The following is a 54,738-nucleotide window of genomic DNA, read 5'->3' on the forward strand; positions in this document are numbered from 1 at the left end:
CAAGGCGGGATTTGCTCAAACCCAAATGCGGCGCTAAACAACTCATCAGGGCGGTGCGAAGGCTGGTGGTCATCGAAGGATCCTTTTGCTGAAGAATCCTCCATTCCATCATATCGCGCCGCCCGCCGATACACTGTCGTGTACTGTGGTTTCGAAGAAAAACGGAAACGGTCTAACGGCAGGAGGTAGCTGATGGGGAATGCACGCGTGATCGCAGTGGCGGCGGACGACAAGCACCGCTTCTCGAAGAAGAAGGCGGAAGAAATTCATGTCCTCGCCGGCCTGGGCGTCGAAGGCGATGCGCACCTGGGCAAAACCGTGAAACACCGGTCCCGTGTTCGGTTCGACCCAACCCAGCCGAACCTGCGGCAGGTTCACCTGATGCAAGCCGAGCTTTTCGATGAGCTCGTCGAGAAGGGGTTCACTGTCGGACCGGCCGATCTCGGTGAAAACGTAACTACCCGCGGTGTCGACCTGCTGTCGCTGCCCCGCGGCGCCGTGCTGAAACTTGGAGCGGACGTCGAACTGGAAGTGACAGGGCTGCGCAATCCCTGTTCGCAGATCGACAAGTTCCAGCCAGGTCTTCTCAACGCCGTCCTCGGCAAAAAGCCGGACGGCGGCATCATTCTCAAGGCGGGCATCATGACGATCGTCCTCAAAGGTGGGATGGTAACCGCAGGCGACGACATCACCGTATCGCTTCCACCGTTGCCTCACCTCCCGCTGGAGAAGGTGTAGCTCCCAGCATCTCGAAGTTTCCGATCCATGCGGGGATGCGTAGCGGATGCGAGCTACCGCAAGCACCTGACGGTGGACGCGGATTTACGCTATCGGCCGGCTTGACTCGGCATCGTATATTCCCGTTACGTTCTCATGAGCGAATGAGTCAAGCGCGCGGGAGTTGCCTCCTGGCCACAGCGTTTGGCAATTGAGGGGGCTACCTCTTTCGGAGGATTTTGCGAATCAGCGGGGCCGGATAGCGTCGTCTCTGTGGCTGGGACGAAAGCTACCGACGCGGCGTAGAGTATTCGTGTCGGTGGCTTGCCGCCGCGAGACGTTTGGAAGTTCAATGCGGAGACACAGAGAACGGAGGAAACTCGGGAAGAAAAATAATCTCTTGCGTTATCAAGAAGTTATCGGCTGGTCGGAGTGGAGTGATTCGAACACTCGACCCCCACGTCCCGAACGTGGTGCGCTACCAGACTGCGCTACACTCCGTGACCAGCGGCGCCTCTATAGACCAGCTATTTTAGTTGCACAAGCGTCAATGTCGAAAAATATGTCGGTTTTCGACGGCGCGGTTTGCGTTTATGAGCGCGCCGCCGAGGGCCGGAGCGGGCTTGAGCGTGCACAAGCGGCAACACCTGTGGCAAATCGCGCTATCTACCGGAAATGACAATTTTCTTTTCGCCGCATTGGCGCTAAAGCGCTTGGAAGGACAGGCCGAAGCGACAGCGATTGACGGGCGCGCCGGCCTTCGTACGGGCGACGACAGATTTTCAAGGACGATACGATGACAATGCGCACCCTTACCGCGGCCGGGCTGATGCTGGCACTTGCCGGATGCACCACCACCACTCCCACCCCTTCCTTCATCGCGCCGGTCAAGAGCCCGATCGACGAGCGCTGGGTCGGACAATCCGCCGGTCGCTTTTTCGCAAGTTTCGGCCCGCCGACCAGCGACCGCGACGAAGGCGGCAGCCGCATCTACACCTGGCGCGGCGGCTACAACAAGATCCGCATTCCGGTAGCCGGCCAGGCCGGCGCGACGCGCCAGATCCATGCGAGCTGCAAGGCCGACATCGTCACCTCCCCCGACTATACGATCCGCGCCATCCGCATCCTCGGCGACGTCCCCGGTTCGAACGGCGGCTCGTACTGCGCCGAACTGCTCGCGCCGACGACGCCACCGCCCGCGACGCCGACGACAACGCCGGCCGCCGAGGGCTAAAGCCCGAACGACACTGTCGTTCCGCCATTCCGTCCTCGGGTCAAGCCAGAGGGTTGGTCCGGCATCCAACGCTATCGAGATGTTGGATGCCGTCCTCTTTCGCCGGAAGGCCGTTGTGCTTTCAACGCTCGCACGGCGACGCGTTTGTCATCAGTCCAAACGCGCCGATGGCGTGTCCCGACCCCATAAGGTCGGGCACATATTCGGGGCCGGTTCAGAAGATCGGCGGTTTCCCGTCGATCAGTCGAGCAACTCAACGGGAACCTTACCGCCATGTTCGGCAAGCGCCTTCATGAGCGCCTTGTGTAGCCAGACATTCATCGTCGCCGAATCGTTCTTGTCGCCCGTGTAGTGCAGTTCGTCCGCAAGTTCCTTGCGGGCCGTAAGGCTTGAATCAAGATCGAGGGCCTTCATCATATCGACGATGGAATGACGCCACTCCAGTTTTTGGCCATTCTTCTTCACGGCGGCATCCAGGATCGCAGCGACATCCACCGGGGCCGCGGCGGCCGCGGGTGAAGCAGGCGCGGCAGCGGCTGGCGCAGCTGCCGTGGGTGCCGGCGTGGCGGCCGGCGCGGCAGCGCTCGCGCTTGCGGGCTTTGCCGCCTCGGTCGCGACCGGTGCCGCAGCGGCGATGTTGACAGGCGCGGCAGCGGCGGCCTTGCCGAAGAGCTTTTCCTTGATCGAACTGAATATGCTCATTGATTGGGCCCCTTGTCGTTACACCGGATTACCCCCGGCAGGGAGTCGTTAGCTATGACACTTGCGGAGACAATCAAGTCGGCGAGCCGCAACGCTCCGCATTTCCAGTGCGCGATGAAATAACAGCCGCCGTTCGTGCGCGAAAGTAAATTCCAACTTTACGGCGAATATTTTTGCGTAAGCACTTAGTATTTTAGCAATCAAAGTAACAATGTATCTATGGGGTAGGCGCTACCTTCACGGGAGGTAGGAGATCTCAAGATGCGCAACCCTCGTCAGTATTGGAAGCCCAAGAAGAAGAAGCATCCCATCGTTGCTTTGGCAAAAGCCGCGCCGGGCGCATTTGTAAGCGTCGCGCTGGTGGGCGCGGCCGGTTTCCACATCGCCGGCAGCCTTGCCAACTCCGTCACCGCGACGGCGCAGGGCTGCGACATCAAGGGCAATATCAGCATCGACAGCGGGGAACGCATCTATCACGTTCCCGGCCAAGAGCACTACGCTGTCACGAAGATCTCGCCGGAATACGGCGAGCGTTGGTTTTGCACGGAGGAAGAGGCACGCACGGCTGGGTGGCGCAAGGCGCGGAACTAAGGGTTCTGAAGCGTTAGATTGACTTTCGCTAAATTAAGAACAAAATAGGAACAAATTCCAGCGATCCGGAATCAGTTCCTATCTCTCTCAAGGCGCACGATCATGAAACACCGTCGCGGCATAGACCTAACCGCACCGGTTCGGCCGTCTTCGTTTCGCGAACACGACGGCAAGCAATACGAGACGTTGAGAGGGCTTCGCGAATGGGAGGTGTTAGGTGCCCGATGCGGGAAATGCGGCCGCCTCGTGTGGCTCGACAAGCGCACGGTCCAGCGGGAATGGGGCGACCAATACCTGTTGAATTTGCCGCACAAACTTAGATGCGAGTGCGGCAACAAGGAAGGCAACAGGGTTCTGATAGGGACGCTCGACAGGAACGTCTGACTTCCGCTTCGCGCCAACTGCGGGGAGCCAACCGCGAACGATGGAATTTGAAACCGCATCCGATGCTGGTTTTCCAGCTTGCGCCTGTCAGCGATTGGCTATGTCGCCCTTCCCGTCGAAAACGACGCTTCCAAGGACCGTATCGACGGAATATCCATCATGAAGGGCTGTGGCGACGGACCTTACCTCCGTTGACCCGGCCTGTTTCACACCGTCCACGATGACTTGAAGCGCTGCGTAGCCATAGGCGTCATAGACCTGGGCAACATTGGCATCGGGTTTGGCATTTTGGCGGCCGTTGTGACCCTTTCGCGGATGGAACGGCTTCATGGCCAATGCGGCTTCCTGATCGTCGCTCTTGCTGATCCTGAACGTGTTCCAGAGACTTCTGTCTGTCGGCCCAAGCCCTGCACCGGGAACGGTCAGGAAGAGAAGCATCGCTCGTTTTGCGTATGGAGCGGAGACGCTGTGATAGAAATCGGAGGAGCGTATGTCGGCAATGACGAAACGAATGCTCTCGTCGCTAAATCGCTCCATGATCCCCAAATGCGACCGGGTAGAAGATCCATCCGCACTGGACTCAAGCGATACCCGCTCGCCATTGATGCCGCCTGCATTATTGATATCAGTTACAGCCTGCTCCACCCCTGCGATGATCTCCCGTGACAGCGGGTCGCCAAAGGAGGGCACAATAATCCCAATTTTAAACTCATCCGCCGACGCCGCGGTGGTACCCGCAAGACATGCCGCCAGCAGATAAAACAGAAGACGCTTCATCTGCGCGACCCCTCGGTTTCACCAGACAGACGAACGCAAACGATAGGGCGTCACGGGCAAAGGTGTAGAGGCCCGATCTAGCTAGTCCAAATGGGCCTGATGCAGTCGTCGGGGTTGCGGTGCGGACGATGGCTGGGGCGCCTGGATTCGAACCAGGGGATGGCGGTACCAAAAACCGCTGCCTTACCGCTTGGCTACGCCCCACCAAATAGAGATCGCAACATCGTTGTCGCGAAATCGACGCCTGATTAGCAAAGGTCGCTTCGGCTCACAATCATTATGTTTTGGGAAGGTGCATATTTCTGTGCGACGGGGCAAAGCCCGTGCTAGGTCAGGGTCAAAATTTCCGGAGATATCATGAGCCAGTATCGCGCCCGTCCGCCCGCCGTTTCTACGGTACTTGTCGACGATCAGGTCGTCAGGATCACCCGCTGGGATTTCGAGCCGGGTGCCGATACCGGCCATCACGTGCACGGGCTCGGCTATGTCGTCGTGCCGATGACGGACTGTCAGTTTTTGCTGGAAGAGCCCGGGGGAAGCCGGCGCGTCGATATCGCCCAGGGGGCGGCCTATCGCCGCGAGGCCGGCATCGAGCACAATGTCGTCAATGCCGGCTCGGGGCCGATGTCCTTCATCGAGATCGAGTATAAGTAACCGATGGCCAAGGACGATCCGGACTTCGACCTCTCCTTCGAGCCTGCTTATGGGCGCGCCGTTCCGGTTGCGCCGGGCGTCGAGCGGCTGACCGTCAACAATCCGAGCGCTTTCACCTTTCACGGTACCAACAGCTATATCGTCGGGACCTCCTCCGTTGCCGTGATCGATCCGGGGCCGGAAAACGAGGCGCATTTTCAGGCGCTGATGGCGGCCCTTGCGGGGCGCGAGGTCACCCATATCGTCGTCAGCCACACGCATCGCGACCATTCCCCCCTCTCCCGGCGACTGAAGGCGGCAACCGGTGCGCTGATCGTCGGCGAAGGGCCGCATCGCGCCGCAAGGCCGCTTCATGTCGGCGAGGTCAATCCGTTCGCGGAGAGCTCGGATATGGAGTTCCTGCCGGATATTGCCCTTGCCGACAGTGAAGCCCTCGTTGGCGACGGCTGGCGGCTGACGGCGCTCAACACCCCAGGCCATACCGCAAACCACGCATGCTTTGCGCTTGACGACGCCGGCATCGTCTTTTCCGCCGACCACGTGATGGCCTGGGCGACGACGATCGTGGCGCCTCCCGACGGCGCGATGGCCGACTACATGGCCTCGCTCGAGCGCCTGCTTGCGCGTGACGATCGCATCTTCTTTCCCGGCCACGGCGGTCCGGTGAAGGAGCCCAGATCCTTCTTGCGGGGTCTTCGCGCGCATCGGCGCATGCGCGAACGCGCCGTGCTCGAGCGCATCAAGGCCGGCGACCGGCTGATTGCCGACATGGTCAAGATCATCTATCGCGAGACCGATCCGCGCCTGCATGGCGCAGCCGCCCTCTCCGTGCTTGCCCATCTGGAAGACCTGGTTGGGAAAGGCCTGGTCGAGACCGACGGGCCGCCGTCGCTGCTCGGCGCCTTCCGCCCGGCGCATTGACGCCGCATCAATCGCCGGCGATCCCCAGCAGTTCGGCGTCGAGTGCCTTTAAGTAATTCTCGGCGATCGCGGCGCTGAAGCCGAGGTCGTGCGGGCCGTAGCGCGATGCGACGCGCACGTCGACCAGCGTCGTTTCCGACTCTTCGCGCAGGCGGATCAGCACGTCGAAGTGCAGGCCGAAGATCAGCGTGCGCTTTTCGCCCTGCAGCGTGACGTCGGTATTGTGACGGATCAGCGCGGCAACTTCGTCGCTGAGCGGGCGCGGCGTCGGCACCGGCACGGCGATATCGGGCGCATCGGCAACGGCGGCGTTATTGTCCTGCTTGCGCTTCGGTTTCTCGTCGACATCAGGTCCTCCGGCCTCGTCTCCCGCCGTCTTGGTGATGCGAATGCTGCTCGCTTTGGCGACTTTGCGGACCGCTTCGATAACGCGGTCGATCGCGCCCTCGTAGCGCCGGCCCGTCAGCCCCGGATAGGCGTCCTCCTGCTCGGCTCTTTCCTTTGCCGTGATAGTGCCGTCGCGCGGCAGCCAGATCTGGGGGGCGTCCGGCTGCGACAGCCATTGCGGCGCATCGGCGGTATCGGTCGATACATCGTAGATCGTCGGCAACATGATGTAGCGTACGGCTACGAAAATGACGAGGATGAGCGGCGGGGCGGCATAGACGAGCGCCTTGAACGCCGGAACGCCGCCGCGCGCGCCGTACTTCCAGAGCTCAACGAGGCCGGTGGCCGCCATTGCGACCGAAAGGAGAGCAAGCACCGCCGCGGCGATGATGAACAGCACCATGTAAGGCGTTGCAAGCGGGCCAAAGCGGTGCGCGAGCAGCGCCAGCAAGCTCAGAACCAATGAAAAGGCAGCGATGGGCCGGGAGGCATAGGCCGCGTGCGAAACGGGACGGTCGAAACGGATGCTCATTGCGGCGGGCTCATCGGGGCATCTGATCGGTGCCCGTCGGATGGTCGCTGCGGGCAGATCCCTGTGTAGAGCAGATTCGGCAAAAACAAAACCGCCCAGACCGGCAATCGTGGCGTCTCGAACAGTCGCAACTGCGGGCGGACGGCATACGCTTGCCTAAATGCCTAAAAAAGGTCATGCTTGCCACGTTTTCTTACTGTTTCTTACTGCGCGGCGCGCCGGATCGACGTGCGAAGACCGCGGTAAAACTTGGTATTTGCGCAGTCCATATTGAAATCAGCCCGATCTCGGGCGTTGCGCAAACCGGCGGTCAAACTTGAGGAGAACTCAGGATGCTCTCACAGGAAACAGCCGCGCAACCGCGCCATGGACGGGTTGGCGCCAAGCCGGCGGCGGATAAGCTCCCGGTCGAGTTGCTCGAACTCGAACTCTCGCTCGAAGGCTTCGAGGGCGGCGAGGAAGCGTTCTGCGACGCGGTGCGCAAGACGGCCACTGCAGCCGACGGCGAATTTCTCTTCGACCTGCCGGCTGCGGGGCTGGTTGCCGATTGCCGGCGCATCGGCGTCATTCGCGTCCCCGACGGCGCGGGCGATATGCGCGTCATGCTCGCCTGCCTCAACGGGGACGGCGCGGAAATCCATCTGCAGGAGCCCGACGAGGAAACGGAACATCTTGTCCGCTTCGCCGACGCCTTCGTGGACGTTCTGAAGCGGATGCCGGAACGCGAGCGCGAACATAACTGACGGTCGTCCAGACGTGCGGACGCCTCTGCCTCGTTGATACCGAGAGAAGCCGAAAACTGCGCGCCCCTCTGGGGCGCAGGCTGATTGTTGCGCTCAGGCTCCGCAGCAATTGCCTTGATCCGGTTCGAATAAGCGATAGAATTATCCAGTAGATTTAAGATATTACGGCGCTCTTCGGTCAATTTGAAGTTTGGCGCCCCCAGGACCCGGACCGCCATGCGCATCGCCAACTTGCTTGTTTTTCTCAGCCTTCCCCTGATGCTTGCCGCCTGCCAGACCGCCGCGGACCGCCGCGCCGCCGACGAGGCGACCTGCGGCGGCTACGGCTTCAGGCGCGGAACCGAAGCCTTTTCCAATTGCCTGATGAACCAGGATCTGGAACGACGCGCCGATAGCCGCGCCTTCATGTATGGCCAGGACGATTTCTACTGGGGACCGACCGTCATCGTCGGCACCGGCCCCGGCTATTACCGCCATCGCCGTTGGTAACGGGTAGGACGACCGATACGCTCCGTCAGCCGCGCGCCTTGATCGCCGCCTGCGCGGCGGCGAGCCGCGCGATCGGCACGCGGAACGGCGAGCAGGAGACGTAGTCGAGCCCGATCGTTTCGCAGAAATGGATCGAGGCCGGATCGCCGCCATGTTCGCCGCAGATACCGAGCTTCATGTCTGCGCGGGTCTGTCTGCCGCGCTCGGCGGCGATGCGGATAAGTTCGCCCACCCCGTCGAAATCCAGCGAAATGAACGGATCGTGCTCGATGATGCCCTTGCGCTGGTAGGTTGGGATAAAGGCGGCCGCGTCGTCGCGCGACATGCCGAACGTGGTCTGGGTAAGATCGTTGGTACCGAAGGAGAAGAATTCGGCGGCCTCGGCGATGACATGGGCGCGAAGGGCGGCGCGCGGCAGCTCGATCATCGTGCCGACCAGATAGTCGATCCTCATCCCGGCCTCGCCGATGACGCTGGCGGCCACCTCGTCGATGCGCGCCTTGACGTAGTCGAGCTCCGAACGCAGCCCGACCAGCGGCACCATGATTTCCGGAACGACGGCGGCCCCGGTCTCGCGCGCGGCGTCGATGGCCGCCTCGAAGATGGCGCGGGCCTGCATCTCGACGATCTCGGGATGGGAAATCGCCAGCCGGCAGCCGCGATGGCCGAGCATCGGGTTGAATTCGTGCAGCGCATCGACGCGTTGGCGCAGCAGCGCCGCACCCATGCCCATGGCCGCCGCCACTTCCGCGATCTCCTCGTCCGATTTCGGCAGGAATTCATGCAGCGGGGGGTCGAGCAGGCGGATCGTCACCGGCAGGCCGTGCATGATCGTGAAGAGATGCGTGAAATCGGAACGCTGCATCGGCAAGAGCTTTGCGAGCGCAACGCGGCGCCCCTCCTCGCTCTCGGCAAGGATCATCTCGCGCATCACCTGAATGCGGTCGCCTTCGAAGAACATGTGCTCCGTGCGGCAAAGGCCGATGCCTTCGGCGCCGAAGGAGCGCGCCGCGCGGGCATCCGCCGGGGTATCCGCATTGGTGCGCACGGTCATGCGCCGCGAGCGGTCGGCCCAACCCATGATGCGGCCGAAATCCCCCGACAATTCCGGCTGGATCATCGCCACCTCGCCCTTCAGCACCTGGCCGGACGACCCGTCGATCGTGATGACGTCGCCACGCTGCAGCGTGATGCCGATACCCATCAGGCGTTCGTTGCGCGTATCGAGCCGCATCGTGCCGGCACCGACCACGCAGGGAATGCCCATGCCGCGGGCGACGACGGCAGCGTGGCTGGTCATGCCGCCGCGGGTGGTCAGGACGCCTTCGGCGGCGTGCATGCCGTGAATATCCTCGGGGCTGGTCTCGACGCGGACCAGAATGACCTTGCGACCTTCCGCCTCAGCTTCCACCGCCTCCTCGGCGGTAAAGACGATCGCCCCGGTCGCCGCACCCGGCGAGGCCGGCAAGCCAGAGCCGATCACCTCGCGGTTGACGCGCGGATCGATCGTCGGATGCAGCAACTGGTCGAGCGAGGCCGGATCAATGCGGGAAACCGCCTCGTCCTCGGTGATCACTCCATCGGCCACCATGTCGACGGCGATGCGCAGCGCCGCCTTCGTCGTGCGCTTGCCAGAGCGCGTCTGCAGCATCCACAGCGTGCCGCGTTCGACGGTGAATTCGAGATCCTGCATATCCCGGTAATGCGCTTCGAGCTGCCTGCAGATATGCCGGAATTCGGCGAAGGCCTCGGGCATCAGCTTTTCCATGGACGGACGCTCCAGCCCGGAGGCGATGCGTCCTGCCTCGGTGATGCTCTGCGGCGTCCTTATACCGGCGACGACGTCCTCGCCCTGCGCATTGACGAGGAACTCGCCGTAAAGCTCATTTTCGCCGCTCGAAGGATTGCGCGTAAACGCGACACCCGTCGCCGAGGTGTTGCCGAGATTTCCGAAAACCATCGCCTGGATGTTCACGGCCGTCCCCCAGGTTTCGGGGATGTTGTGCAGCAGCCGATAGGTGACGGCGCGCGCGCTCATCCAGCTTGCGAAAACCGCGCCGACGGCGCGCCAGAGCTGTACTTCGGGATCCTGCGGGAAGGCCTCGCCGAGTTCTTCCTCGATGACGGCCTTGTAGCGCGAAACGACATGCTGCCATTCGACGGCGGAGAGGTCGGTGTCGAGCGCATGACCGAGATGCGCCTTCTCGTCTTCCAGGATTTCCTCGAACACCTCGTGATCGAGACCCATGACGACGTCGGCATACATCTGGATAAAGCGGCGATAGCTGTCCCAGGCAAAACGCGCATCGCCGGCATCATGGCCAAGTGCCTGCACCGTCTGATCGTTGAGGCCGAGATTGAGTACCGTGTCCATCATGCCCGGCATCGAGACGCGGGCGCCGGAGCGAACGGAGATCAGCAGCGGCTTTGAGGTATCGCCGAAGCGGCGGCCGGTGATCGCCTCCATCTGCAAAAGACCGGCGGCAACTTCGCCTTTCAGGGCCTCGGGCAGCTTGCGGCCGTTCTTGTAATAGTTGTCGCAGGCGTCCGCGACGATCGTCAGCCCAGGCGGCACCGGCAGGCCCAGGGTGCACATTTCAGCGAGATTGGCGCCCTTGCCGCCCAGCCGTTCGTAATCGCTCGCGCGGCCTTCGGCGCGTCCACCACCGAATGTGTAAACCCACTTCGTCATGTTTCCCGTCCCGCTCCAGATTTGGAACTTAGTTCATCCCGGGACGAATGAAAATCGCCAATCATGGCAAAATGCTGCATCGCACAATAAATCATGAAATGAGTGCATCGAGGCAACAAACCACACGCTCGGCCGCTCAAAAGCAGGCTTGGGGCGACCGTTGTCATATTTGACTGGGAAATAAGCTGTTGTCATAGATGACAACAGGAAGGCCGAAGTGACAAGGAGATTGAAGGGATGAAGCGAGCTGTTATTCAAATCCGGCAAGCGCCGGACGATCTCGCGGCCGTCGCCGACATGGGCGAGCGTTTTGCCGCGACTTGGAAGGCGGGCAAGGCGCTAGATCCGGCTGCGACTTTCACCTTCAGTTCGCCGGCGCAGCTGTTCACCATCCTCACGCCCAAGCGTTGGGAGCTGATCGAACACCTGCAGAAAATCGGGCCGTCGAGTGTTCGGGGCCTTGCCCATTCCCTTGGTCGAGGGATCAAGCGTGTCCATGGAGATGTGACCGCCCTCATCGAATGGGGCATCATCGAGAAAAACGAGGCAGGCAAAGTCTTCGTCCCTTACGATGAGATCGAAGCGGATTTTACACTCAAGGCAGCGGCGTAAGGCGAAGTCGGCTCTCGCTTATGTGGCGGGAGCCATTCTTTGCGCACCCTTCTATTCGATGGGCCTGAGAAGGCGCAGCGCGTTCATGGTGACGAGAACCGTGGCGCCGGTGTCGGCGAGGATTGCCGGCCATAGCCCGGTGATGCCGAGGATCGTCGTCACGAGAAACAGAGCCTTCAGCCCGAGCGCGATCGTGATGTTCTGGCGGATATTGGCCATGGTACGCTTCGAAAGCCTGATCATCCGCGCGATATCGCCGACCCTACCGTGAAGGATGGCGGCGTCAGCCGTTTCGAGCGCCACGTCCGCGCCGCCGCCCATGGCAATTCCGACATCGGCGGCGGCAAGCGCCGGCGCATCGTTGATGCCGTCGCCAACCTTTGCGACCACCAACCCCTCGGCTTTCAATTCGCCGACGATCCTTTGCTTGTCCTCAGGCAGCAGACCCGCGCGAACGGGAATGCCGAGCTGCCGGCCGATCGCGGTTGCGGTGCGCTCGTTGTCGCCCGTCAGCATGACGGTGCGGATGCCGGCCGCCGATAGCGCCCGAAGCCCGTCGGCGGCGTCTGGGCGAGGCTCGTCGCGCATGGCGAGCGCGCCTGCCACCTGGTCGCCGACGATCAGCACGGAGACCGTCTTGCCTTCATCGTTGAGTGCCCGGATGCGCGCAGTCGCCTCAGTCGAAAGGTTGCAGCGTTCCGACGCCGCCTGCGGCGAGCCTAGAAACACGGGCTGGCCTTCGACCGTCGCGGTGACCCCCAGACCGCCCAGAGCCTTGGCGCCGGCCGCCGGAGGCACGGGCATTTCTCGCACTGCCGCTTCCGAAAGGATGGCGCTCGCCAGCGGATGGCTCGACCCGACCTCCAGCGCCGCCGCAAAGCGCAACACATCCGCCTCCGGCAGCGCGAAGCTTATGACATCCGTCACGCGGGGCTTGCCGGAGGTGAGCGTCCCGGTCTTGTCGAGCGCCACGGCGGTGATCTTGCCGAGCGTTTCAAGCACCGCGCCGCCCTTCAAAAGCAGGCCGCGACGCGCGCCGGCCGAAAGCGAGGCGGCGATTGCCGCCGGCGTCGAGATCACCAGCGCGCAAGGGCAACCGATCAATAGGATCGCGAGCCCCTTGTAGATCCATTCCGCCCAGCTGCCGCCGGCAAACAGCGGCGGCATCACCGCGACTGCCGCCGCCACGGCGACGACACCGGGCGTGTAGTAACGCGAGAAGCGATCGATGAAGCGCTCGGTCGGCGCCTTTGCTTCCTGCGCTTCTTCGACGAGGCGCACGACACGGGCAATCGTGTTGTCGGCCGCGGCCGCCGTTATGCGCACGCGAAGCGCGCCGTTGCCGTTGACGGTGCCGGCAAAGACCTGCTCGTCGACGCTCTTGTGGACCGGTGAGCTTTCACCGGTAACGGACGCCTCGTCGATGCTGCTGTCGCCGGCAATGATGGTGCCGTCGCCGGGAATGCGGTCGCCTGGCCGCACGAGAACCACCGCCCCGGCGCTCAGTTTCGCGGCGGGCACTTCCCGTGTCTGCCCGTTCTCCTCGACGAGCGCCGTCTGCGGCACCAGCGCTGTCAGCGACTGTATGCTCTTACGGGCCTTGCCTGCGGCCACCCCTTCGAGAAGCTCGCCGACGAGGAAGAGAAAGACGACCGTCGCCGCCTCTTCTCCGGCGTTGAGGATGACAGCGCCGACCGCCGCGATCGTCATCAGCATTTCGATCGAAAACGGCGAACCGGCAAGCGCTGCCATCACCGCGCGGCGCGCGATCGGTATCAGGCCGACGAGCATCGCTACGAAAAAGGCATAGGGCGCAACCGCCGGCACGAGATGGCCGACGATATAGGCGGCGACCAGCGCCGCGCCGGAAAGGATCGTCAGTCGTCCCTTCCCGCCGTGCCACCAGGCCAAGGCCTCGTCCGCCTCCCCCTCCCGGTGCGTGGCGGCGACCTCGGCGTGGGCGTGGATTTGATGATCATGGCGCGCCGCATGCTCGTGGTCATGCCCGTGATCATGATCGTGATCGTGATCGCAGACTTCGTCGTGTGTATGCGCGGCGGAAGACACCTGCCTCTCGGTGAGAGGAGCGACGGAATAGCCGAGGCCCTTCACTTTCTTCTCGATGGCCGGCAGATCGCTTGCGCCGTTGTGTCGGATCGTCATGGTGCTGGCAACGACGGAAACGGAGACGTCCTCGACGCCCGGCATGGTTCTGACGGCGGTGTCGATCTTCCTGGCGCAGGCGGCGCAGTCCATGCCGTCCACGCGGTATCGCGCCTGCCTGCCTTCCCCCTCCGCCACCTCTGCCATCGTTCGTCTCCTTGTTCTTCGGGAGCGTTCTTCCTACATCCTCTAGCGACTATAGGTGCAAGGCGAAAAATCATGAAACGCATAACCATTGGTGACGCTGCCCGTGCAAGCGGCGTAAAGGTGCCGACGATCCGCTATTACGAAAGCATCGGCCTCATGCGTGCACCCCAACGCAGCGACGGCAACCAGCGTTCCTATGAGCGGTCCGATCTCGACCGACTCGCCTTCATCCGCCATGCGCGCGAACTCGGCTTCGAGATCGAGGCGATCCGGGCGTTGTTGAAACTGCAGAACGACCCCGATCAGTCGTGCGAGACCGCCGATGCGATTGCCAAGGCTCACCTGATCGAGATCGAACAACGGATCCGCAGTCTCACCGCCTTGAAGACGGAGCTGGAGCTGATGGTCGAAGGCTGCGGCCACGGTCGCGTCGACCAATGCCGGGTGATCGAGGTCCTTGCCGATCACGGCCAGTGCCGGGACGAGCACCGCCGCGTCTGAACGCGACATTTTCACAACACTAATTCAGAACAAAATAATACACGATAGTTTGATTGCCTTATCATCTTGCCAACGACGGGCTGGAGGCTCAAGCCGGCATTCGGGAGCGTGCTTCGGCCGGGTAGGCAGCGCTTCGTATTGAGGCGCTCACGCGCCGAAACGGCAATCGATTGGAGCAAAAGATGATGAAGAGCCTTATTCTCGGCGCCTCGGCAGCGCTGATCATGGGGTCGGGTGCGTACGCGGCTGATGCGATCGTCGCAGCAGAGCCGGAACCCCTGGACTACGTGCGCGTCTGCGATGCTTACGGCCACGGTTATTTCTTCATTCCGGGCACGGATACCTGCATCAAGGTCGGTGGCAAGGTTCGTACCGAAGGCGAATGGGGTGACGCCTATGATCCGGCATCGAAGGTGGGCACGTTGTGGCACGACCGCATGGAGCTCAATTTAGACACGGCCACCGATACGGAATACGGGCCGCTGAAAACCAATACGATCCTGCGCTTCGAATGGCAGGAAGGGGAGGATACCCAGTCAAAGCTGCTTTTCGCCAATATCAGCCTTGGCGGTTTCACCGTCGGCAAGCTGGATTCCCAATACAACCTCTATGTCGGCTAAGCGGGCAACGTCGCCAACGACGACGTGATCTATGACGGCCCCTATGAACTCAACCAGTTGACCTACAAATACGACACCGGCAGCGGCGTCTCGGCGGTCATCTCGCTGGAAGATTCGAACTCCAGCGACAACGCCACCTATTTCGGCGACACGGATCCCGAGGCCACCCACGACTGGGAGACCAGCAAGGCCAACCACTATGCGCCGAACATTGTCGCGGGCGTCGGCTACTCGGCAGGGACCTGGGGCCTGAAGCTCGTCGGCGGCTATGATTCGATCGTCGAGGAAGGCGCCATCAAGGCCCGCTTCGACGTCACGATCGGCGGCGTGAAGGCCTTCCTCATGGGCGGCTGGAACACGGACGGCGACAAGCTCAACCAGTACGCCGGCACGAACCTCAATTCCAACGGCGCCGCCTGCCCGGTCGATCGCGCCGATTGCGGTTGGGGCGATTGGGCGGTCTGGACGGGCTTCACCGTTCCCATGGGCGACAAGCTCTCCGCCAACGCGCAGTTCGCCTACACGGACTCGAAGATCTTCGCGGCGACCGCCAACGTTCAATGGAACCCCGTCAAGGATTTCATGATCCAGCCGGAGGTGTCCTACACCAACTGGGACGCCGCCGACACCGACCAGTGGGCGGGCATCATGCGCTTCGAACGGAATTTCTGAACCGGTCTTGACCTCCGACCGGCGAAGATGGCCCGGCCTCACGGCCGGGCTTTTTTATGCCTGACAACCCAGAACATCCAACCAAAGGACAAACCGATCCCCGCCGCCGCGGTTCGGGCGATAGAGGCTTGCGCAGGCCCGCCAATCGCTCACGCGATTTCGCGCAAGCGTTCCGCTGTCTGGAGATCGACGGAAACGAGCTGGGATACGCCCTGCTCGGCCATGGTGACGCCGTAGAGGCGATCCATGCGCGCCATGGTGATCGGATTGTGGGTGATGACGACGAAGCGGGTCTCGGTGGAGGCGGCCATCTCGTCCATCAGATTGCAGTAGCGTTCGACATTGTGGTCGTCGAGCGGTGCGTCCACTTCGTCCAGAACGCAAATCGGCGCCGGATTGGTGAGGAAGACGGCGAAGATCAGCGCCATGGCCGTCAGCGCCTGCTCGCCGCCCGACAGCAGCGTCATCGTCTGCGGCTTCTTGCCGGGCGGGCGGGCAAGGATTTCAAGACCCGCTTCCAGCGGATCGTCGGACTCGATCAGCTGCAATTCGGCCGTGCCGCCACCGAAGAGATGGGTAAACAGGCGCTGGAACTGTGCGTTGACGACATCGAAAGCGGCGATCAGCCGCTCCCGGCCCTCGCGGTTGAGGCTCTGGATCGCTCCGCGCAGCTTGCGGATCGCGTCGATGACGTCGTCGCGCTCCTTGATCAGCGCCGCAAGCCGTTCGCTGAGCTCCGTGCTTTCCTCCTCGGCGCGCAGATTGACGGCGCCGAGCCGCTCGCGCTCCATTTTCAGGCGTTCGAGTTCTCGCTCGACCTCGCGCAGATCCGGCGCCGTCTGATCCGCCGAAAGGCCGGCGAGACGGAGCGCTTCGTGTGGCGCGACGTTCAGCGCGTCGCGAATGCGTCCCTCGGTTTCCTGGCGCTTTTCGCGGGCGGAAACCAGACGCTCCTCCGCGCGGCCACGTTTCTCGCGGCTTTCGGCGAGTTCCGAAAGCGCGACCGCGGTTTGGTGATCCGCCTCGCGCTGCACGATCTCGGCAGCGGCGAGAAGATCGGCTGCCGCCCGACGCGCGGCTTCAGCCTTCTGAAGCTCGGTCATGAGCGCCCGGCGCTTGTCGTCGAATTCGTCGGGTGCCAGTTCGAGGTCGGCGGCTTCCTCGCGGGCTTCCTCCTCGCGGTCGCGCAGCGTCTGGATATGCGCCTCGGCGCCGGCGGCGCGCTGGCGCCAGCTTGCGCGCTCCTCGCCGATGGCAAGCAGACGGCGGCGGCGGGCGTCGTTTTCGCGGTTCAGTCCCTCGTGGCGTGCACGCGCCTCGGCAAGCGCACCGCGATCGGTTGCGACGGCAATCTGCTGCGCTCCGAGTTTCTCGTCGATCGTCGAAAGATCCGGCGCGTCCTCGAGTTCGATCAGCGCATTTTCTTCCTGAAGGCTGACCTCTTCCACCTGCGCCGTCAGACCGCTCACTGCTTCGGCCACGACATCGCGGCGGCGAACGAGATCGCCGGACGCACGCTCGGCTGCCGCCAGCGCCTCGCGGGCCTCGCTCAGATGCCGGGCGGCAAGCCTGCTGGTTTCGCGCGCTGAGTGAAGGCGCTGCTCTTCGAGACGGATCGCGTCGCCTGCCGCGGCCAATTGATCTTCCGCCTCGGTAAGCACGTCGCGCGCGAGCTCGACCTCGGCTTCCAATTCCGCCAGCCGGTTCTTCTGCGCAAGACGGAGCGCGGCGGCACTCGGCGCATCGGCACCGGTGACATGACCATCCCAGCGGAAAACCGCGCCGTCCTTCGTCACCAGCCGTTGGCCGGGCTTGAGGCTCGCCATCAGGCGCTCCGCGTCAGTGGCCGCAACGAGCCCGATCTGTTTCAGGCGCCGGGTAAGTGCTGACGGCGCGCGGACATGGGCGACGAGCGGCACGGCCCCGTCAGGCAGTGCGGCATCCTCCGCGCCGTTGCCGTTGCCGGCCCAATGCGCCGGCGCACCCGGGTCGAGCGGCGTTTCGAGATCGTCTCCGAGAGCGGCGCCCAGCGCGGTTTCGAAGCCGCGATCGACCTTCAACTCCTCCGCCACCGGCGGGAACTTACCGGCGGCCGCACCCGCCGACAGCATTTTCGCGATGGTGCGCGCTTCCGTTTCCAGCGCGTTGAGCCCGGAGCGCGCGGCATCGACCGGCGCGCGCATCAGCGCCTCCGTCCCACGCGTGCGCGCCAGCGCGGCCTCAACCGTCTCGATCGCCGCTTCCGCATCCTCGACGGCGCCTTCGGCCGCTTCCACGAGGTCGCGCTTTTCCGACGGATCGGGCAGGCTCGCCATGCGCAGGTCGATCGCCTCCAGCTCGCGGGACGCCTCTTCCATTTGCCGCGCCAGCCGCATCTTGCGATCGGCAAGCTCGCGGATCGCGCGCTCCAGCTGGTGGCGAGCGGCAGCAGCCTCGGCGCGCTCGGCCGTCAGCCCCGCATGCAGGCGCTCGCTCTCCGAAAGCGTTGCCGCGGCGCCTTCGAAGGCTTCGCGCGTTTCCTCGGCGAGCCGGTCGGAATCGGCCAGAAGCTCGGAAATGTCGCTCTCCTCGGCATCAAGCCTTGCGAGAATCGCGGCATTGTCGGCGACCAGGCGCTCCTCGCGGCGAATGTCCTCGCCGAGCTGGGCGAGCCGGCGCGTGAGTTCGTCGCGGCGGCGCAGAATGCGGTTGACGTCCTCTTCCAGTTGCGTGCGGGCGATCTGCAGGCGTTGCAGCGCCGCGGCTGCCTTCGCCTCGCCCTCGCGCAGCTCGGGCAGCTTGAAGCTGGCGATGCCCTGCGCCTTTGCCGCTTCCATCTGCGCCTGCGCCTTGGCGGCGACGACGACAGTCGCCTGGTTGAGCGCGCTGTCGGCTTCACCCTCGGCGGCCTTCGCCTGCACCCAGCGGATATGGAGCAGCATCGCCTCGCGGGCGCGGATGTCGGCCGACAGCATCTTGAAGCGGTTCGCCTGGCGGGCCTGCCGCTTCAGGCTTTCGATCTGGCTCTCGAGCTGCGACGTCACGTCGTCGAGACGTTCGAGATTGCCTTCGGCGGCACGCAGGCGAAGTTCCGCCTCATGGCGGCGCGAATGCAGGCCGGAGATGCCGGCCGCTTCTTCCAGCAGTTGGCGCCTCGCCTGTGGTTTTGCCTGGATCAGTTCGCCGATCCGCCCCTGCCCCACCATCGATGGCGAACGGGCGCCTGTCGATGCATCGGCGAAGAGAAGCTGCACATCCTTGGCACGGGCTTCCTTGCCGTTGATGCGGTAGAGCGAGCCCTGCTCGCGCTCGATGCGGCGCGTCACCTGGATCTCGTCGCTGTCGTTGAAGGCTGCGGGCGCGGTGCGATCGAAATTGTCAAGATAGAGCCCGACTTCCGCGGTGTTGCGCGCCGGGCGGTTGCCGGAGCCGGAGAAGATCACGTCGTCCATGCCCGACGCGCGCATGTTCTTGTAGGAGTTTTCCCCCATTACCCAGCGCAGCGCTTCGACAAGGTTCGACTTGCCGCAGCCGTTCGGGCCGACGACCCCGGTCAGCCCCTGCTCGATGACGAACTCCGCCGGCTCGACAAAGGATTTGAAGCCGACAAGGCGCAGCCTGTTGAATTTCATGGGCTGCGACCTCCGCCCCCAAGGGGAGGTAAAAACAAAAAAACGGGCGCGCGGGTTTTCCCGCCGCCCGCTTCTTTCAAAAGGCGCGGTTCAGAGAAGGCTGTCGATGAGCGCCGACATGGTATCAACCGACATGTCTCCCGCGTAACGCTTCCCGTTGATCAGGAAGGTCGGCGTTGCGTTAACGCCGAATTCCTTGGTGCCACGTTCCCTAACCGAGTTGACATCATCCAGAAGCTTCTGGTTCGTCAAGCACTCCTTGAAGCTTTCCTCAGTAAATCCAGCGAGTTTCGACATCTGAAGCAGTGCAGCGCGTCCATCCTCGGCCGCAGCCCACGTCGGCTGCTGCTTGAACATCATTTCGATCATCGGGAAATACTGTTCCGGCGGGGCGCAGCGCGCCAGCATGAAGGCGGCGGCGGCGCGCGGATCGAACGGGAATTCGCGGATGATGAAGCGCACCTTGCCGGTGTCGATGTACTTCTTCTTGATCTCGCCGAAAGTGGTGGTGGCGAAGTGCGCGCAGTGCGGGCAGGTCATCGACATGTATTCGACGATCGTCACCTTCGCGTCGTCCTTGCCGAGCGCCAGATCCGGCAGCGGGCCGGGCTTCAGCACCGCGCTCATGTCGACATCGCCGTCGGCCTTCGGCAACTCGGTCTTGGCTGCCTCCTGGGCGTCGGCGAAGCGCGCGAATGCCGCCACGAAGGCGGCCGCCGCTGTACCGCCCAACAGGCGGCGTTTGGTCAAGAGCATGTCGAGCATCGGCATAGATTCACCTTGGGTCAGATGGGCGGTAAGACAGATTGATGCGATATAACGGCGCGCTGCCGCTAACAAGGCACGAGCCCCAAACTTTCTTCAAAGAATTGTGACCTGTCAAAGGCATCGGAGATTAAATCGCAGTAAGGAATGGGCTTCAGCGTGCCGCGTTGTTCTTTGTCGCGGTGTTTGCCATATGAATGGCGTGGCCTGCTAGCGCCCCGGCTTCCCGAACATCGCCGTGCCCAGCCGCTTGACCGCGTCGTGCAGGCGCCCTTCCTCGATACCCTCCATCATGGCATCGAGCTTACGCGCCGCCTCGCCCTTGAGCGGCACCGGCTTGCGCGATCGCTTGACGGCAAGAGACACCGGCTTCTGGACGATGCGGATCTGATTGACGGCGGGGAAGCCGAAAAAACCGTTGATGCGCTGGATGAGTTCGCCCTGCGCATGCGTCAGGAAGAGCGCCCGCGCGCCCTCGCAGGCAATCGTCAGCACGCCGGGCTGATAGTTGCCGCCTTCGTGGCTGCCGCCGCGCCTCGCCCACGCGATCTTTTCCGGGCGCGTGCATTCCGCGAAGTCCTCGCCGACGATCTCGTCCCATGAACCGAGCAAGGCCGTGTTGATCCCGGCGCGACGGGCAAGCACCGGATCGACGATGCCGTTTGCCAGTTCCGCGATCTGCTTGGGGCTGCGCCTGGTCGTTTGCCGGCCGGTTTCAGCAGTCAAGGCACTCTCTCTTTTGAACGGAGGGGATTGCCCCTCGACACTGCATAGCGGCGGCGATGAACATCGCCGTCTATCGGAAGACGCTATCATATATGTCGTGCCAAAAGATAATACTCGTCAAGCCGCCCGGGCTGAGAGGAAGCCGGTGTAAAAATGCCTGTAATCGATGCCGAACTGACTGATAAGCTCGCGCCGATCCTCTTCCTCAAAATCTTTCGTTGACGAAAAAGGCTGAAGTGGACTTATGCCGAACGACCCCATCCGAATTGCACGGGACGCCTCACCTATCTTGCCGACGAAAACAGACTTATCCCTGATATTGCTGTCATGGTACGACCGCGATCACCGCGATCTACCCTGGCGCGTGTCGCCTCCCATGGCCGCGCGCGGAGACCGCGCCGACCCCTATCACGTCTGGCTCTCGGAAGTGATGCTGCAGCAAACGACCGTGCCGGCGGTCAAATCCTATTTTGCTAGGTTTATCGAGCGCTGGCCGACGGTTCTGGCGCTTGCCGAGGCGCCGAGTGATGAAGTTATGGCGGCCTGGGCAGGGCTCGGCTATTACGCGCGGGCGCGCAACCTGAAGAAGTGCGCCGAAGCGGTGGTGCGCGACCATGGGGGACGCTTCCCCGACACGGAGGACGGGCTGAGGGCGCTCCCCGGCATCGGCGATTACACCGCGGCGGCTGTTGCCGCCATTGCCTTCAACCGACAGGCTGCCGTCATGGATGGCAATGTCGAACGCGTCGTTTCCCGGCTCTACGCGATCTCGACGCCGTTGCCGGCTGCAAAAGCGCTGATCCGGCAGAAGGTCGCCGAACTCACCCCCGCCGATAGGCCCGGCGACTTCGCGCAAGGAATGATGGACCTCGGCGCGACGATCTGCACGCCGAAGCGTCCGGCCTGTGCGCTCTGTCCCCTCCGCGAGCTTTGCCAGGCACTCGTTGCCGACGATCCCGAGCGCTTTCCCGTCAAGGCCGCGAAAAAGGAACGACCTCTGCGGCAGGGCGCGGCTTTCGTGGCGGTGAATGCCGATGGCGAGATCCTTCTGCGCCGGCGGGTCGATAGCGGGCTTCTCGGCGGCATGACCGAAGTGCCGACCACCGGCTGGACCGCGCGTTGCGACGGCGAGACAGGAGCCGCCGCCGCTCCATTTGTGGCCGACTGGGAACCCTGCGGCAGCATCACGCACGTCTTCACCCATTTCGAACTCAGGCTCTCCATCTGGCGCGCGCAGGTTCGCTCGGGCGCGGCCGGCGGCGATGACGGATGGTGGGAAGCGGTTACAAATCTTGAGCGCCAAGCCTTGCCAACTGTCATGAAAAAAGCGATCGCACAGGCTATTCCTCGCGCGTTCAATAAGACCAAGGATCATCAATGACGACGGAAATCCGGCATATTGTATTCGATATCGGCAAGGTGCTCATTCACTACGATCCCAATATCCCCTTCAGCCACGTCATTCCCGACGAGGAAAAGCGCGCCTGGTTCTTCGCCAATGTCTGCACCCAGGACTGGAATATCGAGCAGGATCGCGGCCGCGGCTGGGACGAGGCCGAAGCGCTGCTGATCGCCGATCACCCCGATCACGCCGAAGAAATCCGTGCATTCCGCAAATACTGGCGGGAGATGGTGCCGCACGCCTACGAAGATACGGTCGCGATCATGGAAGGGCTGATGACCGACGGCCACGACGTCACCATGCTCACCAACTTCGCCTCCGACACGTTCCGCGAGGCGCAGGCGATATTCCCCTTCCTGACGAAGCCACGTGGCGTGACGGTCTCCGGCGACGTCAAGCTGATCAAGCCGGACGTGGCGATCTACGAAACGCATGCCAGGAGCTTCGATCTCGATCCGGCGGCGACCATCTTCATCGACGATTCCGTCCCTAACGTCGAAGGTGCCAAAGCCGCCGGCTGGCAAGCGGTGCATTTCACCGGTGCCGGCAAGCTGCGCGAGGATCTCGTCGCCCGCGGCGTCAGGGTCTGAGCGCATGGGTTTCGATCCGGTCGAGCGCTGCCGTCTCTACTTCGCCGCCATCGATGCCATCGATTTTGCGGCGATCGAGGCATTCTATGCCGATGACGTCACCTATAGCTCGAACGGTGTCGGCAGCCTTTCCGGGCGCGACGAAGTGATGGCGGCCATTCGCGGTTACTTCGCCGCCTACCCCGACCAGACGTCGATCACCAAAAGCATCGAAGCGCTGACGCCGCTCTCGGCGCGCGCCGTCTGGTCGGTCCGGGCGACGCACAGCGGCACCGGCAATCCCCTCGTCCGCGAGGGGGAAGAAACGATCACGTTCGACGGCGATGGCCAGGTGGTGAGCGTCGACGTCACGGACTATCAGCCGTTCTAAGATCGGGAACAAATCCGCGCACCGCAGGTTTTGAAGCAGCGGTCGCATTCGCGGCTGTGGTGATCAATCCAATGTCGGCGTGGCTGACAGGAGGTGTGTTATGGGCCGTGGTTTATTGCTTTGGCTTATCGGCGTTCCAATCCCGATCATTCTTCTCCTCATGTTTTTCATGAGATAGCCGCCCGACGCCGAGGCTGAGGACCCGGCGCCTGATTTCACACGGAGGTTGCGGTCAGATAGACGGCAAGCACGACGAAGATCCAGAGGTCGGAGATCATCGCGACAGTCTGCATTCGGCCTCGATCCGGTGTGACGGCGTGCTTCAGTCCGGCAAGCCCATAGAAGATCTGCCCGGCGGTCGCCGCCGGCGCAATCCAATCATGGCTGAAGATGGAAACGATGGCGATCGTCGCGATGGCGAGGTTGCCGAAACCGATTTCCTGGACGAGCGGCAGCGCCTTGCGATCGGTGATCTTGAAGATCGCCTCGGCAGTAAAAGCCGGCTTGGCAATCTGCCGGATGCCCGCCAGCAGCAGCCGTATGCCGACCGCCCAGAAGACGAACCACTTGCCGATGAGGAAGATGAGTTCGGGCGCGGCAGCCGAGCGCCCCGCCTCCACCACCACCGATCCGATCGGCAGGATGAACATGAGAAGCACGATGACGGCGAGATACATTAAGGTTTTGTCCTACAGCAGATCTGCTTTTCTTTGAATCGCAGATCCGCTCTCTCTTTTTGTTCCGGACGGAAAACCGTTTCACACTTTTCCTGGAACTGCTCGAGTCATGAATGGCGCCCGGAACATCGTCCCGGGCGCCGTTACCTTCTTCCTGAACTGGAGGTACAAATCGGAAGAAGGCAGACCCATGTCCGGCAAGGCCGTTCTATTCAGCCTTTGCCAGATCGCTGCGGATGATGGCCCTGAGATCGTCGATCGGGCGCAGGGTCTGCCCGTCGTCGAAATGCCAGAAGGTCCATCCGTTGCATGCATCAAGGCCCTGGACTTTCGCTCCAAGGCGATGAATGGAGCCGGCATCGCCGCCGGAAGCGACCGTGCCGTCGGCTCGAACGATCGCGCTGTGGCGGCGCTTATGGTCGGTCAGGACCTGGCCGGGCTTGACGAGGCCGCTCTCGATCAGCGCGTTGAACGCGACCCGAACCTCCGCCTTCTTGCCGGTCATGACAGTCAGTTCCGCCTTACCGAGCGGTTCGACCGCGGCGATTCGGGCGGTGGCCGCGTCGATATATTCCTGTTCGCGCTCGATGCCGACGAAATGACGGCCGAGACGCTTGGCGACGGCCCCTGTCGTGCCTGAGCCGAAGAAGGGATCGAGCACGACGTCGCCGGGCTTGGTGGACGCCATGATGACGCGGGCAAGCAGCGCCTCGGGCTTCTGCGTCGGATGCGCCTTCTTGCCATCCTCGCCCTTCAGGCGCTCGCCGCCGCTGCAGATCGGGAACAGCCAGTCGGAGCGCATCTGGACGTCGTCGTTGGAGGCCTTCAGCGCATCGTAATTGAAGGTATAGCCCTTGGCCTTGGCGTTCGGGCTTGCCCAGATCATCGTCTCGTGTGCGTTCTGGAACCGGCGCCCCTTGAAATTGGGCATCGGATTGGTCTTGCGCCAGACGATATCGTTGAGGATCCAGAAGTTGAGGTCCTGGAGCGTGGCGCCGACGCGGAAGATGTTGTGATAGGAGCCGATGACCCAGATCGTTCCGGTCGGCTTCAAAACGCGCCGGCAGGCAAGCAGCCATGCGCGGGTAAAGGAGTCATAGGCCTCGAACGAGGCGAACTGGTCCCATTCGTCATCGACGGCATCGACCAACGACTGGTCCGGGCGGTGCAGAGCGCCGCCGAGCTGAAGATTGTAGGGCGGATCGGCGAAAATGACGTCGACGGACTGATTGGGAAGCGCCTCCAGCGCTGCAACGCAATCGCCCTTGATGATCGTGTCGATCCAGGAGGCCGGCTTTTGGGATGCCTTAAGCTCGGCAAGCGGGAAAACTGACGCCATTTGATACTCGCTCTGAACACGTACGCATTACGTTAACTGACCGGTATGGTTACCTAACTTGGTTACTAAAGCCTGAAGCGCGCAGCGATTTCGGGAATTATTCGCAGGGCGGACACGCGCCGAATGAATTCCAGCTTTCGATTTCGTCGCGGCGTTTTCCGCTCGCGCGGACGCGCCAAGGCAGCCAACCGCCTTCAGACGAAAGGCTTGGGCGCTTCACGAACTCTCCCGGCGACAGCGCCCCCTGGCGCTGTTAGGCTGGCGAAAATGTCGTTGTGGCCGAGGAGATGGACGGTGCGCGCATTGAGGGAGGAGAGCATGAGCCAGGCAGCATACGAAATCGGACTGGACAAGACGGCGGCAAACTACGTCTCCCTGTCACCTTTAAGTTTTCTCGCGCGCAGTGCCAGCGTCTATCCGACGCTTGTCAGCATCGTCTACGAGGAGCGGACGTTTACATGGGCGCAGACCTATGAGCGCTGCCTGCGGCTGGCGTCATTCCTCGAGCAACAGGGGATAGAACGCGGCGATACCGTCGCGACGATGCTGCCGAACATCCCGGCCATGTTCGAATGCCACTTCGCGGTGCCCATGACCGGCGCGGTGCTCAACAATCTCAACATCAGGCTGGATGCGGCCGCACTCGCCTTCATGCTGGATCACGGCGGCGCCAGGGTGCTGCTGGTCGATCCCGAATTCGCACCCGTGATCGCCGAGGCGCTGACGCTGATCAAGGGGCCGAGGCCTTTCGTCATCGACGTCGCGGACCAGGCCTTCGGCCCGCAAACGGCGATCGGCGAGATCGAATATGAGGATGCGCTCGCCGCGGGCGATCCCGATTTTTCCTGGCGCTTGCCCGCCGACGAATGGGATGCCATCGCGCTCAGCTATACCTCGGGGACCACAGGCAATCCAAAGGGCGTGGTAACGCATCATCGCGGCGCCTATCTCAACGCCATCAGCAATATCTTCGCCGGCGGCCTCGGCCTGCATCCCGTCTATCTTTGGACGTTGCCGATGTTTCATTGCAACGGCTGGTGCTTTCCCTGGGCCATCGCGGCGATGGCCGGCATCAACGTCTGCCTGCGCAAGGTCGTCCCGGCCAAGGTGTTCGAACTGATCGAATCCCAGGGCGTCACCCATATGTGCGGCGCGCCGATCGTATACAATGCGCTGATCAACGCGCCCGAGGCACCGCAGGGCGACGCCGTCCACCCGGTCGTCGGGCTGGTCGCCGGCGCGGCACCGCCGGTCGCCGTGCTGGAGGCCGCCGAGCGCATCGGCATCCGCCTCACCCACGTCTATGGCCTGACCGAAGTTTACGGTCCCGCGGCACTGTGCGCGGAACAGCCGGGCTGGAACGACCTGCCCTGTCACGAGCGCGCGCAGCTCAAACGTCGCCAGGGCGTTTCCTATCTGCTGCAGGAGGCAGTCACCGTCCTCGACCCGGAGACCATGCAACCCGTGCCGCGCGACGGAGAGACGGTCGGCGAAGTCATGTTCCGCGGCAACATCGTCATGAAGGGTTACCTCAAGAACGAGGCGGCCACGCGCGAGGCCTTTGCCGGTGGCTGGTTCCATACCGGCGACCTCGGCGTTCTCGACGAACATGGCTACGTGATCATTAAGGACCGGTCGAAGGACATCATCATTTCCGGCGGCGAGAACGTCTCTTCGATCGAGGTGGAGGACGTACTCTACACGCATCCCGCCGTGCTCTTGGCGGCGGTCGTCGCGAAGCCGGACCCCAAGTGGGGAGAAGTGCCCTGTGCCTTCATCGAGCTGCGCGACCAGGCATCGGCGACGGACGCCGACATCATCGCCTTCTGCCGCGCGCATCTGCCGGGCTTCAAGGTGCCGAAAACCGTCGTTTTCGGCATCATTCCGAAGACGTCCACGGGCAAGATCCAGAAATTCATCCTGCGCAAGCAGGTGGGGTCGGCGACGGCAATCGCCTAGCGTTGCTTGTGGATCGGCAGCCGCCGCTGGGGGCGATCCCGGCCAAGCCTCGACTTTGACTTCAAGTTGGCGCCGGATGATATGCCCGGCTGTCCGCCGGCGCTTCTACCCGATCGTCCATGCCATAGTCGCGCAGCACAGACGCTATCCGCAGGCGATAGCCGGCGAAGACGTGGTCGCGGCCTGCCCGTTGCGCTGCGCGATGCGAAGGAAGGTTGCGCCAGAGCCTGACCGCCTCCTCGTCACGCCAGAAGGAGAGCGACAGGAGCTTTCCCGGAGATGTCAGGCTTTCAAAGCGCTCGATCGAGACAAAGCCGTCGATGGTCTCCAGCTCGGGCCGCAGGTCAGCGGCAAGACCGAGGTAGCGCTCCCGCTCGCCTTCGGCCGGAATGACTTCGAAAATTACCGCGATCATGGCGTCACCTTTGCGGCATGGGGTTCGGACACGCATTTGAGAAAGATGCGGTTCTCGCTGAGTATAAACCGTTCGCGCCGAGCGAACTCGTAGTTCCGCTTGCCGAGCGGATCGGCCAGCAGCCTTTCGCGGTATTCTTCGTAGGCCGCCAGGCTCTCGATATTGTAAACTCCGTAGGCAGTCGTCGCCGATCCCTCGTGCGGGCCGAAATAGCCGATCAGATCGGCGCCGCAGCGCGGGATCGCCTCACCCCAGGCGCGCGCATATTCGGCGAAAGCATCTTTCCTGAACGGATCGATCTCGTAGCGGATGAAGCAGGTGATCATGTGAACTCTCCTTTGCTTGCGGGACAGCCCTCTTTTCGCACATTGCCCTGCAACGATGCTTCGGCTACGATCGAAGTATGAAGGAAGGACCGGACATAGCGCAGATCGGCGCGCTGATTGGCGATCCCGCCCGCGCCAACATGCTGGCCGCGCTGATGGGCGGTCGCGCGCTGACCGCGACCGAGCTTGCCGAAGCCGGGGGCATCACGCCCCAGACCGCGAGCACGCATCTGTCGCGAATGGAGGCGGGCGGGCTACTCGCGCAACACAAGCAGGGCCGCCACCGCTACTTCGCTCTCGCCGACGAGGCGGTGGGCAAACTGCTGGAAAGCATCATGGGCTTTGCCGCAAGCCGCGGCCATCTGCGGCACAGGCCTGGCCCGAAGGAACCGGCGCTGCGCAAGGCTCGTATCTGCTACGACCATCTCGCCGGCGACTATGGCGTGCGCATGCTCGACAGCCTGATCGCGTCGGGCTCGATCGCGGCCATCGGCGAGGGATTGAACCTGACCGAGACCGGCGAAACCCGGCTGACGTCGATGGGCATCGACGTGACTGCGCTGAAGGGCCTGCGCCGGCCGCTTTGCCGCTCCTGCCTCGACTGGAGCGAACGACGGGCGCATCTCGCCGGCAGTCTCGGCAAGGCGCTTCTGTCAAATTTCCTGGACAAGGGCTGGGCGCGGCGCCCCGGCACGGGACGCTCAATCCTGTTCACGAGCGAGGGCGAGCGTCAGTTTCTGACGCTTTTTCCGCTTTGACCTGAGCCGGATCGACGAGAATTCCGTCATATCCGCCGTCGGCAATGCGGCTGCAGAGGTTCTCCCATTCGCAGCCGCGACAGGCCTCCCGGACTTCGCCGGAAGCAAATTTTTGACGCAGCGTCGCGAGCAACCCGGCATCCGGGCTCACCGTTACGCCCGGCGCGATCTCATGGCCGAGTATTCGGCCTATGGCGCCGGACGCCGCGATGTCGCGTGCCTCGGCGCCGGCGCCGAGGCAATGCGGGCTTTCGCCTTCAAGCAGCGGCGCGCAAATATCATCAGGGCCGGCGACGACGAGGATGCCCTCGCCCGCCGAGAGACGCTTGGCGATCTGCCGATAGTTGTCGGTGAAGGCTGGATTGTAGCCCTCCCCGACAAACGTCAGCATGCACAGCAGATGATGGCCGCGAAGCCTGATCATTAGGTCAGCCGGGCCTTGCCGCCATAGATGCGGATGCCCTTGAGGACGGCGGCGGCGAGCGCCGACTTCAGGAATCCGCCCAGAATGAACGGTGCGACGCCGAACAACCAGCCCTTCTCGGCGCCAATCAGCATGGCGAGCCACCCTCCGCCGATCGCAAGGCAAAGCATATTGGCGGAGAAATGCGCGAGAAAACTGCGGATGACACGGTCGCCGGTCCAGCCGCGCTCGGCGAGCCAGCCGGTGAGCGCGGCGATGATCGGGAAGGAAACGAGATAGCCCGCCGTCGGACCGGCGAAAGGCGCAAGCCCGCCTGCCCCGCCGGCGAGGACCGGAAGGCCGACCATGGCTTCCCCGAGCCAGGCAACGACCGTGAGTGCGCCGAGACGCCAGCCATAGAGCGCGCCGATCATCGTCACCGCAAAGGTCTGCATGGTGATCGGCACGGGCACCATCGGCACGGAGATCCGTGAGGCGAGCGCCAGTATCAGCGTGCCGGCAAGCACGAAAGCTGCCTGGACAGGCAGCGAGCGGCTGCCGAGGCGAAACGGGTCGAAAGCGGCGGCGTCATGATGAAGTGGCAGGGACATAAACTCTCCTTTTCAAAATTATAGATAATTTTCGATTCCCATCTATTTTTTATAATGAAGCTTTGCGCGGACGCAAGCCTTCCTCGCCCGAACAGCAAGAGGCCTCCTTCTTAGAGGCGGGGCGCGGCCTTCCTTGACATTCCGGCACGGATGGTTTGCGGTGGAACCTTAAAAGTGGGAGGCGACGATGACGGCTACCGAAGAGACCGAACCGAAGCGTCGCGTACGGGGGCTGAGGGCCCAGCGCCACTCGGGAACCGAAAAGCCGCATGGTGTCCCCTACATCGCCCGCAACATCCCGACCTACGACATCCTCAGTGAAGAGAACCTGCAAAGGATCGAGCGCACGGCGGATCGCATTCTTGCGGAGATCGGGATCGAGTTTCGCGACGACGACGTGGCGATCGATCACTGGAAACGCGCCGGCGCGAAAGTGAATGGCCTGCGCGTCACCTTCGAACCAGGCATGCTGAACGAGATCGTTGCCTCGGCGCCGGCGCAGTTCACGCAGCATGCGCGCAATCCGTTGAACAACGTCGAGATCGGCGGCAGGAACGTCGTCTTCTCCCCGGCCTACGGCTCGCCCTTCGTCATGGATCTGGACAAGGGCCGCCGCTACGGGACGCTCGACGATTTTCGCAATTTCATCAAGCTCGCCCAGTCGAGCCCCTGGCTGCACCATTCCGGCGGCACGATCTGCGAACCTGTGGACGTGCCGGTCAACAAGCGCCATCTGGACATGGTCTACAGCCATATCAAATATTCGGACCGCCCATTCATGGGCTCGATCACCGCCGAGGAGCGCGCCGAAGATTCGATCGAGATGGCGCGCATCGTTTTCGGGCGGGATTTCGTCGACCAAAATTGCGTCATCCTTGGCAACGTCAACGTCAATTCGCCGCTCGTCTGGGACGGGACGATGACGAAATCCCTGCGCGCCTATGCGCGGGCCAACCAAGCGGCGGTCATCGTGCCCTTCATTCTCGGCGGCGCCATGGGACCGGTCACCAACGCCGGCGCCATCGCGCAATCCTATGCCGAGACGCTCGCCGGCTGCGCGCTGACGCAGCTCGAGCGCAAGGGTGCGCCTGTCATCTTCGGCAATTTCCTCTCGTCGATGTCGCTACGCTCGGGCTCTCCGACCTTCGGGACGCCGGAGCCGGCGATCGGCAGCATGGTCATCGGGCAGCTTGCCCGCCGGCTGAAACTGCCGCTGCGCTGCGCCGGCAACTTCTCCAATTCCAAGCTGCCGGACGCGCAGGCCATGCAGGAAGGGGTGATGTCCATGCTATCGGCGGTGCATTGCGGCGCCAACTTCATCCTGCATTCGGCAGGCTTCGTCGACGGGCTGCTCGCCATGTCCTATGAAAAGTTTGTCATGGACACCGATTTCTGCGGCGCATTGCATTCCTATCTGGCAGGCGTGGTCGTCGACGACAATACGCTCGCCATGGACGCTTTTCAGGAAGTAGGCCCCGGCAGCCATTTCCTCGGCTGCGATCACACGATGCGCAACTATCAGACGGCTTTTTGGGATTCGGCGCTATCCGACAACGAGCCTTTCGAAAAGTGGTCCGAAGAAGGCTCGACCGATATTGCCACCCGTGCAAACCGGCTTTGGAAAAAGACGCTGGCCGAATATGCAGCCCCTCCGCTCGACGAGGCAATCGACGAGGCGCTGTTGGATTTCATCGGACAACGCAAGAACAACATGCCGGATGCATGGTACTGACCGCGTCCGAGGCAATCGGGCGCATCGATTATCTATAATTCTGAAAAGCGCTATCCGACGATCACAAACACATCGCGTGTCGCGCCTGCCGGGGTGCGCACCGGCGTCTTGCCGATCCATTGCACGTGCTTCTGCAGGATTGAGGCGGCCTCCTCGGCTCGCCCGTGGCGAAGGGCGGCGAGAATGGCGCGATGATCGTGGTCGGTGCGTCTTTCCCAGCCCGACTGCCAGGCGGAAAAGAGAAAGCGGGCGCTGACCGCATGAAGGTCGTCGATCGCGGCGAGCAGCCGCGTCATCCGGCAGGGAGCAAGGATCAACCGATGAAAGCGACGATTGGCCTCCTCCCAGGCATGGACGTCGGCGGCGGCATCGCCTTGTCGCGTCGCTTCCTCGGCGTCGGCAAGGATCGCCGGCGTGAGATGCTGCGCGGCATGTTTCAGCGCCAGACCTTCAAGCGCTGCACGCATCTCCGCCACTTCGCGGACCTGCGCGAGATCGAAGGAGGCGACCCTGACGCCGCGGCGCGGCTGGCTCATCGCCAGCCCCTGCGCCTCCAGCAAGCGAAAAGCCTCGCGCACAGGCACGTGGCTCGCGCCAAATTCCTCGGCAATGTGATCCTGCCGAAGGCGGGTGTCGGGGGCAATCTCACCGCGGATGATGCGCTCGGCAAGCACCCGGCTGATGCGGCTTGCGATCGTGTCGTCTTTTTCCCTGGCCATGCGCGATCCTTAAAGAGGCGCCGTTGGCTTGTCGAGCGCAGAAAGCCTTTCGCTCGAAGCAGCACAGCCATGCCCGTCCGTCGGTTGAGCTTGAGGCCGCCATCGTGTAAAGCCGGTCCATCTTCCCAATGGATACGTGCATCATGAACAGCGGCTTCGACCTCATCATATTCGACTGCGACGGCGTACTGGTCGATTCCGAAATCATCGCGGCGGAAGTCGAATCCGGACTGCTGACGGAGGCTGGCTATCCGATCAGCGCCGAGGAGATGGGCGAGCGATTTGCCGGCATGACCTGGCAGAACATCCTCTTCGAGATCGAACGCGAGGCCAGCATTCCGCTCTCCGCAAGCCTGCTCGACAAGTCCGAGAAGCTGCTCGACCTTCGCCTCGAGCGCGACGTAAAGGTGATACCGGGCATACCGCAGGCGCTGGCGCGCATTTCGCTGCCGCGCTGCATCTGCTCGAACTCCAGCTCGCCGCGCCTCGATATGATGCTGACAAAGGTCGGCCTGAAGTCGCTGTTTGCCCCGCATATCTATTCGGCAAAGGATCTGGGACCGGATCGCTCCAAGCCGAAGCCGGACATCTTCCTGCACGGCGCCGCGCAGTTCGACATGCATCCCTCGCAGGTGGTCGTCGTCGAGGATTCCGTCCACGGCGTCCACGCCGCCCGCACCGCCGGCATGCGCGTCATCGGCTTCACCGGCGCGTCGCACACCTATCCCTCCCATGCCGACCGCCTGACCGACGCCGGGGCCGAAACGGTCATCTCGCGCATGGCCGATCTGCCTGGCGTCGTCGAAGCGCTGGCTGCCTGGGACGGCGTTTTGTAGGCAGCCGGATGACTGCCGACGATGGCGACAAGGCTCCCAATCCGGGCGACACTTCGGTTGGGTGGGTGCGTTACTTAATAGCTTCAGTTTTTAGTCAAGTTTATATACAGAATGAACCCGTGACGGGATTTCCGTCGTTGAGAGGGGTTCATTTATGGTTAGATTTTCAAGCATTGGAATAATCGGGGTTGCGGCAACGGTCGTGGGTCTCCTTGCCTCCCCCGCCTGGGCCGCCACTGTGATCAAGGTCATTGAAAGCGGTGAAGCCGGAGGCGCCATGTCGCTCAAGATGGATCCTGCAAGCGTGTCCGCAGGGCCGGTCACCTTCATGGTTCACAACGCCGCCGTAACGGAAGAGCATGAAATGGTCGTCGTGAGACTGAAGTCGCCCGATCAAAAGCTCCCGCTGATCAAGTCGAAACATCGGCTTGACGAAAAGCAACTCAACAGCCTGGGGGAAGTCGAAGAGCTGAAGCCAGGCAAGGGAGGCGAACTGAAAGTCGACTTGAAGCCGGGGACCTACCTGATTTTCTGCAACCTCAAAGGCCACTTTGAGGCGGGCATGAAAGCGACGTTGACGGTCACCCCCTAGGGCCGGGGCGCAGATCACTGGCCGCAGCGGATAGCGAGCTGCGGCCAGCATCGCAAACCCTATTCGCTACTCGCTCACCCTCATATCCTCAAATTGATTGCTCCCGGCAGAACGTCGAACCGTGCCGGCACGCGGCCCGGCGCCTCGCCGTCGCTCTCGATCAGGGCTGCCATGGAGCGGTCGGCGCGTGTCGGCCAGACCTCGACGCGGGAGGCGCGGTGGACACTGACCAGCGGATGATCGATGTGCGCGCCGGTATAGATGCTGTTCATCACCTTCAGGATCGAAACGGTCGGCGCCCCGCGAATGACGACTACATCGAAAAGGCCGTCCGACAGGCTTGCGGCCGGTGCGACATGCATGCCGGCACCGAACCATCGTCCGTTCGACACCGCGACCGCGGTGATCGGCCCCTGGAAGAGATCGATCCCATCAAGTCTCAGTCCCACGCATCGCGGGCGATAGCGCAGGAGCTGCGAAACGGAGTGCAGGAAGAACACCGGCGTGCCGGGCAGCCCGCGGCCGCGGCGTCCGTTGTTGACCGCGCGCACGATCGGGCCTGACACGCCAAAGCTCGCAATATTGATGAAATGGCGGCTGAGCGCGCGCCCGTCCTCCCCTTCGCAGGTCATCACCCCGGCATCGACAGGTGTCGCAGTTGCCGACAGGAGCCGCGCGGCATAGGCGCGAGGGTCGGTCGGAAGCGCGAAATTCCGGGCAAAATCGGAACCAGTGCCGGCGGGCACGAAGGAAAAGGCAACACCCGGCCGATCGGATCTGAGAATGCCTGAGGCTACCTCGCCGATCGTGCCGTCGCCGCCAACGGCGATCACCAGATCGGAACCGTCCTCGCTGAGGGCCTGTCCCAGCCGCGCCGCGTCGCCGTCCCCTCCGGTCTCGCGGATATCGAGTTCGGCGCCCTCGGCGCCAAGTGCCGCGGCTATCTCCGGCCAGAGGCTCCGCCCGGCCTTGCGCCCGGAAACCGGATTGACGACGGCGCCAATTCTCATACCGGCACGCATCCCCCGCCGCAATACTCAGCTGGACAGAGCAAGCCCATCGGAAATATCAGAATGGTGGGGTTTCGTCGTCTCGGCACCCGGATCTGTTATTTCTTCTTGGTTGCCTTGCCGCCCTTTGCCGGGCCCTGGTCGAAGCCGACATAGACGCTGGTATAGCCACCCGAACCGCCTGGTACGGAAACCTTGTCGTTGGTGAAGAGGAATTGCGTCGTCGTCTCGCCCGGTGGGATTTCGGCGACGAAATTGGTCACATCGCTGTAGAGCGTGTTGTTTCCATCCATCACCGTGACCCGGATCGGCAGCGTCAGCTTGCCCGGACCACCCATGGGGCCGGCAACGAGGCGACCCTGAGCCACGACGGTGATGCCGAGATTGGTGCCGTCGCTCCGGCACTGCCGGGTCCCTTGCGCGAGCGAGGCCTGATAGACCAGCTTCTGCGGATCGTCCTTTGCGCCCTTCGCGTAGGTGCGCAACACCGCGCCGTCGTCGCGGATTACCACCTGCGGGCATTTGCCGGCCACATAGCCGCCCGAAGCGGCAACCGGCGTAGCGGCCGGCGACGATGCAGCCGACACCTGTGGATCGACGACGCCCGATTGCTTGTCACCGCCCAGACCGAGCGAGGAGCAACCGGCCAATGCCGCCAAAAGCGATACCGAGATCAGACGACGTGTAACACTGCCAAACACGATGATTTTCCCCTCGCACTCACGTTCGCTTTATCGGCCCGGCTGGTGCGCGCGGACCTTTCATGAAAGTTGGCGATGGTCTATATCAGCGACGCAATCAAAAATCGATTGGGTAGGCCGCGTTTGTATCACTTTTCAACGTTGATAAATTGGCGGAAACCGTCCCGCTCCCCTGTCCCGGTCGAGCAAGTGGTGCGGCTGCGAAGAACAGCGCGCCGAATTGACGCAAAGAGGCGCATCGGCGTTGTGAATTTCCCCTAATCTTGCGCAGGCGCAAAAGCTTTAAAAAACCCAAATACAAACCGAGGTAAAATCCGTGGACTACATTTCAACGCGGGGCGACGCCCCCGCCCTTGGCTTCTGCGACGCGCTTCTCGCAGGTCTGGCACGCGATGGAGGCCTCTACGTTCCGCGGGAATGGCCGCAATTTTCCAGGAAAGAAATCCGCGCCCTTCGTGGCAAGAGCTACCAGGACGTCGCCTTCACGGTTCTTTCGCCCTTCATCAACGGTGAAATTCCGGCCGACACCTTCCGCGCCATGATCGACGAAGCCTATGGCACCTTCCGCCATCCGGCGGTCGCACCGCTCGTGCAGACCGGACCGAACAGCTTCGTGATGGAACTGTTCCACGGCACCACGCTCGCCTTCAAGGACGTCGCCATGCAGCTTCTGGCGCGGCTGATGGACTATGCGCTCACGACGCGCGGCGAACGCGCCACCATCGTCGGCGCGACGTCGGGCGACACCGGCGGGGCTGCGATCGACGCCTTTGCCGGCCGCGAGCGCACCGACATCTTCATCCTCTTCCCGCACGGCAAGGTCTCGCCCGTACAGCAGCGGCAGATGACGACCTCGACCGCGTCCAACGTGCACGCGATGGCGATCAAGGGCAATTTCGACGACTGCCAGAACCTCGTAAAGGCGATGTTCAACGACGCGGCGTTCCGCGACGGGATAAAGCTCTCCGGCGTCAACTCGATCAACTGGGCCCGCATCATGGCGCAGGTGGTCTACTACTTCACGACGGCGCTGGCACTCGGCAGCCCGGACCGCAAGGTCTCCTTCACCGTGCCGACCGGCAACTTCGGAGACATCTTCGCCGGGTATGCGGCCAAGCGCATGGGTCTGCCGATCGACCGCCTCGTCATCGCGACCAACGAGAACGATATACTTGCGCGCACGCTGAAAACCGGCCGCTACGAGATGCGCGCCGTCAAAGCGACGACCTCGCCGTCGATGGACATCCAGATCTCCTCCAACTTCGAGCGACTGCTGTTCGAGGCGGGCGGCCGCGACGCCACGAAGGTTAAGGCCGCCATGGCGAACCTAAAGCAATCCAACGGCTTCGACGTCGAAGCCGACACGCTGAAGGTGATCAAGCGGGAGTTCCGCGCCGGCCGCGCCAGCGAAAAACAGGTCGCCCAGACCATTCGCGAAACGCTTGCGCAGACCGGCTATCTGCTCGATCCGCACACCGCGATCGGTGTCTTTGTCGCCGGAAAGAACGAACGGCCGGCCACCCCGATGGTGACGCTTGCGACCGCTCACCCGGCAAAATTCCCCGCCGCGGTAAAATCCGCGAGCGGTATTGACCCGGCGCTTCCAACGTGGCTTGCTGAAATAATGACCAAGGAGGAGCGTTTCGAAATCCTCGATCCAGAGCTCAAGGACCTCAAGACCTTCATCGGCTCCCATACCCGGGTCAAGTCGCGATAAACGCAGAAAGACGCAAGATGACAGTTGAGTGCACCCGGCTGAAATCCGGGCTGACGGTAGTGACCGAGACGATGCCGCATCTGGAAAGCGTGGCGCTCGGAGTCTGGATCAAGTCCGGTTCGCGCAATGAGACCGAAGCCGAACACGGCATCGCCCACCTCTTGGAACATATGGCATTCAAGGGCACGGCGCGGCGCACGGCGCGCCAGATCGCCGAGGAGATCGAAAACGTCGGCGGCGAAGTCAACGCCGCCACCTCGACGGAGACGACCTCCTACTACGCCCGCGTTCTCAAGGATCATGTACCGCTGGCGGTCGATATCCTTGCCGACATCCTGACCGAGAGCGCCTTCGAGGAAGAAGAGCTGCAGCGGGAAAAACAGGTCATTCTGCAGGAGATCAACGCCGCCAACGACACCCCCGACGACGTCGTCTTCGACAAGTTTTCCGAGGTTGCCTATCGCGACCAGACGCTCGGACGCCCGATCCTCGGCACGCCGCAGACGGTGGTCGCCTTCTCGCCGGAAGAGATCCGCGGATATCTGACGCGCAACTACACCACCGATCGGATGTTCGTGGTCGCCGCCGGCGCCGTCGATCACGACAGCTTCGTCAAGCAGGTCGAAGAGCGCTTCGCAAGTCTTCCGACCGCGCCGACGGTCGCCCCCGTCATCGAGCGCGCCCGCTACATCGGCGGCAGCGTGCGGGAGACGCGCGACCTGATGGATGCGCAGATTCTGCTCGGCTTCGAGGGCCGCGCCTATCACGCCCGCGACTTCTACTGTTCGCAGATCCTTGCCAATATCCTGGGCGGCGGCATGTCGTCGCGCCTCTTTCAGGAAGTGCGCGAGTTTCGTGGGCTGTGCTACTCGGTCTATGCGTTTCACTGGGGCTTTTCCGACACCGGGATCTTCGGCATTCACGCCGCGACCGGCGGCGAGAACCTCCCGGAACTGCTGCCGGTCATCGTCGACGAACTGCGCAAGTCCTCCCACACGATCGAACAGCAGGAAATCGAGCGCGCCCGCGCCCAGATCCGCGCCCAACTCCTGATGGGGCAGGAAAGCCCTGCCGCGCGCGCCGGACAGATCGCCCGCCAGATGATGCTCTACGGCCGGGCCATCCCGAACCAGGAAATGATGGAGCGCCTCGAGGGCATCACCATCGAACGCCTCACCGACCTCGCCGGCCGGCTGTTCTTCGATACGATACCGACGCTTTCGGCGATCGGACCGCTCGAACAGCTTGCGCCGATGGAAGACATTACCGCTTCCCTGGCAACCTCCGCGGCCGGCGCGAAAACGGCGAGCGGCTGAGCGGACAGGCCCGTTCGCTTCTTCCAGGGGGAGTGTTGGACGAATGACAAAGTCGGTTTTTCGGTTCCTGTCACGGCAGCCGGACACAATCGAGCTTGAAAACGCCGACTATATGCTGCGCCTGGCCCGCTTTTCCGATTTCAGCCAATGGCATCGGCTGAGAGCTGAAAGCCGTCGCTTCCTGGAGCCTTGGGAGCCGACGTGGCGCCATGACGAACTGACCGAAGGCGCCTTTCGCACCCGCGTCATTCGCGGCAAGCAGGAGTACAACTCCGGCCAGGCCATTCCGCTGTTTATTTTCAGCAAGCGGAACCGCGCGCTGCTCGGCGGCCTGACGATCGGCTATATCCGCCGCGGCGCCGCGCAAAGCTGCATGATCGGCTACTGGATGGGCGAGCGCTATTCCGGTCAGGGTCATATGTTCGCCTCACTTCAGTTGGTTATACCCTACATCTTTTCGGTCCTTGAGTTGCACCGTATTGAAGCAGCTTGTATTCCGGAGAACGAGCGGAGCATGCGGCTCCTGGAGAAGGCGGGTTTCCACCGGGAAGGCTATTTGCGCGGATATTTGAAAATCAACGGTCAGTGGCGTGACCATGTCATGTTCTCCCGGCTGGCGTGCGACGCCGGCCCGTCGATGAATTCCGGGTCAAGATGATCCTCCAGCGCCTGTCGTCATTGGCCGAACGGCTTGCCGGCGCCATAGTCGCATTCTTGGCGGCAGCGCTGTTTTGCGCCATTTGCGGAACCGCGCACGCCACCGAACCGGTGAAGATCTCCCGCGACGATACCGCGCTTGATCTCACCGCCACGACCGAAATCTACGCCAACCAGGGCGAGGCCTTCCAGGTTCCGACCGCCGCCGGCGCCGACGGCATCCGACGCCGCATCGAGGTTCGCGCCAGCTCACCCAACCATCAGGGCGACTGGGCGGTCTTTGCGCTCGCCAACGTCTCCGAAGAGCAGCTCGAACGCGTCATTGTCGCTCCGCATTTCAGACTGGTGAATTCCAAGATCTTCTGGCCCGACCTCGGCTCGCAGCGCATCATCGCGATCACGCCGAGCGAAGGCTTCGCGCTCGACCGGCAGCCAAGCGACGAAGCGGACGTTTTCCGCATCACCATCAATCCGGGCTCGGTCATCACCTTCGTCGCCGAGCTCTCATCGCCGGATCTGCCGCAGATCTACCTCTGGGAGCCGAACGCCTACAAGGACACCGTCAACGCGTTCACGCTTTATCGGGGTATCGTGCTGGGCATCGCCGGCCTGCTTGCGGTGTTTCTCACCATCCTTTTCGTGGTCAAGGGCACTTCGATGCTGCCGGCGACCGCAGCGCTGGCCTGGGCGGTGCTCGGCTATGTCTGCGTCGATTTCGGTTTTCTCGGAAAGCTGATCAGCATCACCTCCAGCGACCAGAGGGTGTGGCGCGCCTGCGCGGAGGTGGCGCTCGCGTCGAGCCTGGTGATCTTCCTCTTCACCTATCTCAACCTCAACCGCTGGCACGCGCATCTCGGCTACGTGACGCTCGCCTGGGTGCTGGGCCTGGCGCTCCTCTTCGGCGTTGCCATCTACGATCCGTCGATCGCCGCCGGCATCGCACGCATTTCGCTGGCGCTGACCGCGACAGCCGGCCTGCTCCTGATCGTCTATCTCGGCTTTAACCGATACGACCGCGCCATCCTCCTGGTCCCCGCCTGGGTGCTGATCCTGGTCTGGCTGTTCGGAGCCTGGATGACGATCACCGGCAAGCTCGACAACGACATCATCCAGCCGGCGCTGGGCGGCGGTCTCGTCCTGATCGTGCTCCTGATCGGCTTTACCGTGATGCAGCACGCCTTTTCCGGCGGCGCCTTTCAGCAGGGATTGTTTTCCGATCTGGAGCGGCGGTCGCTGGCGCTGACGGGCTCCGGCGACACGGTCTGGGATTGGGATGTGGCGCGCGACCGCGTGGTCACCACACCAGACATCTCGCATCGGCTCGGCCTCTCGCCCGGCACCATGCACGGCCCCGCACGCAACTGGCTGCCGCGACTGCACCCCGACGATCGCGACCGCTTCCGCGCGACGCTCGACGTTCTGCTCGAACATCGTCGCGGCCGGCTCAATCACGAGTTCCGCATCCGCGCCGAGGATGGTCACTTCCACTGGCTGGCGATCCGCGCGCGGCCGGTGCTCGGCTCCGACGGTGAAATCATCCGTTGCGTCGGCACGGTGGTCGACATCACCGAACAGAAGAACTCGATCGAACGGCTGCTGCACGACGCGCTGCACGACAACCTGACCGGCCTGCCGAACCGCCAGGTCTTCCTCGACCGGCTGCAGTCGGTTTTGACGTTGGCTCCGGGTGGCGATCTGGTGCGTCCGACGGTCATGGTCATCGACATCGACCGCTACAAGCTCGTCAACGATGCCCTCGGCGTCGCTGCCGGCGACAACATTCTGATCGCCTTGACACGCCGGCTGCGCCGCCTCCTGAAACCGCAGGACACGCTGGCACGCCTTTCCGGCGACCTGTTCGGGCTGATCCTCGTGTCCGAGCGCGACCCGGTCAAGGTTGCTGACTTCGCTGATGCGGTCAGCAAGGCGATCACGGTGCCGATCAACTTCGCCAACCGGGAAATCATCCTCACGGCTTCGATCGGGCTGGCTTCGTGGGTCGATCAGCAGGAGAACGCGGCCGGGCTGATGAATGACGCCGAGCTCGCCATGTATCGCGCCAAGCGCGCCGGCGGCAATCGCGTCGAGCCTTTCAGCCCGAGCTTGCGCAGCTTCGGCACTGACCGGCTGCAGATCGAAACGGACTTGCGCCGCGCCGTCGAGCGCAAGGAACTCTCCATGGTCTATCAGCCGATCATCCGGCTCGAAGACGCGGAAGTGGCGGGCTTCGAGGCGCTGATGCGCTGGGAGCATCCGAAACGCGGCAGCATCCCGCCTTCCGAATTCATCCCGATCGCCGAGACCTCGGATCTGATCGGTCCGCTCGGTATGTTTGCGCTGGAGCAGGCGACCGGCGACCTGGTGAGCTGGCAGCATCATACCGGCGAACTGCCGCTGTTCGTCTCCATCAATCTTTCGAGTGTCCAGCTTCTCAACAACGACCTCTACGACGACATCCGCGCACTCTTGGCCAAGACCCATTGCGATCCGAGCCGCATCAAGCTCGAATTGACCGAGTCGATGGTAATGGAGAATCCGGAGCAGGCGCGGCTGGTGCTCGCCAAACTCCGCGGCACGGGCCTCGGCCTTGCGCTTGACGACTTCGGCACGGGCTATTCGTCGATCTCGTATCTAACCCGCTTCCCCTTCGACACGATCAAGCTCGACAAGTCGCTAGTGCGCGACGAGAGCGACAAGAAGGCCGTGCTCCTGCGCTCGGTGATCTCGATGGCGCGCGAACTCGACATGAAGGTCGTGGCTGAAGGCATCGAATCGGAAGAGGATGCCGTGGAACTCGCCAAGATGGGCTGCACTTACGGGCAGAGCTTCCTTTTCGGCCCGCCGATGAGCGCGGAATCGGTTCTGCGACTGCTTAAGGAACGCTTTCCTCTAACAAAGCGTGCGTAATCCGACTTTGGCGTCGAGCCCCGTCAGGCGTGACCGGCTTCCATCGACAGCATGGCGGGCGTGACCCCCATCAGGGCGAGCACCCGGTCATACTTGTCGTCGAGGCTGCGGTCGAAGATCAATTCGTCGTTGGCGGGGCAATTCAGCCAACCGTTGTTGCCGATTTCAGTTTCGAGCTGCCCTGCCCCCCATCCGGCATAGCCGAGAAGCATGGTCGCGCGACGTGGCCCGCCGCCCTTGGAAATGGCGCGCACGATGTCGAGCGTTGCTGTCAGGCTGATCTCGTCGCTGACGGGAATGCTGGAATCGCTGGTATAGTCGTCGCTGTGCAGAACGAAGCCGCGCCCGCTTTCAACCGGTCCACCGGTTTGGATCGGGAACTCGCGCGCCACACGCGGCAAAACGATCGCGTCGTCGTCCTGGATCATGTCCAGATGCATCAGCACATCCGTAAAGGTCAGCGCCTGGGGACGGTTGATGACGAAACCCATGGCGCCGGCATCCGAATGGGCGCAAATGTAAATCACGGTGCGCGCAAAATTCCGATCTTCCATACCCGGCATGGCGATCAGAAACTGGCCGTCGAGAAACCCTCGCTCACGTCTGTTCTTCAGAGTCGAAAGAGACATCGGGTCCTCCTGACTGACTGGGCGCTGCGCTAGGCTCCCATATTAGGAAACATGGGCCAATGTTACTGATCAATCAACTAAAAATGACTAGGAATTTTCGCAGGCATTCTGGCGGTATGCGCTCTTGTTCGGTAAGCCTTTGTCGATGATCACGAATTTTCTTCGGCACATGGCGCTGTCGCTCCTGTTACTTGCCGCCGCTTTGGCGGCGAGCTCGCCGGCCGATGCCGCCATGAGCGACTGGGCCGTCAACGAAGGCGGACGCATGCGGCTCGTTGCACTTTCGCCGGATGTGGACGGTAGACTGCGGGCCGCGCTGGAGATCGAACCGCATCAAGGGTGGATCACCTATTGGCGCGAGCCCGGCCAAAGCGGCATCCCGCCGCAGATCACCGTTCAGCCCGGCAGCAACGTGACACTTGAAAACGTGGGCTATCCCGTGCCGCAGCCGATCGCCATCGGTAGCATCCGCGAGATCGGCTACAAGGACCGCGTGGCGCTCCCAATCGATTTCAAGATTACCGACGTCGACAAGCCGACGACGCTCAAGGTCTCGGCCTTCATCGGCTTGTGCAAGGACATCTGCATCCCATTTCAGGCCGACTTCTCGCTGTCGCTGCCGGCCGAAAGCCAGTTCCTGCCGGAGGAGCAGGGTGTCGTTGCCGCGGCCGAGGCTTCGCTGCCTCGTCCCCCCTCCGCCGATTTCGCCCTCGACCGCCACGCGCTTTCGCCGGACGGAAAACGCCTCGCGCTCCGCTTCACCCTGCCGGAGGCGGGCAGCGCGATACCGGCGGTCTACGTCACCGGGCCGTCCGGCTATGCCTTCTTCGAACAGGCAAACAGCCGGCGCGACGGCCGGACCTTCGAGACGGAAATCGTCCTCGGCAAACTGCCTGGCGGCTATGATCTCCATGGCAAGCAATGGAGCGTTCTCGTGGTGGACGGCACGCACGCGATGGAAACCCGGCTTGCCTTCGACTGACGAGGGTCTATAGAGTTTTCGCACACGCTTCAGCGCTGCCGCTGATATCAACGCATGAGGAGAAGACCCATGACCATCGCTGTCGGCGATACGCTGCCTGCCGCCACCTTCAAGGAAAAGACCGCTGAAGGGCCGGTCGAGATTTCGACCGAGCAGCTGTTCAAGGGCAAGCGCGTCGTGCTCTTCGCAGTGCCGGGTGCCTTTACGCCCACCTGCTCGCTCAATCACCTGCCGGGGTATCTCGAAAACCGCGACGCCTTTCTCGCCAAGGGCGTCGACGACATTGCGGTCGTTGCCGTCAACGACTGGCACGTCATGGGCGCTTGGGCCCAATCCTCCGGCGGCATGGGCAAGATCCACTTTCTTGCCGATTGGAACGCCGCCTTCACCAAGGCGCTCGGCCTCGACGCCGACCTCTCCGGAGGTGGGCTCGGCGTGCGCTCCAAGCGCTACTCGATGCTGGTGGAAGACGGCGTCGTGAAGACGCTGAACGTCGAGGAAAATCCCGGCCAGGCAACGGTCTCGGCGGCCGCGGCAATGATCGAGCAGCTTTGATCGCCTGGACAATCCACAGAATTCGAAGGGGCGTCCACGGCGCCCCCTTCGAATTTCACTCCTCACCCTCGAAGTGCTGACCGATATCGCGATGACCTTCGAATATGCGAACGACTACCAAGATATCATCGATATAGCGATAGATAATCAAGTAGCCTTGGAACGCCGAACTGCGGATGCCTTCTCCAAGTTCAGGCCTTGGGCGCCCCATATGGCCCGGTAGCGCGGAAAGATTGCTGCATTTACTTAGCAGCCGTTCCGCAAAACGTCGTCCACTGCTGACGCTGCCGGTTTCCGCGGCGATGAAAGCCATGATCTCGGTGATGTCGCGCTTGGCAGCTCTCAGATAGCGGAGACGCGCCAAATCAGCGGCCTTCCCTGGTAAGCGCTGATTCCACCTCGTCCAGCGCTGCCGTCATCTCTTCTTCGGTCACGTATCCGCCCTCAGCAACTGCCTCGGCAATTTCCCGGCGCAAGGCAATAAGCTTCGCCTCACGCTCCTCGACAAGCCTCAGGCCTTCGCGCACCACCTCGCTTGCCGAGCCGTAGCGTCCAGCTTCGACAGCTTTCTCGACGAATTCTTCCCAGCGCTTGCCGATCGAGACGTTCATGGCGGTTCTCCTGCTATCCCAGAAAAAATAGCAGATAACAAAAAATGCGCAATGAATGGCATCGGAGCTGCGCGAGGCGCCCGGTCAAATATTCAGGTCGAACACCAGTAGGCCGGCAAGGCCGCCGTCAGTGGAGGAGACGATGCGCTCGCCAACGGCCACGTGTTCGGGATGAATGAGATAGGCGTCGCGGGCGTCCACGCTTTCGAACGTTACGGCAAAGCCATCGACGAAGCCGCCATGCAGACCCTCGGGCGAGACATTCGGCCCGTATTTGACATCAAGGATGCCGGGTATGACCTCTTTCAGCGCCACGATTGCCTGAAAGAGCGACTGTTTTTCTTCCGGCGTCATCGCCGCCTTCAAGCGCAGGAAAACGCAGTGCAGGATCATTCGCCCCTCCCTTTGATGTTTTTGGGCAGCATAGTGAGAATGCAGCCGCGGACAAGACGAAAAGCCGCGTCAACGAAGGACAGGCCGCGCGGCCCTCACCGCCGCTTGAACGGTTCCATGCCGATGCGGGCCAGTTCGTCGGCACGTTCGTTTTCGGGGTGGCCGGCGTGGCCCTTGACCCAGTGCAGCGTCACCTGGTGGCGGTTGCGCGCCGCCTCCAGCGCCTGCCAGAGCTCGGCATTCTTCACCGGCTTCTTGTCGGCGGTCTTCCAGCCGTTTTTCTTCCAGCCGAAGATCCACTTGGAGATGCCGTCCATGACGTATTTGCTGTCGGTGTAGAGATCGACCTCGCAGGGTGTCTTCAACGCCGTGAGCGCCGAGATCGCCGCCATCAGCTCCATACGGTTGTTGGTCGTCTCCGCCTCGCCGCCGGACATTTCCTTTTCGACGTCGCCGTAACGCAGCACCGCCCCCCAGCCGCCGGGACCGGGATTGCCCGAGCAGGCGCCGTCCGTGAAGATATCGACGTGCTTCATATCAGCGACAGCCCGTAAGCCGCGGGCGAGCCGACAGCGCGATGATGGCGCAGCTTGCGCAGATATTCGAGCGGATCCTTCTTGGTGACCAGCGCATCGGCCGGCGTCGTCAGCCAATCATAGAGCCGCGTCAGGAAGAAGCGCAGCGCCGAGCCGCGCGACAGGATGGGCAGCGCCTCGATCTCCTCGGCGCTCAGCGGACGAACGCTCTGATAGCCGGCGAGCATCGCCGTGCCCTTGGTGATGTTGTAGGAGCCGTCCCGTTCGAAACACCAGGCGTTGAGGCAGATCGAGACGTCGTAGGCCAACAGGTCGTTGCAGGCGAAATAGAAGTCGATCAGGCCCGACAGCGTATCTGCGAGGAAGAAGACGTTGTCCGGGAAGAGATCGGCATGAATGACGCCGGCCGGCAAATCCTTCGGCCAGTGCGCCTCGAGATGGGCGAGTTCGCCGCGAATTTCCTCCGACAAGCCCTGTTCGACCTCGTCGGCGCGGGCCTCGGACTTGTCCCAGAGCTGGTGCCAGCCATCGAGCGACAGCGCATTCGGCCGCTTGATCTCAAACCCCTCGCCGGCGACGTGCATGGCGGCCAATGCCTCTCCGACAGCGCGGCAATGCTGTGCCTCGGGCTTGCGCAGCCACATGCCTTCAAGGAAGGAAATCAGCGCCGCCGGCCGGCCGGAGAGTTCTCCGAGCAATGCGCCGTCGCGACGCGGCAGCGGCAACGGGCAGCTGAGGCCGCGGCCAGCCAGATGCTGCATGAGGCCTAGGAAAAACGGCAGATCGCCCTTTTCGACCCGCTTTTCATAGAGCGTCAGGATCAGCGGATCCCGCGTCGTGTGCAGCAGGAAATTCGAGTTCTCAACCCCCTCGGCGATACCCTTGTAGGAGGTGAGTTCGCCGGTGTCGTACGCGGCCAGGAAGCGCTTGAGATCGTCTTCGGTAATGTCGGTGTAAACTGCCAAGGCGGGCTCTCACTGAGGTCGTGGGGTGGCGGCGTTGCGGCGGTAGGCGGAGTGAACCGCCCTTACCTCATTCGCCATTGACGAAGGCCATGTCGGCGGCTGTCAGCTCGATGGAGCGCAGCTCGCGGTTGACGAGGAAGTTTTCCGTTTCCTTGACCGTTTCGGCGAGCTCGACGCGCGCGTCATAGCGGGCGCGGAACGCCTCGATGATTTCGTTGACGATGACCTCAGGCGCGGACGCGCCTGCCGACAGGCCAAGCGTTGCGATATCGCCGATGGTCTCCCAGTCGATCTCCGCGGCACGCTGGACGAGAATGGACTTCTGCGCGCCGCCTCGCAGCGCCACCTCGACGAGGCGCTTGGAGTTTGACGAATTCGGCGCGCCGACGATGATGAAGAGATCGCAGCCGGGAGCGGCTTGCTTCACCACTTCCTGGCGGTTGGTCGTGGCGTAGCAGATCGAATCGGCGGCGGGTGCGGTGAGGTTAGGAAAGCGCTCCTGAAGCCGCGCGATGACGCCGGCCGTATCGTCGACCGAGAGCGTCGTCTGCGTGACAAAGCCGAGATTGTCGGGATCGACCGGCTGGTAGGCGTCGGCATCCTCGACCGTCTCGATCAGCGAGACAGAACCCTCCGGCAGCTGCCCCATCGTCCCGATCACTTCGGGGTGGCCGGCATGGCCGATGAGCACCACATGGCGCCCGAGCCTGTTGTGGCGCATCGCCTGCTTGTGCACTTTCGAGACCAGCGGGCAGGTCGCGTCGAGATAGAAGAGATTGCGCATGTCCGCATCCGCCGGCACCGACTTCGGCACGCCATGGGCCGAAAAGACGACCGGCTGGGCGCGGTGTTCGGCGGGAATTTCGTCGAGTTCCTCGACGAAGATCGCGCCCTTGGCTTCGAGGCCTTCCACGACGTAGCGGTTGTGGACGATCTCATGGCGGACATAGACCGGAGCGCCATAGGCCTTCAGCGCCAGCACGACGATCTGGATCGCGCGGTCGACGCCTGCGCAAAAACCGCGCGGGCCGCAGAGACGGATGGTGAGCGGGCTTTTCGCCGCAATGGAGACCATGATCAGAACGCCAGCAAGGTGAATACGAGGGCAACGATTGCCGGACCGCCCTGCACCAGAAGGATGCGCGGCTTCACCGACAACGCGCCATATATAGCGGCAAGGATGACGCACACAAGGAAGAACAGCTTGAGCTGAAAGGCAAAGCCCACATCCGGCTGGACGAGCGACCACACCAGGCCGGCGGCGAGAAAGCCGTTGTAGAGCCCCTGGTTGGCCGCGAGCACCCGCGTGGCCTCGGCATGTTCCGGACGCATGCGGAACGTCTTCAGCCCGGCGGGCTTGGTCCAGAAAAACATTTCAAGCACCAGAAAACCGGCATGAAGGAGCGCGGTCAGCACCACGAACAGATTCGCAAAGATCACGCTTCTCCCCAATCCGATACGGCACCGGCGCCCACAGATTTACACCTTCCGCCGGAACATGAAGACGCCGGCAACGGCAACGAGTGTCGCGGCCAGTCCGTACCAGGTCAGCGCATATTGCAGGTGGTTGTTCGGGAGGTCGATCAGCGTAACGCCGCCGATCGGCATTCCCTTCGGATTGGGCTTGTCGCCGGCGTCGATGAAGAACGGAAGCACCTTGTTTCTCGCCAGGCCATCGCTCGCGATCATCGCATCGAGATCCTTCCAGTAGAAGATGTTCTTGACGATGTCGTTGTCGGGAACGACGAAGGAGGGCTTGCCCGCAAGCCGCGCGCGCGCAAGCCCGGTGACCGCCTGCTCGCCGGTCAGCTGGCCCTGCATGCGCATCTCCGGTTCCTTGTTGTCATAGGGAACGAAGCCGCGATTGACGAAGACGAAACGCCCATCCGCAAGTTCGAGCGGCGTATAGACATGGAAGCCGGGCGCGCCGTCATAGGTCGCGAAGAAATGCCGCTCCTTATTGTTGACGAAACGGCCGGTCACGGTGACCGCGCGGTAGTCGATGTCGCCGCCGGCGGCCACGATTTTCTCGATGTCGGCAAGCGGCACGGGAGGTGCCGTGCGGCGCGCGGTGATGTCGGCGAGCAGCGCTTCCTTCCAATGCAGGCGCTCGACCTGCCAGGTGCCGAGCGACAGCAACGAGGCAAGGGCGACCAGAAGAAGGACGATCTTTGCAGCCTGGCGGAGGGAGCCTTTGGCGCGGGCGGGCATGGCGGCCTCAGTCACGGTCGATCTGCCCCTGGCTGGCATTGTTGCGGAACTGCAGGGCAATCAGGATACCCTTGCACCAGCGGAGCGATAGTAGCGACAGCACGATCGTCAGCGGCGCGAACAGAAGAATATGCAGCCAGATCGGCGGGCCATAATTCACCTGCAGCCAGAGCACCGAACCGATCACGATGAAGCCGACGATCAGGATGACAAAAACCGCCGGCCCGTCGCCGGCATCGGCAAAGGAATAGTCCAGCCCGCAGGCGGCGCAGCGCGGCTTCACCGTCAGCAGCCCGTCGAATAGCCGGCCCTCGCCGCAGCGCGGGCAACAGCCTTTCAGACCTGCCCTGACCGGATCGACCGGCGCGAAATGTGCCCTATCTTCGTTCATCAACGTCCCTACTGCCACAACACACCCATAATCTATTCGCAGGAGGGAGAGCAACGGCTAAGGCGTCGCACGCTTCAGCCGGTGATTCGCAGGTTTCAGAATGGAAGAGAACAACCATGAGCTCAGACAGCCACACCGGACAGGTCATCATCCTGAATGGTCCGCCGCGCTCCGGAAAATCGACGATAGCCAAGCTGATACAGGCTGAATTCGAGGGACCCTGGATGAACTTCGGCATGGACACCTACCTCCATGCAACGCCCGAGCGCTATCGCCCCGGGATTGGCTTGCCGCCGGGCGCCGGGCGGGAGGATCTCGAGGAATTCGTTCCCCTCTTCTACGCAGCGCTCTACGAATCGATCGCCATGCACTGCGCCTTCGGTCTGAACGTCGTTGCCGAATTGGCTCACCACGACGACTATTCGCGCCCGCTCGGCATACTTTCGGATTGCGCGCGGCGCCTGGAAGAACTGCCGGTGCTCTTCGTCGGCGTGCGTTGTCCGATCGACGTGATCAAGGAGCGCCTGCCGACGGGACAGAACGGGGCAGCGGCGGAAATCGCCGGCGATCCGGCCCGTTGGCAGGAGGCGGTGCACACGCCCGGTATCTATGACGTCGAAGTCGACACCGCGCGGATGAGCCTGGCCGAATGCGTGGCGGCGATCCGCGAGCGCCTGGAAGCGGGCGTTGCGAGCCCGAGCGCCTTCGAGCAGCTGGCGGAGCGCCATCTCGTGCCCGTCGCCGCAGACAGCTACGATCTATAGGCATGCAGAAAAAAAGCGGGCGTCAAAGACGCCCGCTTGCATTTCAGGTCTCTACAGCAGCCGTCAGGCGACCGGAGCGCCCCAGCCGCCCCAGATGTAGATGCAGAAGAACAGGAACAGCCAGACGACGTCGACGAAGTGCCAGTACCAGGCTGCCGCTTCGAAGCCGAAATGCTGTTTCGGCGTGAAGTCGCCGCGCAGCGCGCGCAGCAGGCAGACGAGCAGGAAGATCGTGCCGATCAGAACGTGGAAGCCGTGGAAGCCGGTCGCCATGAAGAAGGTCGCGCCGTAGATCGAGTTCTTGAACGCGAAGGGGGCGTGGATGTACTCGTATGCCTGGACGCTGGAGAACAGCATGCCGAGGAGCACGGTGATCACCAGGCCCTGGATCATGCCGCGGCGATCGTTGTGCAGCAGCGCGTGGTGCGCCCAGGTGACCGTCGTGCCCGAGAGCAAAAGAATGATCGTGTTGTAGAGCGGCAGGTGCCAGGGATCGAGGACCTCGATGCCCTTCGGCGGCCACTGGCCGCCGGTGAAGGCGACACGCGACGCCTGGATCGCCTCATTCGGGAACAGGCTGGCGTCGAAATAGGCCCAGAACCAGGCGACGAAGAACATCACCTCGGAAGCGATGAACATGATCATGCCGTAGCGCAGGTGCAGCGAAACGACCCGCGTGTGAGCCCCCTCGTGCGCCTCCTTGACCGTGTCGGACCACCAGCCGTACATGACGTAGAGGATGAGCGCGAGGCCGATGAAGAACAGCCACGGACCGGCAAATTCGATGCCGAACAGTTTTAGCGAACCGGCATGCAGATAGCGCATGAAACCGACGCCACCGAAGGTGATGACGAAGGCGCCGATGGCAGCCAGGAAAGGCCACGGACTCGGATCGATAATGTGGTAGTCGTGATTTTTCTGATGCGCATCGGCCATATCAGCGGGTCCCCGAATTACTATTCCCATTTCGCTTCCGGCTGAGCCGAAAAGCCAACTCCATTAAAGCTTCTTCTCCACGCCCTTCGTTGCGTTCGAAGCGACCGGCTTGGCGCCCTCACGCGGGTAGAAGGTGTAGGAAAGGGTGAGCGTCCCGATATCCTTGGTCTCTTCGGCCTTGGTGATATCGGGATCGACGTAGAAAACCACCGACATGTCGCGCTTTTCCCCCGGCGCCAGATCGGTTTCGTTGAAGCAGAAACACTGCACCTTATTGAAATAGGCGCCTGCTTCCACAGGAGAGACGTTGAAAATCGCCTGCCCGCGTGTCGCTTCGTTCGACTTGTTCTCGATGTGGAACTTGACCTCGATCGTCTCGCCGATCTTCGGGTCCACTTCACGCTGCAGCGGCTTGAATTCCCAAAGCAGGCCGGATGCCACATTGGCGTCGAAGGTGACGCGGATCGGCTTGTCGAGAACGACGCTCGATGCCTGCTCGACGCGCTGCGTCGTGCCGTTGAAGCCCGTGACATTGCAAAAGAGCGTGTAGAGCGGCACGGCGGCCGCCGTCATCGCGCCCATGCCGACGACGAAGCTCAGGCACATGGCGACGACCAGACCGTTGTTACGGCCTGCCTTCCTCGCCTTGTCTGCGGTTTCTTCGGTCAAGCGCGTTCCTCACATATTTCCGGTGCCGACCTTGATGATCGTCATCGCATAGAAGAGAACGACCAGACCGGCCAGCGCCCAGCCGAGGGCGATGTTGCGGCCGCGGCGCGACTTCTTCTGTGCTTCCGTGGGCGTGATGAGTTCCATTAGAACACTCCCTGAACCGCCGGGATGAGAACGGCTGCGAGCCGGTCGAGCATCAATGCGGAGAAAATGGCAAAGAGATAAAAGATCGAAAACGCGAACATCTTCTTCGCCGGTACCATCTTCTTGTCGCCGTCCGGCATCCGCCAGACGGCGATGGAACAGTATATGAAGACGGCGCCGAGGAGGCCGGCGACGATGCCGTAGCCAATGCTCGCAAAGCCCATGACGGCGGGAGCGACGGCGATGGCGGCGGTCAGCACGGCGTAGGCGACGATCTGGCGCTTGGTTGTCGGAATGCCCGCCACGTTCGGCAGCATCGGCACGCCGACGGCCTCGTAGTCACCCATCTTGAACAGCGCGAGCGCCCAGAAATGCGCCGGCGTCCAAAGGAAGATGATGAGGAAGAGGACAATGCTCTCGACCGGAACGGTACCGGTGACACAGGCCCAGCCGATCATCGGGGGAAACGCGCCGGCGGCACCGCCGATGACGATGTTCTGCGGCGTCGAGCGCTTCAGCCACATCGTGTAGACGACCGCGTAGAAGAAGATCGTGAAGGCGAGGATCGCGGCTGCAAGCCAATTGACGGCGAGCCCGAGGATCGTCACGGAAAAACAGGACAGCACCAGACCGAAAGCCAGCGCCTCCGACGCCAGGACGCGTCCGGCCGGAATGGGACGACGCGCCGTGCGGGTCATCACCGCGTCGATATCGGCGTCGTACCACATGTTGAGAGCGCCCGACGCACCGGCGCCGACGGCGATACAGAGAATCGATATGAGGCCGATCACCGGATTGATATGGCCCGGCGCAAGCACCAGGCCCGCAAAGGCGGTGAAGACCACCAGCGACATGACGCGTGGCTTCAAGAGTTCGAAATAATCGCGAGCAGCCGCTTCCGACAGGCGCATATCGCCTTCCTTTGTCAGTGCTTCGTGATTGTCGATAACTGCCATTATTCCGTCCAGTCGTTCCATAAGCGGGCGCCGCCTTTCTCGGCGGCGCCCGCCACTCGTTGAATTACTTGATGCGCGGGAGCTGTTCCCACTGATGGAACGGCGGCGGAGAAGACAGCTGCCATTCCAGCGTGGTTGCGCCCTCGCCCCACGGGTTGTCGCCGGCAAGACGCTTCTTCGCGAAGGTATCGTAGACGCCGTAGAGGAAGATCAGCACCGCGACGCCCGAGATGTAGGAGCCGACGGAGGAAACGTAGTTCCAGCCGGCAAAGGCATCCGGGTAGTCGATGTAGCGGCGCGGCATCCCGGCGAGCCCCAGGAAGTGCTGCGGGAAGAACACCATGTTGACGCCGACGAACATGACCCAGAAGTGCAGGTTGCCGATGAACTCGTTGTACATGTAACCGCTCATCTTCGGGAACCAGTAGTACCAGGCAGCGAAGATCGCGAACACGGCGCCGAGCGACAGAACGTAGTGGAAGTGGGCCACGACGTAATAGGTGTCATGCAGCGAACGGTCGAGGCCGGCATTGGCGAGCTGAACGCCCGTGACGCCGCCGACGGTGAAGAGGAAGATGAAGCCGATCGCCCAGAGCAACGGGGTGCGGAAGGAGATCGAGCCGCCCCACATCGTCGCAATCCACGAGAAGATCTTCACGCCCGTCGGGACGGCGATGACCATCGTCGCGAACACGAAGTAGCGCTGCGTGTCGAGCGACAGGCCGACCGTGTACATGTGGTGCGCCCACACGACGAAGCCGACGGCGCCGATCGCGACCATGGCGTAGGCCATGCCGAGGTAACCGAACACCGGCTTGCGCGAGAAGGTGGAAACGATGTGGCTGACGATGCCGAAGCCCGGCAGGATCAAGATGTACACTTCCGGATGACCGAAGAACCAGAACAGGTGCTGGTAGAGGATCGGGTCACCGCCGCCTTCCGGCGCGAAGAAGGTCGTGCCGAAGTTGCGGTCCGTCAGAACCATGGTGATAGCGCCGGCCAGAACCGGCAGCGACAGCAAGAGCAGGAATGCGGTGATCAGCACCGACCAGGCAAACAGCGGCATCTTGTGCAGCGTCATGCCGGGAGCGCGCATGTTGAGGATCGTGGTGATGAAGTTGATCGCACCTAGGATCGACGACGCGCCGGCGACGTGCAGCGCAAAGATCGCCAGATCGACCGCCGGGCCGGGATGACCGACCGCGGAGGAAAGCGGCGGATACATCGTCCAGCCGCCGCCGGCGCCGTAAGCGCCCGCCGGGCCTTCGACGAACATCGAAAGCACGAGCAGCAGGAAGGCCGGCACGATCAGCCAGAACGAGATGTTGTTGAGGCGCGGGAAAGCCATGTCCGGAGCGCCGATCATGATCGGCACCATCCAGTTGGCAAAACCGCCGATCATCGCAGGCATGACCATGAAGAAGATCATGATCAGCGCATGCGCTGTCGTGAACATGTTGAACATCTGCTTGCCGCCGTCGATGGCAGCCTCGGGCGAATAGCCGTACACCATCTGGGCCAGACCGCTAAAGATCTGGATGCCAGGCTCCTGCAATTCCATGCGCATTGCAATCGACAGCGCGCCGCCGACGAGGCCGGCGAAGATCGCGAAGATCAGATAGAGCGTGCCGATGTCCTTGTGGTTCGTCGACAGGAACCAGCGGGTGAAGAAGCTCGGCTTGTGCGAGTGATCGTGGTGGTCGTCATGGGCGTGCGCCCCATGAGCGTGATCATGCGAATGATGATCGTCGTGAGCGGAAGGTCCAGCCATTGTCCCGATCCCTTGCTTTACTTTGCGGCGTTTTCGGCAACGTCGACGGTCTTTTTCGAACCATCGGTGGCGGCCATGAGTGACTTGTATGCGCCCGGAAGGTCCTTCGCGGCGGCTTCAAGCCACTGCTTATACTTGTCTTCGGAAACGATACGGATGGCGATCGGCATGAAACCATGGTCCTTGCCGCAGAGCTCGGAACACTGGCCGTAGAACAGGCCCTCGCGCTCGGCGCGGAACCAGGTCTCGTTCAAGCGGCCCGGCACGGCGTCGACCTTGACTCCGAAAGAGGGCATCGCAAAGGCGTGGATTACGTCGGTCGGAGCGGCGGTTACGAGAACACGCACGGTCTTGTTGACCGGCAGCACCATCTCGTTGTCGACGGCCAGCAGACGCGGATAGACCGACTTGTCTTCCTTGCCGGCGGCGGCACGGTCCTGATCCTTTAGCAGGTAGGAATCGAACGCCAGCGGACTATCGCCGGTATTTTCGTATTCATAGTTCCACTGCCACTGGGTGGCGGTCGCCTTGATGGTGACGTCCGG

58 protein-coding genes, 2 tRNA genes and 1 pseudogene (1 of these 61 only partly in view) are annotated in these 54,738 nt (G+C 62.6%); 26 read left to right on the forward strand and 35 right to left on the reverse strand.

All coding sequences use genetic code 11. The annotated features are described in order from the left end of the window. Nucleotides 1–192 precede the first annotated feature (192 nt). Nucleotides 193–738: an MOSC domain-containing protein gene (locus AB4048_RS21025; RefSeq protein WP_442203932.1), complete on the forward strand. Its 546-nt coding sequence runs from the start codon at nucleotides 193–195 to the stop codon at nucleotides 736–738. A gap of 403 nt (nucleotides 739–1,141) precedes the next feature. Here the strand turns inward: AB4048_RS21025 and AB4048_RS21030 are convergent. Continuing rightward, nucleotides 1,142–1,218: transfer RNA gene (locus AB4048_RS21030), tRNA-Pro, on the reverse strand. A 295-nt stretch (nucleotides 1,219–1,513) separates the two neighbouring features. Here AB4048_RS21030 and AB4048_RS21035 point away from each other — a divergent pair. Further along, entirely contained in the window at nucleotides 1,514–1,951 is a 438-nt protein-coding gene (locus AB4048_RS21035) for a hypothetical protein (RefSeq protein ID WP_442203933.1), read from the forward strand. A 240-nt stretch (nucleotides 1,952–2,191) separates the two neighbouring features. Here the strand turns inward: AB4048_RS21035 and AB4048_RS21040 are convergent, their stop codons facing one another. Further along, nucleotides 2,192–2,653 carry a DUF3597 domain-containing protein gene (locus AB4048_RS21040; RefSeq protein ID WP_442203934.1) on the reverse strand — a complete coding sequence of 154 codons (462 nt, stop codon included), beginning with the start codon at nucleotides 2,651–2,653 and terminating at the stop codon, nucleotides 2,192–2,194. A gap of 261 nt (nucleotides 2,654–2,914) precedes the next feature. On the opposite strand from AB4048_RS21040, the gene AB4048_RS21045 reads away from it, so the two are divergent. Further along, on the forward strand, nucleotides 2,915–3,244 hold the full coding sequence (locus tag AB4048_RS21045; RefSeq protein WP_442203935.1) for a sunset domain-containing protein: 330 nt from the start codon (nucleotides 2,915–2,917) through the stop codon (nucleotides 3,242–3,244). A gap of 102 nt (nucleotides 3,245–3,346) precedes the next feature. Next, nucleotides 3,347–3,628 (forward strand): hypothetical protein, encoded by a 282-nt coding sequence (locus AB4048_RS21050; RefSeq protein ID WP_442203936.1) that lies wholly within the window; start codon nucleotides 3,347–3,349, stop codon nucleotides 3,626–3,628. A gap of 87 nt (nucleotides 3,629–3,715) precedes the next feature. Here the strand turns inward: AB4048_RS21050 and AB4048_RS21055 are convergent, their stop codons facing one another. Continuing rightward, entirely contained in the window at nucleotides 3,716–4,405 is a 690-nt protein-coding gene (locus AB4048_RS21055) for an ABC transporter substrate-binding protein (protein WP_442203937.1), read from the reverse strand. A 129-nt stretch (nucleotides 4,406–4,534) separates the two neighbouring features. Next, a tRNA-Gln gene (locus AB4048_RS21060) sits at nucleotides 4,535–4,609 on the reverse strand. 153 nt (nucleotides 4,610–4,762) lie between these two features. On the opposite strand from AB4048_RS21060, the gene AB4048_RS21065 reads away from it, so the two are divergent. Together AB4048_RS21065 and AB4048_RS21070 are read left to right on the forward strand one after the other, a co-directional pair. Further along, a complete protein-coding gene (locus AB4048_RS21065; RefSeq protein WP_442203938.1) occupies nucleotides 4,763–5,059 on the forward strand; it encodes a cupin domain-containing protein in 297 nt (98 codons plus the stop codon). Between the two features lie 3 nt (nucleotides 5,060–5,062). Continuing rightward, entirely contained in the window at nucleotides 5,063–5,980 is a 918-nt protein-coding gene (locus AB4048_RS21070) for an MBL fold metallo-hydrolase (protein WP_442203939.1), read from the forward strand. 7 nt (nucleotides 5,981–5,987) lie between these two features. Here the strand turns inward: AB4048_RS21070 and AB4048_RS21075 are convergent, their stop codons facing one another. Continuing rightward, a complete protein-coding gene (locus AB4048_RS21075; RefSeq protein WP_442203940.1) occupies nucleotides 5,988–6,899 on the reverse strand; it encodes a DUF1499 domain-containing protein in 912 nt (303 codons plus the stop codon). A 332-nt stretch (nucleotides 6,900–7,231) separates the two neighbouring features. Here AB4048_RS21075 and AB4048_RS21080 point away from each other — a divergent pair, with 332 nt between their 5' ends. Both AB4048_RS21080 and AB4048_RS21085 read left to right on the forward strand, forming a co-directional pair. Next, nucleotides 7,232–7,642 carry a hypothetical protein gene (locus tag AB4048_RS21080; protein WP_442203941.1) on the forward strand — a complete coding sequence of 137 codons (411 nt, stop codon included), beginning with the start codon at nucleotides 7,232–7,234 and terminating at the stop codon, nucleotides 7,640–7,642. 216 nt (nucleotides 7,643–7,858) lie between these two features. After that, a complete protein-coding gene (locus AB4048_RS21085; RefSeq protein ID WP_442203942.1) occupies nucleotides 7,859–8,131 on the forward strand; it encodes a hypothetical protein in 273 nt (90 codons plus the stop codon). Nucleotides 8,132–8,156: 25 nt separating this feature from the next. On the opposite strand, the gene ppdK is transcribed toward AB4048_RS21085, so the two are convergent. Continuing rightward, on the reverse strand, nucleotides 8,157–10,823 hold the full coding sequence (gene ppdK / locus AB4048_RS21090) for a pyruvate, phosphate dikinase (RefSeq protein ID WP_442203943.1): 2,667 nt from the start codon (nucleotides 10,821–10,823) through the stop codon (nucleotides 8,157–8,159). 237 nt (nucleotides 10,824–11,060) lie between these two features. On the opposite strand from ppdK, the gene AB4048_RS21095 reads away from it, so the two are divergent. Then, complete coding sequence (locus AB4048_RS21095; protein WP_442203944.1) at nucleotides 11,061–11,435, forward strand: HVO_A0114 family putative DNA-binding protein; 375 nt, start codon at nucleotides 11,061–11,063, stop codon at nucleotides 11,433–11,435. Nucleotides 11,436–11,486: 51 nt separating this feature from the next. Here the strand turns inward: AB4048_RS21095 and AB4048_RS21100 are convergent, their stop codons facing one another. Beyond that, the gene (locus AB4048_RS21100; RefSeq protein WP_442203945.1) at nucleotides 11,487–13,745 is read right to left on the reverse strand and encodes a heavy metal translocating P-type ATPase; all 2,259 of its coding nucleotides are present in this window, start codon (nucleotides 13,743–13,745) and stop codon (nucleotides 11,487–11,489) included. Nucleotides 13,746–13,817: 72 nt separating this feature from the next. On the opposite strand from AB4048_RS21100, the gene AB4048_RS21105 reads away from it, so the two are divergent. Further along, complete coding sequence (locus AB4048_RS21105; RefSeq protein WP_442203946.1) at nucleotides 13,818–14,246, forward strand: MerR family transcriptional regulator; 429 nt, start codon at nucleotides 13,818–13,820, stop codon at nucleotides 14,244–14,246. A 182-nt stretch (nucleotides 14,247–14,428) separates the two neighbouring features. After that, nucleotides 14,429–15,538, forward strand: a pseudogene (locus AB4048_RS21110) (porin). A 149-nt stretch (nucleotides 15,539–15,687) separates the two neighbouring features. Here AB4048_RS21110 and smc read toward each other — a convergent pair. The 3 genes from smc to AB4048_RS21125 form a co-directional block, all read right to left on the reverse strand. Continuing rightward, a complete protein-coding gene (gene smc, locus AB4048_RS21115) occupies nucleotides 15,688–19,149 on the reverse strand; it encodes a chromosome segregation protein SMC (RefSeq protein WP_442203947.1) in 3,462 nt (1,153 codons plus the stop codon). 90 nt (nucleotides 19,150–19,239) lie between these two features. Next, complete coding sequence (locus tag AB4048_RS21120) at nucleotides 19,240–19,920, reverse strand: DsbA family protein (protein ID WP_442203948.1); 681 nt, start codon at nucleotides 19,918–19,920, stop codon at nucleotides 19,240–19,242. A gap of 204 nt (nucleotides 19,921–20,124) precedes the next feature. Continuing rightward, entirely contained in the window at nucleotides 20,125–20,640 is a 516-nt protein-coding gene (locus AB4048_RS21125; RefSeq protein WP_442203949.1) for a DUF721 domain-containing protein, read from the reverse strand. A 289-nt stretch (nucleotides 20,641–20,929) separates the two neighbouring features. Between AB4048_RS21125 and mutY the strand changes: the two genes are divergently transcribed. The 3 genes from mutY to AB4048_RS21140 are packed head-to-tail and all read left to right on the forward strand — an operon-like array spanning nucleotide 20,930 to nucleotide 23,002. Next, complete coding sequence (gene mutY, locus AB4048_RS21130; RefSeq protein WP_442203950.1) at nucleotides 20,930–22,021, forward strand: A/G-specific adenine glycosylase; 1,092 nt, start codon at nucleotides 20,930–20,932, stop codon at nucleotides 22,019–22,021. After that, nucleotides 22,018–22,632, forward strand: a complete 615-nt coding sequence (locus AB4048_RS21135; protein ID WP_442203951.1) for an HAD family hydrolase — start codon at nucleotides 22,018–22,020, stop codon at nucleotides 22,630–22,632. The genes mutY and AB4048_RS21135 overlap by 4 nt, the downstream gene beginning before the upstream one ends. 4 nt (nucleotides 22,633–22,636) lie before the next feature. Then, complete coding sequence (locus AB4048_RS21140) at nucleotides 22,637–23,002, forward strand: nuclear transport factor 2 family protein (RefSeq protein ID WP_442203952.1); 366 nt, start codon at nucleotides 22,637–22,639, stop codon at nucleotides 23,000–23,002. A 215-nt stretch (nucleotides 23,003–23,217) separates the two neighbouring features. Here the strand turns inward: AB4048_RS21140 and AB4048_RS21145 are convergent, their stop codons facing one another. Both AB4048_RS21145 and AB4048_RS21150 read right to left on the reverse strand, forming a co-directional pair. After that, nucleotides 23,218–23,679, reverse strand: coding sequence for a DUF6790 family protein (locus AB4048_RS21145; protein ID WP_442203953.1), 462 nt, complete (start codon nucleotides 23,677–23,679; stop codon nucleotides 23,218–23,220). Between the two features lie 208 nt (nucleotides 23,680–23,887). Beyond that, nucleotides 23,888–25,018, reverse strand: a complete 1,131-nt coding sequence (locus AB4048_RS21150; RefSeq protein WP_442203954.1) for a site-specific DNA-methyltransferase — start codon at nucleotides 25,016–25,018, stop codon at nucleotides 23,888–23,890. A gap of 318 nt (nucleotides 25,019–25,336) precedes the next feature. Here AB4048_RS21150 and AB4048_RS21155 point away from each other — a divergent pair, with 318 nt between their 5' ends. Continuing rightward, nucleotides 25,337–26,977, forward strand: coding sequence for an acyl-CoA synthetase (locus tag AB4048_RS21155; protein WP_442203955.1), 1,641 nt, complete (start codon nucleotides 25,337–25,339; stop codon nucleotides 26,975–26,977). A gap of 61 nt (nucleotides 26,978–27,038) precedes the next feature. On the opposite strand, the gene AB4048_RS21160 is transcribed toward AB4048_RS21155, so the two are convergent. Together AB4048_RS21160 and AB4048_RS21165 are read right to left on the reverse strand one after the other, a co-directional pair. Beyond that, on the reverse strand, nucleotides 27,039–27,392 hold the full coding sequence (locus tag AB4048_RS21160) for an antibiotic biosynthesis monooxygenase family protein (protein ID WP_442203956.1): 354 nt from the start codon (nucleotides 27,390–27,392) through the stop codon (nucleotides 27,039–27,041). Beyond that, entirely contained in the window at nucleotides 27,389–27,718 is a 330-nt protein-coding gene (locus AB4048_RS21165) for an NIPSNAP family protein (protein ID WP_442203957.1), read from the reverse strand. Before AB4048_RS21165 ends, AB4048_RS21160 begins: the two co-directional genes overlap by 4 nt. Nucleotides 27,719–27,795: 77 nt before the next feature. On the opposite strand from AB4048_RS21165, the gene AB4048_RS21170 reads away from it, so the two are divergent. Next, complete coding sequence (locus AB4048_RS21170; RefSeq protein WP_442203958.1) at nucleotides 27,796–28,476, forward strand: ArsR/SmtB family transcription factor; 681 nt, start codon at nucleotides 27,796–27,798, stop codon at nucleotides 28,474–28,476. Here AB4048_RS21170 and AB4048_RS21175 read toward each other — a convergent pair. Together AB4048_RS21175 and AB4048_RS21180 are read right to left on the reverse strand one after the other, a co-directional pair. After that, on the reverse strand, nucleotides 28,430–28,900 hold the full coding sequence (locus tag AB4048_RS21175; protein WP_442203959.1) for a DUF1284 domain-containing protein: 471 nt from the start codon (nucleotides 28,898–28,900) through the stop codon (nucleotides 28,430–28,432). The genes AB4048_RS21170 and AB4048_RS21175 overlap by 47 nt on opposite strands. Continuing rightward, entirely contained in the window at nucleotides 28,900–29,490 is a 591-nt protein-coding gene (locus AB4048_RS21180; protein WP_442203960.1) for a biotin transporter BioY, read from the reverse strand. Before AB4048_RS21180 ends, AB4048_RS21175 begins: the two co-directional genes overlap by 1 nt. 187 nt (nucleotides 29,491–29,677) lie before the next feature. Between AB4048_RS21180 and AB4048_RS21185 the strand changes: the two genes are divergently transcribed. Continuing rightward, nucleotides 29,678–31,222, forward strand: a complete 1,545-nt coding sequence (locus tag AB4048_RS21185) for a trimethylamine methyltransferase family protein (RefSeq protein ID WP_442203961.1) — start codon at nucleotides 29,678–29,680, stop codon at nucleotides 31,220–31,222. Between the two features lie 50 nt (nucleotides 31,223–31,272). Here AB4048_RS21185 and AB4048_RS21190 read toward each other — a convergent pair whose 3' ends face one another. Further along, nucleotides 31,273–31,941, reverse strand: coding sequence for a GntR family transcriptional regulator (locus AB4048_RS21190; protein WP_442203962.1), 669 nt, complete (start codon nucleotides 31,939–31,941; stop codon nucleotides 31,273–31,275). Nucleotides 31,942–32,084: 143 nt separating this feature from the next. Here AB4048_RS21190 and AB4048_RS21195 point away from each other — a divergent pair, with 143 nt between their 5' ends. Together AB4048_RS21195 and AB4048_RS21200 are read left to right on the forward strand one after the other, a co-directional pair. Continuing rightward, entirely contained in the window at nucleotides 32,085–32,777 is a 693-nt protein-coding gene (locus tag AB4048_RS21195; RefSeq protein ID WP_442203963.1) for an HAD family hydrolase, read from the forward strand. Nucleotides 32,778–32,931: 154 nt separating this feature from the next. After that, nucleotides 32,932–33,369 (forward strand): plastocyanin/azurin family copper-binding protein, encoded by a 438-nt coding sequence (locus AB4048_RS21200; RefSeq protein WP_442203964.1) that lies wholly within the window; start codon nucleotides 32,932–32,934, stop codon nucleotides 33,367–33,369. An 80-nt stretch (nucleotides 33,370–33,449) separates the two neighbouring features. Here AB4048_RS21200 and AB4048_RS21205 read toward each other — a convergent pair whose 3' ends face one another. After that, nucleotides 33,450–34,379 carry a diacylglycerol/lipid kinase family protein gene (locus AB4048_RS21205; RefSeq protein ID WP_442203965.1) on the reverse strand — a complete coding sequence of 310 codons (930 nt, stop codon included), beginning with the start codon at nucleotides 34,377–34,379 and terminating at the stop codon, nucleotides 33,450–33,452. 98 nt (nucleotides 34,380–34,477) lie between these two features. Further along, nucleotides 34,478–35,083 carry a hypothetical protein gene (locus AB4048_RS21210; RefSeq protein WP_442203990.1) on the reverse strand — a complete coding sequence of 202 codons (606 nt, stop codon included), beginning with the start codon at nucleotides 35,081–35,083 and terminating at the stop codon, nucleotides 34,478–34,480. A 313-nt stretch (nucleotides 35,084–35,396) separates the two neighbouring features. Between AB4048_RS21210 and thrC the strand changes: the two genes are divergently transcribed. From thrC to AB4048_RS21230, 4 genes are read left to right on the forward strand one after another with little or no spacing between them, the layout of a single operon-like run. After that, nucleotides 35,397–36,797, forward strand: coding sequence for a threonine synthase (thrC, locus tag AB4048_RS21215; RefSeq protein WP_442203966.1), 1,401 nt, complete (start codon nucleotides 35,397–35,399; stop codon nucleotides 36,795–36,797). Nucleotides 36,798–36,814: 17 nt separating this feature from the next. Further along, nucleotides 36,815–38,113, forward strand: coding sequence for a M16 family metallopeptidase (locus tag AB4048_RS21220; protein WP_442203967.1), 1,299 nt, complete (start codon nucleotides 36,815–36,817; stop codon nucleotides 38,111–38,113). Between the two features lie 43 nt (nucleotides 38,114–38,156). After that, nucleotides 38,157–38,771, forward strand: coding sequence for a GNAT family N-acetyltransferase (locus tag AB4048_RS21225; protein WP_442203968.1), 615 nt, complete (start codon nucleotides 38,157–38,159; stop codon nucleotides 38,769–38,771). Further along, nucleotides 38,768–41,677: an EAL domain-containing protein gene (locus AB4048_RS21230; RefSeq protein WP_442203969.1), complete on the forward strand. Its 2,910-nt coding sequence runs from the start codon at nucleotides 38,768–38,770 to the stop codon at nucleotides 41,675–41,677. Before AB4048_RS21225 ends, AB4048_RS21230 begins: the two co-directional genes overlap by 4 nt. 23 nt (nucleotides 41,678–41,700) lie before the next feature. Here the strand turns inward: AB4048_RS21230 and AB4048_RS21235 are convergent, their stop codons facing one another. Beyond that, nucleotides 41,701–42,306, reverse strand: coding sequence for a YqgE/AlgH family protein (locus AB4048_RS21235; protein ID WP_442203970.1), 606 nt, complete (start codon nucleotides 42,304–42,306; stop codon nucleotides 41,701–41,703). Nucleotides 42,307–42,451: 145 nt separating this feature from the next. On the opposite strand from AB4048_RS21235, the gene AB4048_RS21240 reads away from it, so the two are divergent. Together AB4048_RS21240 and AB4048_RS21245 are read left to right on the forward strand one after the other, a co-directional pair. Beyond that, entirely contained in the window at nucleotides 42,452–43,288 is an 837-nt protein-coding gene (locus AB4048_RS21240; protein WP_442203971.1) for a protein-disulfide reductase DsbD domain-containing protein, read from the forward strand. A gap of 69 nt (nucleotides 43,289–43,357) precedes the next feature. After that, nucleotides 43,358–43,843: a peroxiredoxin gene (locus tag AB4048_RS21245; RefSeq protein WP_442203972.1), complete on the forward strand. Its 486-nt coding sequence runs from the start codon at nucleotides 43,358–43,360 to the stop codon at nucleotides 43,841–43,843. 55 nt (nucleotides 43,844–43,898) lie between these two features. Here the strand turns inward: AB4048_RS21245 and AB4048_RS21250 are convergent, their stop codons facing one another. The 9 genes from AB4048_RS21250 to AB4048_RS21290 form a co-directional block, all read right to left on the reverse strand. Then, nucleotides 43,899–44,207, reverse strand: coding sequence for a type II toxin-antitoxin system RelE/ParE family toxin (locus AB4048_RS21250; RefSeq protein WP_442203973.1), 309 nt, complete (start codon nucleotides 44,205–44,207; stop codon nucleotides 43,899–43,901). A 1-nt stretch (nucleotide 44,208) separates the two neighbouring features. Further along, nucleotides 44,209–44,454, reverse strand: a complete 246-nt coding sequence (locus tag AB4048_RS21255; RefSeq protein WP_442203974.1) for a type II toxin-antitoxin system ParD family antitoxin — start codon at nucleotides 44,452–44,454, stop codon at nucleotides 44,209–44,211. A gap of 84 nt (nucleotides 44,455–44,538) precedes the next feature. Then, a complete protein-coding gene (locus tag AB4048_RS21260) occupies nucleotides 44,539–44,847 on the reverse strand; it encodes a Dabb family protein (RefSeq protein WP_442203975.1) in 309 nt (102 codons plus the stop codon). A 95-nt stretch (nucleotides 44,848–44,942) separates the two neighbouring features. Further along, nucleotides 44,943–45,383, reverse strand: a complete 441-nt coding sequence (gene rnhA / locus AB4048_RS21265) for a ribonuclease HI (RefSeq protein ID WP_442203976.1) — start codon at nucleotides 45,381–45,383, stop codon at nucleotides 44,943–44,945. Then, nucleotides 45,380–46,348 (reverse strand): homoserine kinase, encoded by a 969-nt coding sequence (locus tag AB4048_RS21270; RefSeq protein ID WP_442203977.1) that lies wholly within the window; start codon nucleotides 46,346–46,348, stop codon nucleotides 45,380–45,382. The genes rnhA and AB4048_RS21270 overlap by 4 nt, the downstream gene beginning before the upstream one ends. A 67-nt stretch (nucleotides 46,349–46,415) precedes the next feature. Then, entirely contained in the window at nucleotides 46,416–47,423 is a 1,008-nt protein-coding gene (gene ispH, locus AB4048_RS21275; protein WP_442203978.1) for a 4-hydroxy-3-methylbut-2-enyl diphosphate reductase, read from the reverse strand. Nucleotides 47,424–47,425: 2 nt separating this feature from the next. After that, nucleotides 47,426–47,785, reverse strand: coding sequence for a DUF1304 domain-containing protein (locus tag AB4048_RS21280; protein WP_442203991.1), 360 nt, complete (start codon nucleotides 47,783–47,785; stop codon nucleotides 47,426–47,428). Nucleotides 47,786–47,827: 42 nt separating this feature from the next. After that, nucleotides 47,828–48,598, reverse strand: coding sequence for an SURF1 family protein (locus AB4048_RS21285; RefSeq protein WP_442203979.1), 771 nt, complete (start codon nucleotides 48,596–48,598; stop codon nucleotides 47,828–47,830). Next, complete coding sequence (locus AB4048_RS21290) at nucleotides 48,567–48,950, reverse strand: DUF983 domain-containing protein (RefSeq protein ID WP_442203980.1); 384 nt, start codon at nucleotides 48,948–48,950, stop codon at nucleotides 48,567–48,569. The genes AB4048_RS21285 and AB4048_RS21290 overlap by 32 nt, the downstream gene beginning before the upstream one ends. Before the next feature lie 116 nt (nucleotides 48,951–49,066). On the opposite strand from AB4048_RS21290, the gene AB4048_RS21295 reads away from it, so the two are divergent. Further along, on the forward strand, nucleotides 49,067–49,714 hold the full coding sequence (locus tag AB4048_RS21295) for a chloramphenicol phosphotransferase CPT family protein (protein WP_442203981.1): 648 nt from the start codon (nucleotides 49,067–49,069) through the stop codon (nucleotides 49,712–49,714). A gap of 63 nt (nucleotides 49,715–49,777) precedes the next feature. Here the strand turns inward: AB4048_RS21295 and AB4048_RS21300 are convergent, their stop codons facing one another. The 6 genes from AB4048_RS21300 to coxB all read right to left on the reverse strand — a co-directional run. Further along, a complete protein-coding gene (locus AB4048_RS21300; protein WP_442203982.1) occupies nucleotides 49,778–50,650 on the reverse strand; it encodes a cytochrome c oxidase subunit 3 in 873 nt (290 codons plus the stop codon). A 63-nt stretch (nucleotides 50,651–50,713) separates the two neighbouring features. Next, complete coding sequence (locus AB4048_RS21305; RefSeq protein ID WP_442203992.1) at nucleotides 50,714–51,256, reverse strand: cytochrome c oxidase assembly protein; 543 nt, start codon at nucleotides 51,254–51,256, stop codon at nucleotides 50,714–50,716. A gap of 72 nt (nucleotides 51,257–51,328) precedes the next feature. Then, nucleotides 51,329–51,466, reverse strand: coding sequence for a hypothetical protein (locus AB4048_RS21310; RefSeq protein ID WP_442203983.1), 138 nt, complete (start codon nucleotides 51,464–51,466; stop codon nucleotides 51,329–51,331). Then, a complete protein-coding gene (locus AB4048_RS21315) occupies nucleotides 51,466–52,422 on the reverse strand; it encodes a heme o synthase (protein WP_442203984.1) in 957 nt (318 codons plus the stop codon). The genes AB4048_RS21310 and AB4048_RS21315 overlap by 1 nt, the downstream gene beginning before the upstream one ends. Nucleotides 52,423–52,486: 64 nt before the next feature. Then, entirely contained in the window at nucleotides 52,487–54,193 is a 1,707-nt protein-coding gene (gene ctaD / locus AB4048_RS21320) for a cytochrome c oxidase subunit I (RefSeq protein ID WP_442203985.1), read from the reverse strand. A gap of 17 nt (nucleotides 54,194–54,210) precedes the next feature. After that, nucleotides 54,211–54,738 carry the 3' portion of a cytochrome c oxidase subunit II gene (coxB, locus tag AB4048_RS21325; protein WP_442203986.1) on the reverse strand. Its footprint extends 366 nt past the window's final position, so 528 of the gene's 894 nt are visible here — the last part of the coding sequence; its start codon lies beyond the right edge, outside the window — the gene reads right to left on this strand; it ends in the stop codon at nucleotides 54,211–54,213.

The sequence above is a fragment of the Rhizobium sp. RAF56 genome, assembly GCF_052113965.1.
Taxonomy (GTDB): domain Bacteria; phylum Pseudomonadota; class Alphaproteobacteria; order Rhizobiales; family Rhizobiaceae; genus Rhizobium.

Bases quoted from the DNA above. Each gene is read 5' to 3' on its own strand.
- AB4048_RS21025 (WP_442203932.1), top strand. From the start codon at position 193: ATGGGGAATGCACGCGTGATCGCAGTGGCGGCGGACGACAAGCACCGC.
- AB4048_RS21035 (WP_442203933.1), top strand. From the start codon at position 1,514: ATGACAATGCGCACCCTTACCGCGGCCGGGCTGATGCTGGCACTTGCC.
- AB4048_RS21040 (WP_442203934.1), bottom strand. From the start codon at position 2,653: ATGAGCATATTCAGTTCGATCAAGGAAAAGCTCTTCGGCAAGGCCGCC.
- AB4048_RS21045 (WP_442203935.1), top strand. From the start codon at position 2,915: ATGCGCAACCCTCGTCAGTATTGGAAGCCCAAGAAGAAGAAGCATCCC.
- AB4048_RS21050 (WP_442203936.1), top strand. From the start codon at position 3,347: ATGAAACACCGTCGCGGCATAGACCTAACCGCACCGGTTCGGCCGTCT.
- AB4048_RS21055 (WP_442203937.1), bottom strand. From the start codon at position 4,405: ATGAAGCGTCTTCTGTTTTATCTGCTGGCGGCATGTCTTGCGGGTACC.
- AB4048_RS21065 (WP_442203938.1), top strand. From the start codon at position 4,763: ATGAGCCAGTATCGCGCCCGTCCGCCCGCCGTTTCTACGGTACTTGTC.
- AB4048_RS21070 (WP_442203939.1), top strand. From the start codon at position 5,063: ATGGCCAAGGACGATCCGGACTTCGACCTCTCCTTCGAGCCTGCTTAT.
- AB4048_RS21075 (WP_442203940.1), bottom strand. From the start codon at position 6,899: ATGAGCATCCGTTTCGACCGTCCCGTTTCGCACGCGGCCTATGCCTCC.
- AB4048_RS21080 (WP_442203941.1), top strand. From the start codon at position 7,232: ATGCTCTCACAGGAAACAGCCGCGCAACCGCGCCATGGACGGGTTGGC.
- AB4048_RS21085 (WP_442203942.1), top strand. From the start codon at position 7,859: ATGCGCATCGCCAACTTGCTTGTTTTTCTCAGCCTTCCCCTGATGCTT.
- ppdK (WP_442203943.1), bottom strand. From the start codon at position 10,823: ATGACGAAGTGGGTTTACACATTCGGTGGTGGACGCGCCGAAGGCCGC.
- AB4048_RS21095 (WP_442203944.1), top strand. From the start codon at position 11,061: ATGAAGCGAGCTGTTATTCAAATCCGGCAAGCGCCGGACGATCTCGCG.
- AB4048_RS21100 (WP_442203945.1), bottom strand. From the start codon at position 13,745: ATGGCAGAGGTGGCGGAGGGGGAAGGCAGGCAGGCGCGATACCGCGTG.
- AB4048_RS21105 (WP_442203946.1), top strand. From the start codon at position 13,818: ATGAAACGCATAACCATTGGTGACGCTGCCCGTGCAAGCGGCGTAAAG.
- smc (WP_442203947.1), bottom strand. From the start codon at position 19,149: ATGAAATTCAACAGGCTGCGCCTTGTCGGCTTCAAATCCTTTGTCGAG.
- AB4048_RS21120 (WP_442203948.1), bottom strand. From the start codon at position 19,920: ATGCCGATGCTCGACATGCTCTTGACCAAACGCCGCCTGTTGGGCGGT.
- AB4048_RS21135 (WP_442203951.1), top strand. From the start codon at position 22,018: ATGACGACGGAAATCCGGCATATTGTATTCGATATCGGCAAGGTGCTC.
- AB4048_RS21140 (WP_442203952.1), top strand. From the start codon at position 22,637: ATGGGTTTCGATCCGGTCGAGCGCTGCCGTCTCTACTTCGCCGCCATC.
- AB4048_RS21145 (WP_442203953.1), bottom strand. From the start codon at position 23,679: ATGTATCTCGCCGTCATCGTGCTTCTCATGTTCATCCTGCCGATCGGA.
- AB4048_RS21150 (WP_442203954.1), bottom strand. From the start codon at position 25,018: ATGGCGTCAGTTTTCCCGCTTGCCGAGCTTAAGGCATCCCAAAAGCCG.
- AB4048_RS21155 (WP_442203955.1), top strand. From the start codon at position 25,337: ATGAGCCAGGCAGCATACGAAATCGGACTGGACAAGACGGCGGCAAAC.
- AB4048_RS21160 (WP_442203956.1), bottom strand. From the start codon at position 27,392: ATGATCGCGGTAATTTTCGAAGTCATTCCGGCCGAAGGCGAGCGGGAG.
- AB4048_RS21165 (WP_442203957.1), bottom strand. From the start codon at position 27,718: ATGATCACCTGCTTCATCCGCTACGAGATCGATCCGTTCAGGAAAGAT.
- AB4048_RS21170 (WP_442203958.1), top strand. From the start codon at position 27,796: ATGAAGGAAGGACCGGACATAGCGCAGATCGGCGCGCTGATTGGCGAT.
- AB4048_RS21175 (WP_442203959.1), bottom strand. From the start codon at position 28,900: ATGATCAGGCTTCGCGGCCATCATCTGCTGTGCATGCTGACGTTTGTC.
- AB4048_RS21180 (WP_442203960.1), bottom strand. From the start codon at position 29,490: ATGTCCCTGCCACTTCATCATGACGCCGCCGCTTTCGACCCGTTTCGC.
- AB4048_RS21185 (WP_442203961.1), top strand. From the start codon at position 29,678: ATGACGGCTACCGAAGAGACCGAACCGAAGCGTCGCGTACGGGGGCTG.
- AB4048_RS21190 (WP_442203962.1), bottom strand. From the start codon at position 31,941: ATGGCCAGGGAAAAAGACGACACGATCGCAAGCCGCATCAGCCGGGTG.
- AB4048_RS21195 (WP_442203963.1), top strand. From the start codon at position 32,085: ATGAACAGCGGCTTCGACCTCATCATATTCGACTGCGACGGCGTACTG.
- AB4048_RS21200 (WP_442203964.1), top strand. From the start codon at position 32,932: ATGGTTAGATTTTCAAGCATTGGAATAATCGGGGTTGCGGCAACGGTC.
- AB4048_RS21205 (WP_442203965.1), bottom strand. From the start codon at position 34,379: ATGAGAATTGGCGCCGTCGTCAATCCGGTTTCCGGGCGCAAGGCCGGG.
- AB4048_RS21220 (WP_442203967.1), top strand. From the start codon at position 36,815: ATGACAGTTGAGTGCACCCGGCTGAAATCCGGGCTGACGGTAGTGACC.
- AB4048_RS21225 (WP_442203968.1), top strand. From the start codon at position 38,157: ATGACAAAGTCGGTTTTTCGGTTCCTGTCACGGCAGCCGGACACAATC.
- AB4048_RS21230 (WP_442203969.1), top strand. From the start codon at position 38,768: ATGATCCTCCAGCGCCTGTCGTCATTGGCCGAACGGCTTGCCGGCGCC.
- AB4048_RS21235 (WP_442203970.1), bottom strand. From the start codon at position 42,306: ATGTCTCTTTCGACTCTGAAGAACAGACGTGAGCGAGGGTTTCTCGAC.
- AB4048_RS21240 (WP_442203971.1), top strand. From the start codon at position 42,452: ATGATCACGAATTTTCTTCGGCACATGGCGCTGTCGCTCCTGTTACTT.
- AB4048_RS21245 (WP_442203972.1), top strand. From the start codon at position 43,358: ATGACCATCGCTGTCGGCGATACGCTGCCTGCCGCCACCTTCAAGGAA.
- AB4048_RS21255 (WP_442203974.1), bottom strand. From the start codon at position 44,454: ATGAACGTCTCGATCGGCAAGCGCTGGGAAGAATTCGTCGAGAAAGCT.
- AB4048_RS21260 (WP_442203975.1), bottom strand. From the start codon at position 44,847: ATGATCCTGCACTGCGTTTTCCTGCGCTTGAAGGCGGCGATGACGCCG.
- rnhA (WP_442203976.1), bottom strand. From the start codon at position 45,383: ATGAAGCACGTCGATATCTTCACGGACGGCGCCTGCTCGGGCAATCCC.
- ispH (WP_442203978.1), bottom strand. From the start codon at position 47,423: ATGGTCTCCATTGCGGCGAAAAGCCCGCTCACCATCCGTCTCTGCGGC.
- AB4048_RS21285 (WP_442203979.1), bottom strand. From the start codon at position 48,598: ATGCCAGCCAGGGGCAGATCGACCGTGACTGAGGCCGCCATGCCCGCC.
- AB4048_RS21290 (WP_442203980.1), bottom strand. From the start codon at position 48,950: ATGAACGAAGATAGGGCACATTTCGCGCCGGTCGATCCGGTCAGGGCA.
- AB4048_RS21295 (WP_442203981.1), top strand. From the start codon at position 49,067: ATGAGCTCAGACAGCCACACCGGACAGGTCATCATCCTGAATGGTCCG.
- AB4048_RS21300 (WP_442203982.1), bottom strand. From the start codon at position 50,650: ATGGCCGATGCGCATCAGAAAAATCACGACTACCACATTATCGATCCG.
- AB4048_RS21305 (WP_442203992.1), bottom strand. From the start codon at position 51,256: ATGTGCCTGAGCTTCGTCGTCGGCATGGGCGCGATGACGGCGGCCGCC.
- AB4048_RS21310 (WP_442203983.1), bottom strand. From the start codon at position 51,466: ATGGAACTCATCACGCCCACGGAAGCACAGAAGAAGTCGCGCCGCGGC.
- AB4048_RS21315 (WP_442203984.1), bottom strand. From the start codon at position 52,422: ATGGCAGTTATCGACAATCACGAAGCACTGACAAAGGAAGGCGATATG.
- ctaD (WP_442203985.1), bottom strand. From the start codon at position 54,193: ATGGCTGGACCTTCCGCTCACGACGATCATCATTCGCATGATCACGCT.